Source organism: Paenibacillus pseudetheri (assembly GCF_924513355.1).
Classification (GTDB): Bacteria; Bacillota; Bacilli; order Paenibacillales; family Paenibacillaceae; genus Paenibacillus_AQ; species Paenibacillus_AQ pseudetheri.
Map to the genome: position 1 here is coordinate 1 of NZ_CAKMAB010000031.1, position 57,671 is coordinate 57,671.

A 57,671-nucleotide genomic window follows, 5' to 3' on the forward strand; every position below is an offset into this window, starting at 1 on the left:
AACTCCGAGCGATATCAATGGGCATTAAAAAAGATGACTCCCGATGAATTCAGGAGTCACCTATTAACCGCTTCTTAAAGGTCTTCTTTTTTAAACTTTCCACAAATACGGTCACAGTTCAAAACTGCTATGACACCTTTTTTTATATTTACGCGTATGCATCTTTCCAGCATTTCGAATGCCTATGTCGCCGGCTCTTCATCCTTGAGCGCCTCAAGAATTTGACTAGCCAGCTTTTCGCCAATAGAAAGTGATTTGAAATCCTCTATGGAGGCTTCTTTAATTTTCTTTAGCGATCCGAAATGCTTAAGCAGTGCCTTGCGCCGCTTTTCGCCTATACCTGGTATGGCGTCCAGTTTAGAAGTAACCATAGACTTTCCACGTTGTTCACGGTGGAAGGTGATAGCGAATCTATGCACCTCATCCTGAATTCGCTGCAACAAGTAAAATTCCTGACTATCCCGAGCCAGAGCGACAGGCTCTGGCGGATCTCCAACCAAAAGCTGAGCCGTCTTATGCTTATCATCCTTAACGAGACCGCAAACCGGGATGAATAGCCCCAGCTCGTTCTCCAGAATATCAATAGCTGAGGATATCTGTCCTTTACCACCATCGACTACGATAAGATCTGGTATCGGCAGGTTCTCTTTCAGCACCCGTTCATACCGCCGCCTGATGACCTCGCGCATCGTTCCATAATCATCCGCACCCACTACCGTACGAACCTTATATTTACGATACTCTTTTCGTGCGGGCTTGCCATCAATGAAGACAACCATCGCAGAGACCGGATTAGTCCCTTGAATATTCGAGTTATCGAACGCTTCGATCCGGCTTAAGCGTTCAAGACCTAAGCTCTCGCCTAAGCTCATTGCAGCACCAGAGGTACGTACTTCATCCCGTTCAATAAGCCGGAACTTCTCGTCGATTGCGACTGTGGCATTTTGGCAGGCCATACCGACCATCTGCTTCTTGAGGCCACGCTGTGGCACTAGCACTTTGGTGCCGAGCCACTCCTGTAGAATAGTAGCGCCACCTGCAGCATCAACGACACCTGCTGCCGATGCTTCCGCAGCGGCCATTTCACGTGCCTCAGCTTCTTCAGGCGATTCTGGGGTATCTTCCCCCTTCTGTAGATCTTCTTCGGCTGGAGCAGCAATGACAATCGCCGGTTTAGCTTCTTTATCAACCACTGCTTCCTCGTCAAGCACATCCGGCAGAAGAATCTCCTGCGGCAGGGCAGGATTATCACTGTAATACTGCGTCACATAAGACATAAAGTCACTGTAGGCTTCCCCATAGAACGGAAAGACAGAAGAGTGGCGCTGAATCATCTTCCCTTGTCTCATGTACAGAATCTGTACACACATCCACCCCTTGTCTACAGCATAACCAAATACGTCTCGATCCTTAGTATCTGTGGTGTTAATCTTTTGTTTCTCCATCAATGCATCAATATGGATAATCTGATCCCGCAGTTCCTTCGCCCGTTCAAAATATAATTCCTCAGCAGCTTCCTGCATCTTCTGCTGTAGATCCTTCTTAACCGCATCATGACCTCCGCTCAGAAAAGCAGCGATATCTTGCGTAATCTGCTCGTACTCGGATTTCTGCACTTCCTTCTCACACGGCGCCAAGCATTGGCCCATGTGATAGTAAAGACAGACCTCCTTTGGCATTACGCCACATTTACGGAGCGGATACATACGATCAAGGAGCTTTTTCGTTTGCTGTGCAGCATAACCATTAGGATAAGGGCCGAAATATTTTGCTTTATCTTTAATCACCCGGCGTGTGACTTCAAGCCGAGGGTGAGTTTCATTCGTTATTTTGATATAAGGAAATGTCTTATCGTCCTTCAGAAGTACGTTATAACGCGGCATATGCTTCTTAATCAGATTGCACTCAAGAATGAGCGCTTCCATGTTACTGGACGTAACAATATATTCGAAATCAGCAATATTAGCGACAAGTCGCTGGGTTTTACCATTATGACTGCCTGTAAAATAAGAGCGAACCCGGTTCTTAAGTACCTTGGCTTTACCCACATAAATAATGGTGCCTTCTTCATTCTTCATCAGATAGCACCCGGGCAGGTCGGGTAATAGAGCCAGTTTGTTGCGGATGTTGTCCAAAATGATCCCCTCCAGCTAAATTGGACCCATAATTAATTGGTATTCAGCACACAAAACGCCTCCGGAATGAACCGAAGGCGCTGAGCGGCAGGGCCGAGGCCCGAACAGTAGCATTTAACAATTATTGATGTTTAGCTACGATATTTTTCAGGGATTCTTTGGAGTTCAATCCCACAACTTTATCTACCGGTTGACCGTCTTTGAAGAAGATCAGAGTTGGGATACTCATAACGCCAAAACGGGAAGCCGTTTCCGGATTCTCATCCACATTCAATTTTGCAATCTTCACGCTGTCTCCCAGCTCTGCGGACAATTCGTCCAAGATTGGAGCAATCATCTTACAAGGACCACACCAAGGAGCCCAGAAGTCTACTACTACAGTACCTTGACCTTCCACTTCGTTACTGAAGGTTTGGTCAGACACGTTCACGATAGCCATGATATTGTTCCTCCTCTAAAGTTTTACGAAACATTACTCCATTCTAAAACAAAGCTTAGTTTATGGAAGCTGCTCCGAAAATATAAGTTAATAAATTGTTTCATGTAATATGATAACCAAATTACCAATTACCGACACAATTCCAGTATAACATATCTTTAAGGGATATGTTATATATCACATACAATTATATTGCTCTCAAACTAATTTTATTTACGTTACTCTTTTCTTTACAATCTCCCCAGCCTTTCGGTATACTCTAAGAAAGCGCATTAAATGTCAATGACTTATTTCATAATGGTCAACTCAATTTGCATCTTAACAATACAGGCATTGTCCCTGTAAGGAGGCAGAAGCTATGGATGTCAACGCGCAAGTACGGGACCCACGAGAACATATCAACGAAGAACCCCGCAATGATCTAGGCGATTTAATGAATGGATTTTTCGGAATGACTGCATTTATGACCGTTGTCTTTTTCGGCATGGTTATCATTAAGTTCATTTCGGAGTAAGGGAATCATCGCAATATAAACAGAGGCCGTCTCAAAAGTAGTGAATGCTACTTAGGGGGTGGCTTCTTTTTTTGAGAGTAAATAAGAAAAAACAGAGAGCAGCGATTCTCCAGTAAAAGGAGAATCGCTGCTCTTTTGAATGTTACGGTTATGAATATTTCAAGTTCATCTAATCGTCCCCCGTTGATTCTCCCCATGCAGTGGAATAACATCCACAAAAGGAGCAATACGATCCATCAAACGTTGGCCTTTATAAATCTCCTCGCCATCCTTGCTTGTAAAGCTAAGATGTTTCTCCAAGCCATCAAGCGGATAATTCGAGGTATAGAAGGTTGGCTTACGGTTCATCCGATAATTCAGAATCGCACCAAGCACATGATCACGAGCCCATGGATTCAAGTTCTCCGCACCAATATCATCAAAAATAAGTAAATCACAGTTTTTCATCGTATCCACGGTTTCCTTCATCTTCTGACCATCCATCATGATTGACTTCAAATCCTCGATAAAATCTGGCATATATACGATAACTCCAGTATAGCCGGCAACAGCAAGCTCATGAAGCAAGTAACACATCAGAAACGTTTTGCCTGTTCCGAAAGTCCCATGTACATAAATCCCGCGCGAGTTCAGACCATCTTCTTTAACGCTCGTGATATAATCAAATATTTTATTAACCGCTGAGACCCGACGTGGATCCTTACCCATAATATCTATTTCATCATAACCGCCATTAAGCACACGCTCGTCAACATAAAAGCTACGGATACGTTTGCGGATGCTATCCTGATTATCCTGTGCCACTTTAAGTCGGCATGCCGTCTTGCGTTCATATAAGTCCGCCGAACCATTCACGCTCTCGACCGTAAGTTTGCTAAAGTGACCAGGGAAATCATTCGGACATTTCTCTAGACCCGGACAGTTCGCACAGTGACGGCTTTCCTCTACATATTGATACAGGCGGCTCATATGAAGCCGCAGACGCGAATCGTCCAGCTCAGGATGTTCAGACTGTAATGCCTTCACAAGTGGATGATTGAATAATTCCTGTTCAAGATCGCGTTGACGCTGCCGTAGAGTTGGATTGTTGATCGAACGAAGCACATCGCCCATAGACTCCATAGTTCCACCTCTCTTTCATTACGGCGCTTGGGAAACGCCTTTTTTCTTGTTGGCTTTAATTTCTGCCGCTTTCTTCATCATCGCCGCGAATTCTTCTTCCGATACCGTTCCGGCACTTCCATCGTCCAGCACAATCGGGATTTCCGGTTTAGCGGATCGGCCGGTATTTTTGGCATATGAACGTGATCGAGATCCTGCCGCCGTGTTAGTTGTGGCTCCCTTGCCTTTCACTTTGGACTGATCCCTGATATATTTCACAGCCTTTTCGTAGGTGTTCACCTGTTTAACCAGCATATTGGAAGCGATAGCCTCCACAAAATTGCGGTTCATTCGCTGTTCTCCACCTGAGGCTACCATAGTCATTAAATAATGAATAAGTACATTGATTACTTCACCGCTTAGCTTATAGTTCAAATCTATTTTCTCGAACATATCCATCAAATGACTGGGTACTGCACCTGGGAAAAAGGTTTGAAGCAGCCGCGTATAAGGTTCGTTCCGCAGCATCATATTATATTGGTGAATGTCACATTTGGACAAAAATTGTGGTGGTACTTCTACATAATACTCCATCTCTACAGATTGCTCCGGTGGTGCTATAGAATCATCATTCTCTTCAGAGGCACTGGAACGAATGGAAACAACCTTAGCAGCAGCAATTTCACGCTTTTCTTGTCGTTTCATATCCTGCCTGAAATGCTGGCTCGCTTTATATTGCAGTGCATCCAGTATTACTTCGCCTTCCGGTGAGAACACGCCATCCTCATCCAGCAGACGACATAAATCCTGTGGACTGAGTTCATACTTATGAGCTACATAGTTAATAACGCCCATTTGAGTATGGTCAAAACGCAGTTTTTCTACATGAGCCCGGTTCACGGACTCCCTTGGAAAACGCAAAATAATATCACTATATCCAATCGCTTGTTCTCCAGATTCACGCATGCCAGGCTGACGTACAGTGGCTACTTCTGCAAGTGCCTGCTCCAGTTCATAATCAATGACATGTGTATTAAGTTGAAAAATATCATAAAAAGGCACGGAGATATTCTCTTTGCCAATGGATCTGCGACTCCACTCTTCTGGCTCTCGATTCCAGAATTGTTCCCGTAAGGACAGCACAGCAAATTTGCCGATTTTATCGCGTAACAGCAACGTCAAATGCTGAGTTGCAAAAAAGTCAGCTGGCGATAGCGGCGGCATAAGCTCATATTCATATAAGTAATCGTCAGTTTCCGGTACATAGATTCGACAGGTCTGTAGCAGACCTACCGCTTCTAACCGGGAAGCCTGATCTATTAAATATTTGCGGCCTTTCTCATTCGGTTCAACGCCTAGCGTCATAAATAACCTGCGCTGTTGCTCCACTCCAGAATAGCCAATGCTATCTGCTGGCACATGTTCAACCAGCAAGCGATAGAAACTGATTGCAAAAGCTCCTACCATAGGCTGATACACAGAGCTAAGCATACGTCCATCTATAACACTAAGACCAAATTCGCGGGAAACGCAGTACCGATGATGTTCGGTGAAATGATGTAAGTTACTCATGCGCATCTACGGATACCCCCTTGTTTTCACGAATTCATACAGGATTCTATTCTATCATAAAAAACGTCGCCGGAAATGTAAATAAACTACCAATTCCGACTCTTTTCGCATATAATCAGCTTTTTCTTACGAATATCTACCTCTATTAAACAAGAAGAAACGGCTTCGCTGTCCTCTGAGAGAGGAAGGTTCCGTTTCTCGCTGAATTTCAAAATTGATTCTTAGCGTAGTAAGTTTATATGTTCAAAAAAAACGACTCTCACATCAGAGCCGCAGGTCTTCCAATTAAATCTTTAAAACATCTTGTAACCGCCAAAGCGCAGTTTTTGAATGGTCCATCCACTCAATATAGCACCTGCAAGACCAGCGACACCAGTTAAGTAATCAACAAAGTGGAAACTGGAAAGATGCTCCCAGAGCGACATCGCGCTTCTATCCCAAATAGAATAGACTACGACGGGCAGAATAATAAGTACGAATAGATAAGCGGGAAACCAGGTTGTCTTCATTAACATGTTAAGAATAAATCCAATACCAAACATCATCACAAAGAATAAAACGGTTAGGATAAACACTGGAATAAACCCCATCTTACCGTCACTACCCCTTTCTATAAAGAAGCGCACATCTTATACGAACTAGTAGTAAGTTTACTAGAAAAAATGTCACGAAGCAATGAACTTTATTCAAAATTAGGTCTAATACTCTTACAACGGAATGTCATCATTTGCTCTAAGCAACTTGATTGCGATACAATGCATATAGATTAATAAATCATACATAGTCTATGATGCAGGAGCTTCGTAGCTAGTTTTACGCGACGTTATTTCAAGCGGAGCCTATGCTTCGTAAAACAAAGCGTATGCTTCCGATGCAAGTTTTACGCGATGTTATTTCAAGCGGAGCCTATGCTTCGTAAAACAAAGCGTATGCTTCCGATGCAAGTTTTACGCGAAGTTGTTTCAAGCGGAGCCTATGCTTCGTAAAACTTTTAAGGAGTGAGATCATGAACGAAGCAGCTATGACACTGGAAGGCTGGTATGCATTGCATGACTTCCGCTCACTGAACTGGACCGCATGGACGGCAGCAGATGATGAAGAACGTGCCGTTGCTCTGGAAGAATTACACGCTTTTATGCAAGAATGGAGTCCTGTCGAAGAAGCCAAACAAGGCAGCTCCGCGGTATATTCCATCATTGGCCAGAAGGCCGATTTCGTAATGATGTTCTTGCGCGAAAGCTTGGAAGATCTTAACCAGCTTGAGACGGCCTTTAACAAAATCGCTTTTGCTCAATATACAACTAAAGCCTATTCCTACGTAAGTATTGTTGAATTAAGCAATTACCTTGCGGGGGGCAGCGACGGCAGTGATCCTATGCAGAATCCACATGTTATCGCACGTCTAAAACCTGTTTTGCCGCAAGCGAAGCATATTTGCTTCTATCCAATGAACAAGAAACGCGAGCTCGCCGATAACTGGTATATGCTTGATATGGATAAACGTCGGGAGCTGATGGCTTCTCACGGATTAATCGGGCGTGGTTATGCTGGTAAGGTGAAGCAGATTATCACCGGCTCCGTAGGTTTTGATGATTGGGAATGGGGCGTAACTCTGTTCGCTGAAGATCCGCTGCAATTCAAGAAGTTGGTCTACGAAATGCGCTTTGACGAAGTCAGTGCTCGCTACGGCGAATTCGGACCTTTCTATGTCGGCAACCTGCTGACTGAGGATTCTTTCGAGGAAATGCTTAAATTGTAATAGTAATAACAAAAAGGGTGATTCTCCAGATCTTTATGGAGAATCACCCTTTTAAAATGCTATAACCCTGCTTCCTCATCCTCTTCGCTGTCATCTTCATCATCACGCAGACTTTCTAAATATTCAGCTGTAGCCCGGTCACGCGCTCGCCCTTTTTCCTTTAAGCGTTCAATGCCAGGGAGAATTAGCAGATCAATTTCTTTTTGAACAACATACGCTAGATCGTACTGATTCTGATCCTCCAGATAAGATCCAACCTCAATCAGTCCGTTATACCGGTCCAATTCTTCTCGGGTCAGCAATCCACGCACCTGCACGCTGCAGTGACGCATCTTATAAGAATCTTCCTTTTTTCAGAACCAGCGGAATCCCACCGATAATGAACAAATAGCGCATATCCACAACTTTTTTCAATTGAGCTGCAGTCCAGCCCTTGTAAGTTTTGCTGCCAACTACAGCAATCCCTTGACCTTTACCTAGAGAAGCTACTGTTCCTTTATTGCTGAATGCGAATTTCTTTGGTTGTTGATTACGGATTGCAGCCACCAAATTATGAGCACAGCACTCTCCCTGTTGCATAGCAATTTGTGCCGTTGGCGGGTAAGGACGCCCTTCCGGGTTAATCATCAAGGAGCCGTCTCCAATAATGAAGATATTGTCTTGGCCTGGTGCACGTAAGTATTCATCTACTTTTACACGTCCACGCATAGCTTCAAATCCTGCAGCTTCAATCAGACGATTTCCCCGAATTCCGCCTGTCCAGACAATTGTAGAAGCCTTAATCTCTTCGCCTGATGCCAGAATTACACCGTTTGGAAGACATTCCTTGATCGCAACGCCCATCTTGAATGTAACACCCTTCTTAGTGAGCAGGTTCATCGCATACTCAACAAGTTCAGGAGCAAATCCTGGCAGAGCTGTTGGAGCAGCTTCTATGTTATATATGTTTACCATGCTTGGATCAACGTCAAACTCTTTGCACAAACCAGGGATGCGGTCAGCTAATTCGGCCACAAACTCAATTCCGCTAAAGCCGGCACCACCGACTACGAAATTGATATGCTCCTGAGCATTGTTCTCGTTCTTATATTTGGCAAATTGATACTCAATATGTTCACGAATCAAACGAACGGAGTTGATGCTCCGGATCGTCAGTGCGTATTTATCAAGTCCTGGAATACCGAATGTTTCAGGCTCTCCGCCCAAAGCAATGACAAGATAGTCATACGAAAGAGTACCATCCTCCAAAATAATCTTTTTCTGCTGGGTACGAATTTCCTGAACAGATGACTTAACGAGATCGATCTTGAATTCATCGATTAGTTTAGAAATAGACACCCGAGTGTGTTCAATACTATCTGTACCCGCAGCAGGCATATGTAGATGGGTAGTAAAATAGTGGTACTCGTGACGGTTTACAAGCGTGACATCCGCTTCATTATAATTCAAAGCCTTCTGTAAGCGCTGTGCGGTCAAAATACCCCCATAGCCCGCGCCTAAGATTACGATTTTGGGAATACTACTCATGTTCCGGCTCCTTCCAAGAGGTAAATCTGTCTTTGTATTTTTTATTGAAACAATGTACGGTCCTTTTTGTGAATTTATACACTTATAATTAGAAGAAATTCCAATCAAACTTAAAGGATTTCTAAATTGACCATATCCATTGTAAACCTTAGTGTACTATTAATCAAACATTAAAATACTAAAAAACGTCACATTCTTATCGTGTTCTAAAGTCTTTCTTTGCAGGTATGTGTCACAGTGTTTATAATAAGAAAGAATACAAGTATGGCAAAATGAATATATCAACTCGGAGGTGTAATATCCCGTGACACAAGAGCAATCCGGCGTTCCTATGAGCGACCTTTTAATCATAGGTGGCGGTCCAGCTGGCATGTTTGCCGCATTTTACGGTGGGATGCGTCAGGCATCAGTAACACTTATTGAAAGTATGCCCCAATTGGGAGGACAACTTGCTGCACTTTATCCTGAAAAATACATTTATGATGTAGCAGGTTTTCCAAAAGTAACTGCACAAGAATTGGTTGACAACCTGACACGGCAAATGGATATGTTCCAATCGAATATCCGGCTGGAGGAGAAAGTAATTTCTGTTCAGAAACGGGACGAACGCCATTTTGTAGTTACAACCGATGTAGCAGAATATCACAGTAAAGCTATTATCATTACAGCTGGCGTAGGCGCTTTTGAACCTCGCCGTTTAGAACTGCCAGACGCAGGACGGTTTGAAAAAGCTAACCTTCATTATTTTGTAAATGATTTAAATGCCTTTAAAGATAAAAAAGTTCTGATTAGCGGTGGTGGAGATTCCGCAGTAGACTGGGCACTAATGCTGGAACCGATCGCGGAGCAAGTAACCCTGATTCACCGCCGGGATAAATTCCGTGCGCATGAGCACAGCGTAGAGAATCTGATGGCTTCCAAAGTTAACGTAATTACACCTACTGAAATTACAGAACTGCATGGTGACGAGTTTATTACTAAGGTTACTTTATCCCATATAAAGACCAAGGAAACACAAGAAATCGAAGTCGACAGTGTAATCGTCAATTTCGGATTTATTTCCTCTCTGGGACCCATTGCAGAGTGGGGTATCGATATTGAAGGAAACTCCATTGTCGTTGACTCACGTATGGAAACGAGTATTCCGGGAATCTTTGCAGCCGGTGATATCACCACATATCCAGGTAAGCTGAAGCTAATTGCTGTAGGATTCGGCGAAGCCCCAACGGCTGTGAATAACGCAAAAGTCTACATCGATCCGGAAGCCAAGCTTTCACCAGGACACAGTAGTAATATGAAACTCTAATTCTATCTACCACAATAAAAAAGGGTATTCTGACAGGCCTATCAATACCAGCCTATCAGGATACCCTTTTATGTTTGTGACTCGCGGTTTATTTATATGTAGCCTGCTACAAAGGGATACTTTGCGCTCTTTTAATGAAGAACCGCATGAACTGGAGAGTGTAAGTTTCGTTTGCGAATCTCAACGAGTAGAAGAGCGATGAAATCATGCTCTAGTTGCAGTTCTATCGCTCTATGGTAAGAGTCTAGAAGCATCTCATCGGACAATTCAACCATAACGTTCATCTACCTTTCCTGTATTTGGATCTGAATCTATCATATCAAACTATCATTTTTCGAACAAGCGTTCGCGTTATCCACAAGTACATGTGGAAATCCTGTGTATAATATGTGCGTAAGCGTTACAAAGGTGATAACTGCACAGTGGAATATGGGGATAATAGTTATACACAGGATTGAACCACTTGTATACAGCTAAAAATATATTTTTATTGTAAATAAATCACAATATAATTCACCCCAAAAGAACGCAACTAAACGCAATTTTATCTTACTACTCTATTATCGTCAATTCTAAAATTTTTGTTAATTTACTGAGGCCTTGTATTAACCTCCAGAATCCATATTTTACCTGAATAATCCACAGCGTAATCAAAACCCAGTTCGCCTATTCCCGGGAAATGCCGCTCCATCAGTTCGATACATACGAGCGTTAGCCTGCGCATTTCTGCTTTCTTCGCTGAAGCTTTAATTCGGGGCAACGATCTGCGAAGCCCTTCTCGACAAGAAAGCATCGTGCCTCCTTTGCATAAATTAGTTACGAACAGGCCGGGCCGAGCCAATCTTCCCACCATAGAGCGAAACTCCCAAACTCCACCATTTCTCACTACTTTAACCCGATAATCAATAGGACGCCCACCAATTCGGGCGAGAGAAATTCCCTGTTGGATCAAATATTTACGTCTAACCTTGACGAAATGAAGCGCTCGTCTCATAGATCTGAAGTCCTTGTAAATTCGAGTTCTGTCCATATAAGTAAATCCATAACCCCGATTATCCCGAAACACTTTAATTACACCGTAGCCTCCACCGCCAACTATTGGTTTAATAACAACATTTCCATATCTCCGGAGCATGGCTAACAGTGAGTCAGCCGAATACACCCTCGTCATTGGTATATAATGGGAAACCCTCGCGTCACTGAGCAATGCTTCTGTCTTCAACCATTTGCTAGCCAATTGTCTTCCTGACATTGTCCTTTCCCTCCTTTCACATTCCAGCCTACCCTATACATTACTCAGAAAAGGTCCCGCCCTCTTGTATGATTGTCCGTGTAGGAAGAAGCTCTTAGCAAAAAGGGCTTAGAGCTTGTATCGACAACATTATCAACATCGCTGGGTTAGATTGCAGATTTTGTAGAACCTCATCCCTGAACATTCGACATCTAAATCGCAATGGATGAGTTCACTATAACTAGAATAATCTTCAAAATCATTGTATTATTAATAGCGGTTACATTTTCAATTCCTACTATATAATAATGAATTAGAGGCTCGTTAAAAAAAGCGAGGGGAGGGCTCGGAATGGCACAGTTTTTCGAGGTTTTATATTGGGTGGCCATGCTTGGGATGTCCATCGTATTGGCTGGAACAACTATACTGATCTGCGCTATTGGCTTTAAATTCATTAAAGACAGACGCAGAGCACTGGGTGCTGGCTGTATTGCCTTTTCTCTTGGAGCCGCGGCGCTCATCGTGTTTATGATTAATTACAAGTTTATTATTCCAGCCTAATTGTACGCAGGAAGCAAAAACGCCTTCAACGTCCCTTAAGGACGGTATGCGTTTTGCGAGAAATATAAGGATAATGTATAACGTGAAACCTATACTTTCTTATATTTGAACAAACAAAAGCCCTCTCGAGGAATTCCATCAGAGGGCTTCTGTTTGTATATCACTCATATATCTATATATCTAGCGAAAGACGGATCATATCCACTACTTTGATCCCATTTTCAACAATCTCTTCACTATAATGTCTGATAAAAAAGTCTCTATCGATTCCGGTAATTCTAAATCCACATTTCTGATAAAGAGCCAGTTGTCCTACACTAGAATTTCCCGTACCCACTTCAATCGTCTTCGCACCAAGTAATCTCGCATTCTGAATCGCATGATAGACCAACTGCTTTCCTATCCCTTTACTTTGCTGATTCTCATCAACGGCTATATTCACTAGCTCCACTGTCTCAGGCCTCGTTTGTAGCAAAACATAGACACCTATAATGCAATTCTCCACTTCAGCTACAAAACATTGCCCTCTTTTTAAATACGCTTCAACAAGACTTAGGGAAGGATCTGCTAATAACAACAAATGCAAGGGAGGTTGTTCTTCTGCGTTTAATTTCCTAATTAGCATGCTCATAGCTCCTTGTGATGACTTTTGTCATTGAGAATAAAAAAAGCCTCCAAGCCCGTGTTGTAGAACTCAACATGGGGCTTGGAGGCGTAACATCGCGATTAGCAAGGCTCTTCGTTCGGTTTCCCTGCATCCGTAGCTGTACGGAAGCTTGAGCCACAGCCGCATGTTGCAGTAGCGTTCGGGTTATTAATGGTGAAGCCGCCCGTCATGCCGGATTCTTCAAAATCAATTTCGAGACCATCCAGGTAACGAAGATTCTCTTTCTCCACGACAACCTTCATTCCTTGGATGTCCATATATACGTCCTGATCGCTTTCATTATCATCAAAGCCCATAGCATATGAGAATCCGCTGCAACCGCCAGGCGTTACTCCAATACGGAGGAACATGTTCGGCACTTCTTGTTCAGCAAGCATCGCCTTTAATTGTTCTGCTGCCTTTTCGCTAATATTAATCATGATCATATCCTCCTATAAATTAGACTTCCTTCTAAAGAAAAACTTATGTTTAAGAGACCTTACGGTCAAAAGTTACTTTCTTAAAAATATATACTTAATAAACTTAGTATAACCGACTATTCCATTACCCTCAAGTCACAACTGCCTTATGCTTAACCTGCCCCACCAAAATAAACCATCCATATCCAGCTGTTGATCCCCTTATAAGAGAGGTTTATAATAAGGAAGGCAAACATAAGTAAAAATTCGGAAATTTGTCACGGAGGCTAAACCTCCGCTTTATGATCATGAATGAACAGCTACCGTCTGGGTAAGTCTGGGAATTATCTGCGGGCAATGGACCCCGTAAAACTTTCAGGAGGAATTTATTATATGTCTACTCTTTTCACCCCCCAAACAGACGCCCGAATGATGAACATTATTGAAAAAGTTCGCGGCGGCGAAAGATTGAATTTAGAAGATGGCGTTTATTTATATCAAAGTAACGACCTACTTACGATTGGCCAGCTAGCAAATGAAGTCAATCTCGCAAAGAACAACAACAGGGTATATTTTATCGAAAACATGAGTTTATATTTCACCAATGTTTGCGAATCTCACTGCGCATTCTGCAATTTCCGCAAAGATGATGGAGAAGAGGGTGCTTATACCCTTTCCGGTCAGGAAATGGTGCAATATGTCGAACAGCATATTCATCCAGGTGTGCGCGAATTCCATATCGTCGGCGGTCATAATGACAAGGTTCCTTTCCAGTATTATGTGGATTCTTTAAAAGCCTTGAATGAACGTTTCCCTGAGGTAACCTTAAAAGCATACACTGCAGCCGAAATCGATTTTTTCACCCGAATTAGCGGATTGAGTATTCGTGAGGTACTGGAGCAGCTGCGTGCTGCAGGACTTAAGACGCTTACTGGTGGTGGCGCAGAAATATTATCCGATCAATACCGTAAAAAAATGCGTGTAGATAAGGCTAATGTGGAAGAATATCTGGAAGTTCACCGAACAGCACATCAGCTTGGCATGAAGACACATACAACTATGCTCTACGGCTCGATTGAATCTCATGAAGATCGTATCCGGCACATGATGCAGATCCGCGATCTACAGGATGAAACCAATGGCTTTATGGTATTCATTCCATTATCTATGCAGCCTAAGAACAAGAATGCAGGGATTATGCGCCGCAACTCCGCTTATGAGGATCTGAAGACGATTGCGATCAGCAGATTGATGCTGGATAATTTCGATCACATCAAAGCCTACTTTATTAATATCGGTCCTCAGCTTACTCAAGTTGCACTGAACTTCGGTGCTTCTGACGTACATGGTACTATTCTTAAAGAACGCATTAGCCATGCGGCTGGTGCCTTAACACCTGAAGGCCTCACTCGCGATGAATTGATCTGGTTAGTGAAAGGTGCTGGACGAATTCCAGTAGAACGCGACACGTTCTACAATGCGATAAAGGTATACGAATAAAAGACTACCTAGATCCGTTATCCTATATTGGAAAGGAAGTTCGGTCAGCATGAGAACACTACTCGTTCTGGGCGGCGGCTATGGCGGCTTGGCCCTAATTCAAGAATTGCTCAATAATCACCTTCCTCAGGATATTGAAATTATCTTAATTGACCGAATGCCTTATCAAGGAATCAAAACGGAATATTATGCGCTTGCCGCAGGTACAGTAACTGACTATCACTTGCGGATCCAGTTTCCGGTTCATCCCCGTCTCACTATCCGTTACGGTGAGGTGAGTTTCATTGATTTGGAGAGTAGAATCGTTACAATGGAGCCTGACGAGACTGTGTCTTACGACATACTAGCCATTGCGTTAGGCTGTACCGACAATTACCATAACATCCCTGGAGCTGATCAATATACTTGCAGTATCCAGACCTTTGCAGGAACACGCGAAACTTATCAACGCTTAAACGATGTGAAGCCCTATGGAACAATAAACATTGTTGGCGGTGGACTAAGTGGAGTGGAATTGGCGGCAGAGCTTCGGGAGAGCCGACCAGATCTTAATATTTCTATTCTGGATCGTGGTGAACGTGTCTTGTCTGCCTTTCCTGCGAAGCTGTCACAGTATGTGGAGGAATGGTTTCACCACCATCAAGTACAGACACTTGGACGTGTCTCTGTATCCCATGTAGAGAAAGATGCGCTTTTTAACGGTGCAGAGGAAATTCTTTCAGATGTTACGGTATGGACCGCAGGGATTCAACCCGTAAAGGTTGTTCAGGAATTAACAGTCCCGAAGGATCGCGGAGGACGGATCATACTGGATGAGTATTATCGTATACCTGATTATCCAGAAGTGTATGTAATTGGCGACTGCGCCAGCCTGCCATTCGCTCCAAGCGCACAAGCAGCAGGAGCGCAAGGTGAGCAGGTTGCTCAGGTAATACAAGCCATGTGGCGCGGTGAGACTCCTAAGCTTCATTCTATTCGTCTGAAGGGTACCTTAGGCTCACTAGGCAAGAAAGCTGGATTTGGTCTGATGGGCCAACGCTCCGTCAAAGGACGGGTTCCCCGTATCCTTAAGAGCGGGGTGCTCTGGATGTCAAAACGCACTTTAGGATAAACCTAAGGGCTGCTCTTTTCCGTATTAATAATGGAAAAGAGCAGCCCTTTATTTTCCACAAAAAGCATTTAGTCAAGGTCTATATTGAACCAAGCCTCTAGCTCTTTGATTTTAGCATTAATTTTCTCTTCTAGCTCGTCAACAGTATCTGCCGCAACGATGTCCCCTTCAACCATGGCAAACGGAGTTAAATAACATTCCCCACAATTGTTCAGGCATCCGTATTCGATCACATCGTAATCTGGATTTTCTTCCAGCTTATGCATTAGCTTATCTGTTCCGTGTCCCATGTTACTGGCACAAAATTCAATAATTGGTCTCATGATGATCTCCCTATTCCGCCTAACCATTTTATTTTTTAACTTTTTGTACTATAATGAACTTACGAAAGGAGTGATTGAGAAATGAGTGAGAATGCACAAAGCACCGAAATGTATGATGAAGTATTAGAAGTGCTGGATAAACTTCGTCCGTTCCTGCAGCGCGATGGCGGCGACGTTGAACTGGTCGATGTAGAAGACGGCATCGTTAAGTTGAAACTTATGGGTGCCTGCGGCAGCTGCCCAAGCTCCACGATCACCTTGAAAGCCGGGATTGAACGCGCCCTTCTTGAAGAAGTAGAAGGCGTGCAAGAAGTTATGCAAGTATTCTAATCCCATTCAATATCATTCCCGATCCCCTCTTCAGGAGATCGGGATTTTCTTATTATAGAGGATTTAACCTCTTCCCACAACATACAGCATAGAACCCGCAGCCTAATGGCATGCGGGTTCTATGCTGTAATTAGCGATTAGATAAGCTTCACTACTTAAAATGCTGGAATGATCGCACCTTCGTACTTCTCTTCAATAAAAGCTTTAGCTTCTGGAGAATTCAGAGCAGCTACCAGCTTTTTGATTGCATCGGAATCTTTATTGTCAGGGCGAGCTACCAGGATGTTAGCATAAGGGGAATCTGTACCCTCGATGAACAAAGCATCTTTGGTTGGCACAAGACCAGCGTCTAGTGCAAAGTTGGTGTTGATCAAAGCAAGGTCTACCTCATCTAGTTGACGTGGGAGCATAGCCGCTTCCAACTCAATGATTTTAATATTTTTCTTGTTTTCAATGATATCTGCTTTCGTTGAAGCAATGTTTGTATCATCTTTCAATGTAATCAGACCATTTTTCGCTAGTAGGATTAGCGCACGACCACCGTTAGTAGCATCGTTCGGAATGGCAACTTTCGCACCGTCAGCCAACTCATCGATCGATTTTATTTTTTTGGAATAAGCTCCAAAAGGCTCAACGTGAACAGATGCAACGGAGATCAGGTCTGTTTTATTATTTTTATTTTGGTCATCAAGATAAGGTTGGTGTTGGAAGAAGTTAGCATCTAGCTGCTTCTCATCAAGCTGTACGTTCGGTTGAATATAGTCAGTGAATTCTTTAATTTCAAGAGTAATTCCTTGCGCTTCAAGCAATGGAGCAATAGCTTTTAGAATCTCAGCGTGTGGAACAGGTGAAGCACCGACTACCAATTTCACTGGTTCTGTAGTTGTCTCAGTTGCAGTACCTTTAACTGGTGCATTAGTGGCAGCTGAGTTAGAAGCATTATTGTTATTGCCGCAAGCAGCTAGCACCACAACCAGTGTCAGACTAAAAAAAGTAAGTAGCAATTTTTTCATTTTAAATCCCCTTCTTTTCTTTGGTATTTGTATGAATAAGACTATATGTGGATGTACCTTATTTCCGTGTGTAATATTTTACGAGTCGATCACCGACCATTTGCAGCAATTGCACCAGTATTACAATAAACGTTATGGAAATAATCATAATTTCCGTCTCATAGCGGAGATAACCGTAACGAATCGCTAGATCACCAAGTCCGCCGCCCCCAACTTGGCCAGCCATTGCAGTATAGGAGACCAGTGTGACAAGTGTGATCGTAACTCCAGCGAGCAGACCTGGACGAGCCTCTGGCAAAAGAACGCGCATAACGATCTGATTCGTTGATGCTCCCATTCCTTGCGCCGCTTCGATTACTCCGCGATCCACTTCCCTTAGCGCCGTCTCCACCAATCGAGCAAAGAATGGAGCTGCTCCAATTACAAGTGGCGGTATCGTTCCAAGGACACCGATAGAAGTTCCGACAATTTCTTTGGTAATAGGAATTAAAGCCACCATCAAAATAATAAACGGTACGGAACGTAGGATATTTACAAGTAATGATAAGACCGAGTAAATTACTCTGATTACAATACTATTCGATCTTTCGCATAAATACAATAGAATTCCGAGTGGTAAACCGAGAATAATTGTGAACAATCCGGAAAATACTATCATTTTCAGAGTTGCAACTGTAGCATCCATCATTTCTTGCCAGTTTAAATCTGCGAAATTCATTACGAAATCACCTCCACTTCAAGGCCTTGAGCGGTTAGTTCGGATATCGTCACAGCGATCGCTTCAGCCGGCCCTTCGAATCGAACGATCATTTGTCCATAAGGTACATCTTTAATCGTTGAGATGGTACCATGCAGAATGGCAAAGCTTACACCCGTCTCACGTACTACATTGGAAAGTGCAGAACCGTAGGTCTTCTCTCCGAAAAAAGTAATTTTGACGGCCTGAGAGTTGTCCCCAGCAGCAGCGTCAAGCGCCATACGAAGGGGGCCCTCATTCTGTGATTCACTGCGAATGAAATCGCGAGTGACCTCATGCTGCGGCTTCAGGAATACCTCCGTAACTTTACCTTGCTCAACGATACCACCACCATGAATGACCGCAACACGGTCACAGATGCTCTGAATCACATGCATTTCGTGTGTGATCAGCACAATGGTCAGATGGAATCGTTTATTAATATCGAGCAATAGCTTAAGAATAGAGTCTGTCGTTTGTGGGTCAAGCGCAGAGGTTGCTTCGTCACACAACAGCACATCAGGGTCGCTGGCAAGTGCCCGTGCGATGCCAACCCGTTGCTTTTGTCCTCCTGATAATTGGGAGGGATATTTATCCCGGTGTTCTTCAAGCCCCACTAAGGCAAGCAAATCTTTCACTTTAGTATCAATATCTGCTCTCGAGGTACCTATGAGTCGCAGAGGAAAAGCAATGTTATCGTACACCGTCGCAGAAGATAGCAGATTGAAATGTTGAAAAATCATCCCAATTTTGCGCCGCTGTTCCTGCAGCTGGCCTTGAGTAAGCTTGGTTAGTTCAATGCCATCTACCCAAACTTCCCCTTCTGTCGGACGCTCCAACAGATTAATGCAACGGATCAATGTACTTTTCCCCGCTCCAGAATGGCCAATGACTCCGAATATTTCACCTTTTTCGATAGATAAATTCAATCCGGAAAGTGCTGTAGCCGCATGGTTGCCTTTTCCATATACCTTTGTTATTCCTTTTAAATTAATCAACGCTCGTCGCCCCCTTTATATTTCACTTATTCCATACAAAAAAACCTCCGACGATCGATGCAGATCGCAAGAGGCTCTGTGTGTTTATTTAGACAATGCCTTCTCATCTGCCAACGACCACAAACCTTGCGTCATTGTAGGAATTAGCACCATGACATTTGTACATAACGCTAATCGCGCTGTATACAAATCGGTTGCCGGGCTTCATCGGGCCTATCCCTCCGCCACTCTCGATAAGATATAGAGTATGAAATTTTATGTTTGAATTCGTACAGACTTTAATGCAAGCATAAGTATAGTTAGTTTCTCGTTTTTTGTCAAAAGGAAATATCTTGAACGCTTAGGATTGTACGCTCTTTGGCTTGCTAATTTCCTTACGCAGCTGTTCATTGCTATAGCTGAATGCCGCGATTAATGTTTTACAGTTCATTTCAAGGGACTGCTTCAAATCCTCAAGATGGCTATCTAAATCCTCAAGCTGAATTTTGTCATGCAGACCTTGATGTCGCTGCCATAAATCATCCTGCATTTCGGAATTCATATAATGAATTTCAGCATTTCTGCGCTTGCGTAGATTCTCCAGTGGATCACGATAAGAGTTCTTGATCTGTTCCAGTTGATCCGCTAATGCAGGATGCACATTCAACAACTGAAGTTGACGCAGCACTGTAAAATAAGAAAAGTGCGTTTTTAATTTGGAAGTTTTGAGGTCATAAAAATGATTCAGCACCGTTCCAAGCTTGTCGAGAAGAGAGAACACACGAATAAATCCATCTTTATAAAAATAAACATAACGCGCATAATCGCCTTGTTCCACTGGTGACATATCGTCCATAAACCCTGCGATTACCGATTTCCGGTAAAAAGCAGCTGCGAACCAGCTTTGCTCCAATTCATCCAATGAGGAGATCAGTCCACGTGTCCAAATCTCCAGCTTGCGGTATTCATGGTCATTATCCTCATGGGCGTTCATTTCCTTGCGCAGTAAGGCTGCAAAAGTGGCCATGTTCTCCATCGCATCAGCCAATACACCGCTGTTCTTTCGAGGCGGCTCTCCAAGTATAACCCGCAGCATATCCCAGCCCTCCTAAAGTTTTGTCCAGCACCACGATATACCGATTTCCATTTTATTATTCCGCAGGTAAAGCGACTCTATCCACGGAGGGAACTTTCTACCAAGGGGGTGGAACCATTGAGTTATTGGCTTTATTTTCAAACTCGGCATTTCTCGCGCTACTCAGCTGCCAAACTCTTACACTCATATAGCATAGAACGCCAAACAAGCAAGCAATCAACAAAATATGAGCCAAGGCAGCAAATATGTACAATCTTTCATTATCTAGTGTGTAAACAACAGCAGCTCCACTAAACACCTGCATTAAGCATAGCAGAACAGCAGCAACGCCAAGAGCTCTTAGCTCTGGATAATCCTTATGTTTCCAAAAAGCTAGATGTCCGAGCACCGCAGTAAGAATAAATAAGATCAAAGCCGCAATCCGATGTGTAAAAACAATTCCTACTCCCCCGGAAAGCTCCGGAACCCATTCACCGTTACAAAGCGGCCAGCCAGAGCATCCCCCGCGTGAATCCGTATGACTAACAAAGGCTCCAATATAAACGACAATATAGGAATATAAGGCCGTAAAACAGGTTAAATTGCGGAAAGCCTTGCTGACGGGCTTCTTCTGAATCTCCATCTTATGTTCGTATTCGCCTGCCTCATGTCGCCTTTTGGTTCCGAGAGCCAACATCAGAGAGCTTGAAAAAGCGATCAAGGAAAAGCCCATATGTAATGCCATTACAGCAGCAGACTGGGATTTAATTACTGCAAGCGCTCCCATACCACCTTGTACAATTACAAACAGCAACGTCATAAATGCATATACTAACAAATCCCGCCGATTTCGAGCATATCGCCAAAAAGCAATCATCGAGGCAAGTGACAATAACCCCGCCAATCCACTAAACAAGCGATGGGTGTATTCAATCATCGAACCTACAGTATAGGCCGGAATCAATTTCCCATGACAGAGCGGCCATTCATTTCCACATTCCAATCCCGATCCAGTCTTCGTTACAACCGCTCCTCCTAATACCGCGAGGAACATGATAAGGCAAGTAAGATAACTAAGCCATTTCAACTGATTTGTCGTCAAAAATATCACCCGCAGTTTTTAGTAATGAAGAAGCATTTTAAAAAAACCACCGCTTTTGCTCAAACAGGCGAAAGCGGTGGTTTTCCGGAATTACTGTTGAAGGCTTTGATGCACTTGAACCGCTTTATCCAGGAAATTCTCAATTTCCTCGCGGGATTTACGTAATTTATTAACGAATCTAACCAATTCACGTCCATCGGAATACGCGACAAAGCTTGGAATCCCCATAATATTTTGTTCCTGACTAACGTCACCCACAGCATCAACGTCAACCTCGACCAGCGTTAGACGATCTGCATAGGCTTGCTCTACCTCAGGAATAAAAGGATCGATAAATTTACAATCCGAGCACCAGTCCGCCTTGAAGATGGTTACAGTTAATCGAGGAGATTGAATGGCTACCTGAAATTCAGCAGGAGAACTAATTTTGTCCATAGCTTGTTCAGTCCTTTCTTCCATATCTGTCAAATTTCTATTCTTTAAGTGAAGCAAAATGTCATGCAGAAGTCAAACTTATTCTCTCATACGAACACGCGCAGGCTGTAATTTCATCAGCGGATTCAACAATTTTTGCAATGCACGCGGATAACTGGAGATTTCCTGTTTAGTAAGCACACCCAGTACAATAAGCATGACCAGATAAATAACAACAACTGCGGCCCCTACAACAAGACAAGTGATCAGAAACGCCAGACGTGCAGGCATTAGATCTGTTAACAGAATTCCAGCTTGGTTCAAACCAAAACCAATACCACCGGACACAAGAACCGAAATTGCGAAGCCTCCCCACCGTTTACCCATAATTTCGAAAGATACAATGGATTTCAGCATCCGTAAGTTAAGAATAGTAATGACAACGAAACAAAGTGCTGTTGCGCCGATAATCCCATAAATCCCAAATACTTTACTTAGTAAGAAGCTTGCGACTAATTTAACAATAATACCCACTAGCACATAATACATTGAAATACGTGATTTGCCCATACCGAGCAAAATTGAGTTCGTCGTCATCATGGTGATCTGAAAGATCGTTCCAATCGTAAGCATCGCCACAATTCCACTTCCGTCCAAGCTACTGAACAGTAACCCATTCACAGAATAGGCTGCAGCCACAAGCGCCAACACAATTGGCATCCCTGTCAGGATAGAAATCCGCAAAGCAAGTGTAATTTGCTTCTTCAAGTGCACCTCATCACGACGGGCATAGGCAGCAGAAATGATTGGAATCAGCGAGGTACCTAGCGCAATGGCTAGTACTGGCGGAATTCCGGCCACACTTTGAGCACGCGTGGTTAGTATACCCAAAGCTGCTGTTGCACTCTCTCTACCCATCTGATCGATAAGCAGTGGAACAGCCAAAGAAGTATCAATCACATTCACTACGGGAATCGTAAGTGAAGAGAGCACAATCGGAATCGATAGTGTGAAAATATCCTTGTAAATTCCCCAAATCGGCAATTTTTGAGTAGTATCGTAATTTAATCCCTGCTGTTTATCCTCTCGGCGCAGCTTGATTGCAAAATAAATCATGACGCCAAATGCTGCAATACTACCAATTACGCTACCGAAGGATGCTCCTGCAGCGATAGTTGTATTGTTATATCCCTGCTGTAATAGAATATAAGCTAGTAAAATAGCGACTAGTACGCGAGCGAACTGCTCTACAATCTGTGAAATACCACCAGCCATCATATTGTTGCGCCCTTGAAAATATCCACGCATCATGGCAATTGCCGGAAAAAGTAAAAGCGCAGGTGCAATAGCCCTAACTGCCATCGCTGATTCTGGTACATCAGCAATATGTGTCGCATAGAACGGAGCGCCTATGTACAGCAAGGCCGTCATGATTACCCCTGCTGCTACTGAAAATAGCAATGCTGCATGATACACCTGTCTCGCCTCTTCAGGACGATTCAGAGCGTACCGCTCGGAGACCATTTTACTGAGCGTACTTGGAATACCTGCTGTAGCCACGGTGAGCAGCATTAAATAGATATTGTTCGATACCCCAAATGATGCTCTCCCCACATCATCAAAAATATGATCCAGCGGCACCCGCTGAACAAGCCCGAGTACCCTTGCCACCAACGCTGCAGCAGCAAGGATAAGCGTGCCTTTTACGAAAGACTCTTTCTTGGACAAACCATTTCCCCTTCTTCACTGTTAAAATTAAAACCGGACGACCCATATAAAAAAGAGGACGACCATAATAATTTGTAGCACAATTTTGACAACAGTACTACTAAACAACCCAAGTATTGATCCTACACTTACTTTGGCAGCTTTAGCTGGGGAAGAACCCACGATCAATTCTCCTATAAAGGCACCCAGAAACGGACCGATAATAAGTCCAAAGGCTGGGATTACAAAAGGACCAATGATTAGCCCGATTGTACTCCCGATAATCGATGAACGCGAGCCGCCAAATTTCTTAACGCCCCACGCTCCTACAACGTAATCAGCAATAAATAGAACTGCAACGATCAGCGTTTGAATGATCCAGAACCAAACACCAAAAGGCTCGAAAGAAAAGAACCAGCCATATACGAAAAAAGCAAGATAAATCGCAAGTGCACCCGGCAGTATAGGATACACAGCCCCGGCTAGCCCTACGGCAAATAAAGCAATAATAAGAATCCAACCCAGGATCGTCAATACTTAACCTCCTAATAGCAAATATGCTCTATGGATTCACTTCGCAATAGCTTTATTAAAAATATATTTTTGAATGACTTCTGCAATTCCATCATTATTATTAGAAGCCACCACAGCGTCAGCCTCTTCTTTAACCGTCTCCTGAGCGTTGCCCATGGCAACCCCAAGCCCTGACTGCTGAATCGCTGCAAGGTCGTTGAGGCTGTCACCAACCGCTATAACTTGGGACATGTCTAGTCCTAGCAGCTTACAGACTTCCATGATTCCGGCTGCTTTATTCACTCCTAGAGGGTTAATCTCCAGGTTATGTGGAGAGGAGTTCGTAATCTCCAATCCACCCATATCTTGAAGACGAAGCAGCAGCTTATGACGAAGATCATCATCTTCGGTGTGATAACCGAATTTAAGCCATTCTCTGCCCGTTACATCCCCATCCCAGTTATCCTGTTTGTGGACTTTTTCTGTAGAATAGGCCCAGAACCAAATGTCATCTTCTTTAGCAAGTTCATACATTTGTTGTACCAGCATAGGGTCCATCAAGGATCGCCGATAAATTTCATGTGGCGCTCGCCATACCTCACTACCGTTCACAGTAATCATAGGTGTTACTAGTCCAAGCTGCTCAGCATATGGAAATGCACTTGTAAAAGCCCGGCCCGTCGACAGACAGACGTGAACGCCTGCGTCGACCGCCTTTTGAAGCCATTTCACCGTTGTAGGTGTAATAATCTGTTCATCATTCAGTAGGGTTCCATCCATATCCAAAGCAAGCAGGCGGTATTTGGCAGTCATTGCCACCCCTCCATTCTTTTATGCTCTCAATAGAGCAGCTGTTTATTTTTTAATCATTATTCACCTTAGAGTCAAAGTTACTGAGTACCTGTAGTTGTTCCTTCATTCGCAGGATCATTCGTATTATTACCTGACTGTAGACTCTTCTTCGGAACGCCATCAAGTCCATATTCCCAATCATAAGCATCAAAAATTTTGCGTGCGACCGGCGCAGCACTCTGGGAACCAAAGCCCCCTTCTGGAATGACTACGGCTACTGCCAGCTTAGGATTATTTCGTGGGGCATAGGCAATAAATACACCATTATCGCGTATTTGGCCCTTTGCCACTTGTTGGGATGTTCCCGTCTTACGAGCAAAATCATAAGGAAAATCAGAGAAAGCACTAACTTCACTTCGCATACCCTGTTGAATTTCTTTCCAGTAGGATTTATCGAAGGCTGTTACTTCATCTATGACCTCACGACCGAACTCGTTGACTACTTTTCCGTCAGCATCTGTAATCTTGCTAACTAGCTGAGGTTTGATCCGCTGTCCTTCATTAGCAAGTGTAGCTACGTATTGGGCAAGCTGCAACACCGTATAACTACCTTGTTGGCCGAAAGAAGCATAAACAAGTGCCGCTTGTGCACTACCCGCAGCCTCTATATTGGTATAGTTAATCTGTCCTAAGAATTCATTTGGCAGACCACTTCCCGTGGATACACCAAGGCCAAACTCTTTCATATACTTATCCCAGATATCTACGCCTTTACTTTTGTATTTGTCATACAATCGTTTACCGATCATGTCCACCATGAACGCATTCGAGGATTTCTCAATCGCTCTTGCTGGATCCATAGAACCGTATACGTGTCCTCCAGAGTTTCTTACCTTGGTTTCATGACCTGCTTTACCAAAAGCCGCGAAACCTCTATCCGAATAGTAAGTTGAGGTTGTAAAGAGACCTTCATTCAAACCCACGAGTACGCTCAAAGGTTTAATCGTTGAACCTAGTAGCAGTACAGACCTAAGTCCATTACCTGACGTCCCTGAAGAAATCGGATTAATGGTACCGTTCTGATAGTTGTCCATAATACTGTTCCAGACATCTGTGGATAAGGATCCCGATGTCCAAATATTCGTATCGTAGTCCGGCATACTCGCCATACTGACGATATTCCCCGTATCGACTTCCATCGCTACAGCGTAACCAGTTAAAGCATTAGGATGCGTTTTACCCTGTACAGGATTGGAATGCAGCCACTTAATCTGATCCATAATCGCCTGCTCTGTCTTCATCTGAATGTTCTTATTAATGGTTGTCCAGACGTCATTGCCTTTGACAGGAGGGACTACACGTTCGACTTTCTCTGCCATGTTCTGTGGATTGACGGAGATTTCCTGATAGCCGTTTTGTCCCCGAAGCTCTCTCTGATACTGCAGCTCCAGGCCGTCAAATCCGACAAATTCGTCGTCCTTGTAAGTTAGTCCTGGCTCCGGATTGTTCTTCATAGCATTTAAGATATTCTTATAAATATTAAGGCTGTTTGCTGATTTAAAAGGCTTGATATAACCTATCGTCTGTACGGCAACCGTATCTTTATCGTAATGACGAATGCTTTCCTCGACAATTTCAAGGCCTGGGTATTCTCCCTTATGTTCCATGAAATAGGCCACTTCCTGAGTAGTCAGGTCAGCCTTAATTCGCCGTGCCATAAAGCCAAGTGATTTCCGGAAATATAAATCCAGTGCGTCAATCACATCTTCTTCTGTCATCTTCTCAGCTTTTGGATCACCATATTTATTGAAATCAGCTACCAGCTTGGCTGCCAATGCATCTGACTTGGCTTTAGCCTCTGGAGTTAGGGTAGTTTTACCGGTCATTTTATCTGTTTGCTTAGCGGTATACTCCTTATTGAGTGTAATATACAGCGATTGAACCGGCGTAGAGTACGCTAACTTCTCACCTTCAGCAGCATAAATTACACCTCTCATGGATGCAAGGGGTACATTTTTGGTATCTCTGCTTGTCTCCACTTCTGTTAAAGTTGGTCCTTCCACGAATTGCAACACAGCCAGGCGTATAATAATTACGCAAAATATAGCAAACGTGCTAAAGAAAAACACGTTGAGTCGCAGGCCTATGGAACTTTTACTGTTGGTCTCATCTGGAGGTGAGGCCTGCTTACGGAAAAAACTCACAGTTTATTTCTCTCCTTTTTCTCTAATTATTCTTGAACGGGGTCTGACGCAGGAGCAACATTCTTTTTCGGCACACCATCGAGCCCATATTCCCAATCATAGGCGTCAAAAATTTTACGAGCCACCGGAGCAGCGCTGTTGGAGCCAAAGCCTCCTTCTGGTATAACAACCGCTACGGCCAGCTTCGGATTTTCTCGCGGAGCAAAGGCAATAAACACCCCATTATCGCGGTTTATATTTTTTCTGTCTGTTTTTTCAGAGGTACCTGTCTTACGTGCAAAATCATAAGGAAAATCATCAAAGGCACTAACTTTACTGCTCATCCCCTGTTTGATCTCTTTCCAGTAGGATTTGTCAAACGTTACTGTATTAAGCACTTCTCTTTTAAATTCCTTAACCAACTTACCTTGTGCATCCGTGATCTTACTAACAAGTTGAGGCTTAATACGCACCCCTTCATTAGCAAGAGTAGAAGCATACTGGGCAAGCTGCAGTGTAGTATAACTGCCCTGTTGGCCAAAAGAAGCATAGATAAGTGCAGCCTGCGAGCTGCCTGCAGCCTTAAGATCAGTATAGTTAATCTGGCCTGGTGATTCACCTGGGAGACCACTTTTAGTAGATACACCCAGTCCGAACTTTTTCATATATTTGTCCCATACCTCAATGCCTTTATCTCCCGGATAATTCTTGTAGAGCTGCTTACCCACCATATCAATCATAAATACGTTAGAAGATTCCTTAATGGCCTTAGCTGGATCAAGCGGGCCGTATACGTGACCTGATGAATTTCTTACGGATGATTTATTATCCTTACCAAAATAAGTAATGCCCACATCTGAATAGGTTGTTGAGGTATTAAAAAAACCTTCATTTAAACCAATTAACACACTTAATGGTTTGATCGTAGATCCCATAAACACAAGTGAACTAAAGTCATGACCTGATCTACCAGATGAATTCGAAGTTATCGTACCGTTTAGATGATTATTCATAATTTTATTCCAGACAGGTGTTGGTAAGGAGTCTTTGGTCCATACATTTGAATCGTAATCCGGCATGCTTGCCATGGCGACAATATTTCCAGTCTGCACTTCCATTGCTACGGCGTATCCGGTTAAAGCATCTGGATGCGTCTCGCCTTGAACTGCATTGGTATGTAGCCATTTAATCTGATCCAATATGGCCTGTTCTGTCTTCATCTGAATCTTCTTATTAATGGTCATCCAAATATTATTACCCTTTACAGGAGCAACGTTCTGTTCAACCTTCTCAGCCATATTCTGAGGAGTCACCGAAATGACCTGATAACCATTTTCTCCTCGTAGCTCTCGTTGATACTGCATTTCCAAACCATCAAACCCCACATATTCTTCTGCTTTATACATAAGTCCAGGGGGAGAATCTTTTTTCATTTCACTACGGACATTCTTATACATCGCTATATCTTCAGTCGATTTAAACGGCTTTCCAAAGCCGACTGTCTGTACCGCTACCGTATCTTTATCGTAGTGACGAACACTCTCCTCCACGATCGTTAGCCCCGGATAATTGTCTTTATGCTCCATGAAATAGGCTATTTCCTCGGGAATTAATCCAGTCTTGATCCGTCGCGGCACATAACCTAAATACTTTTTGAAATCTAAATCTAATGAATCCAAGATATCTTGCTGCGTCAGCTTCGGTGCATTCGGATCTCCATATTTAGCAAAATCAGCCGCAAGCCTTGCCGCAAGCATATCGGAGTTGTTCTTCGCCTTCTCCGTAAGTGTGGTCTCACCCGTTACTTTATCTGTCGTTCTAGCTGTATAATCTTTAGTTAATGTAAGGTAAAGCGACTCCGTAGGTGTTGAATAGGCAATCTGCTCTCCTTCGGCAGCGAAAATAATCCCACGCATCGCTGTGAGCGGAACAATTTTCGTTTCCCGGCTCGTTTCTTCTTCACTCAACAGAGCTCCCTCAGTAAACTGTAAACCTGCAAGACGTACGATAATAATACAAAAAATAAAAAAAGTGCCGAAGAAAAAAATATTCAGTCTCAGACCTACAGAATTTCTTGAAGATATCCCGTCCTTAGGCGGGGGCTGCTTACCAAACAAACTCACCAGCTTTCTCTCCTTCTACAAGCATAAACGCCTTGAACATCCTTATAAGGACGGTAAGTGTTTAAGCGAGAAATATAAGACATAAAGTATAGTGCTTATACTTTCTTATATTTTAAAAAAATGTCTGACATACCTTTGCCTGAGACATTACTCTTATGGTGAAGGTGAGTTCTTAGCTGCTTATTGTGAGCATGCCCTCGCATTTAAGTTAGAACTGATGTTACTTGAGTTTATTGTACCACACCCCAGGAGTTCAGCGCCCTCACTCAGAGGGCGTTCTCCCTAATATGCGTTTCATCAAAATCCTTCGGATTGAACCAATCTCCACTACTAGCCCAAGTCGGATCGAGCGGGATCCAAGCTTGCCGATCACTTATATATACTTCATTCCAAGCATGTGCACCATACCCGCCACGTCCATCATAACCCTGACCTGTTACAACCCGTACCTGCAAGCCCTGTGAACGAGCCATTACAGCGTACAGTCGGGCATAGTCTATACACACCCCTTGCCGAGTGTCGAATGTATCCTGTGGTGTCTGTTCATGCCAGACCCTGTTTTGCAAATAATTCTCAGCTTTAGCATAATCGTAAGTCACGCGTGTACCTACCCAATCATAGAGAAGTCTCGCTTTTTTCTCTTCATCTTGCGCTTGTCCAACAATGTCTTCTGCCGCTCCTATAATATCCTGAGGAATTTCATGATCGATAACCTCATATTTTCTGCGAAGGATATCATTCATCTCTGCTGCAACGGTCTTCGTCAGAATAGGAAGCTTCTTCTGCACAGTCTCACCAACAATAGGCTCAAATACAGCAGCAGCACTCTGACTATAGATTGGAGAGGACTCCACATAACGACTAAATCCACTCTCCGGATTTAATCCAACACAGATGAAAAGAGCAAGAACAATTACCAGACTACGCATTAAACCGATAATTAATCCAACTATTGCTCCTCCCATACGGCTTACCTGCGTAATCTTTCTGTCTTTAAACTTCTTAGTACGCCGCAATTGTGGAAAAGGAAGCAACATGGATAACAATCCTAAGAGCATACGAATCAACAGATAAGAAATCAGGAGTAACAATAGAAATCGAACTAGCGGTGATTCTGATAACACAGACACCGCCGTATAATAAATTTGCTGCCACTGTGTAAGCTTCGTATCAGGCAGACTAATCCCCGATGCCCAAGTCTCTACATAGGGATTGAGGTAGGCTGCAGCTGGAATAGCTAATATCAAAGATGCTATAGTAAATAATCCTGTTCCCAGCAGCCCAAATAATCTTCCGGTAGCGCTTGAGAAACCTCTGCTCCAGCCTTGCAATAGAGAGAAGACTACAACCAGCAGGAGGGCGATGGAGATGATATTAGCATCACTCACACTAGTCATCCATCCGTTTATCATATCCGCTCTCTCCTTTCAGTCGCGTGCTTGCTCGCATGTTATATTTTTGAATCCAAGCCTATTATTGATGTTTTCGGGCTTCCTCGATAAATGTTTTTGTCGTATCTGTAATACTCCACTTTCCAAGACTAACACCACGGAAAGTAACCTCTACTTTATCTTCACCCGCTGCGCCCTTCACTTCAATATTCGGCGTTGTAATCGTAAAGGTCCCGTCTCCATTTGAAGTGTACTTCGCATCCTGCGCTTCTTTAAGCATAACCTCTTGCGCTTCCTTCTTTAGCGTGCTTACCGTTCCATCTGCCACCTTATTCACAGCGTTACCAATTTGGTCCATTGTAACACCACTATAGATGAACAAACCTACAACAATCACAATGACAATCGCCCATTTCAGAACGGTTTTGACCAAATTAACAACCGCAAACAGCAGGACAAGCGCAATTACAATAACTAGCCAATTTTCCCTTATAAACTGTGACCATACCTCTGGATCCATCAATCTCACAACACCCCTATCGCCTAGTTTCGTCCCAAGGATTCTCTCTTCCCATAGACATAACGCCAATATTAATTATTATACATGAATACCCATCATAATTCATGGTTCCACCCTCCGTAAAAGGTATACCTACTAGCGGATTTAAAAAAGCGGTATAAGCCCTCTCTGTCCCACGTAAAGTACAAGTAGTGCTTAAGAATTGGTTCTTCATTATTACGCCGTCCTGCATTCACTTGTGCTGTAGGTGGCTCTCGGAGGTGTTTCCCTGTGAAAACTGCGCTATGGCTATACTTATTTCTCTTTTTGGCGTTCTTCGATTTACATGCTCAGTATCCCGTCCTTACGCCCTTTGCCATCTCTCTTGGTGCAGGACCCACCTTTATTGGCTGGATGATGGGCATGTACTCGTTGACCCACCTTCCCGGCAATCTGCTTGCAGGCGTACTCGTCGATCGTAATGGCTCCCGCCGCTACATCGTCTTCAGCCTTGTCGCAGCGGGAGCTATCCTACTGCTGCAAGCTCATGTACAGCTTCCATGGCATCTGCTAATGCTAAGAGCAGCAAGTGGATTCGTGCTCGCTTTTCTCTCTCCAGCCTGTATGACGTTACTGGCTTCTTTGTCATCGGATGCCACAGAGCAGGGGAAATATATGTCCGGACATGGTATCGTTCATACGTTAGCTTCAGTTGTATCGCCTGCTGCAGGAGCTTTTATCGTAGCAAAAGCCGGCTACTCTGGCACCTTCACCACACTTGGATGGCTCCTTATCGCAACAGGAATCATGGCTTTTTTTAGTGTACCTGCACATTCGAGACATATATTAAAGCCGCTAAGCTCAGCGCAATCAACATTAAAAGTTCCAGATAAACCTTCTATTCCAGCGAAAGATGATGATCTGGTATCCAAACGGTATTACCTTTTACCTTTTTTCGTTTCCTGTTCACAAGGTGTTCTCTTTTTCGAGCTCCCACTATCTCAAACAGGGAGTAACAGTATCCTTTCCACAGGTATATTACTGTCACTCCTCAGTTTAGGTGCTTTGGTAACGCTCAGCATGCTCTTCCTGAACCGTCTTTCTCCGGGGGGAAGAATAGCAGCGGCATTACTGGGAATGGCCATCAGCTTCTTTGCACTTGCCTCATTTCACAGAATTCCGACTGCTGCGATTCTTTTTGTGCTCGGTGCAGCCAAAGGAGTGTTATTTCCTGCAATGGCATCACTCTTCATTAGTCTCGGTGGCCCTGGGCGAATGGGTCGGACTTTCTCCATGCAGTCGATAGCCATGTCACTTGGTGCATTCGCTGGGCCCGTGGCTGCTGGACAGCTAAGGTCCTTCGTTTCTCCTTACTTCATAGCCTTTATACTACTAATGGTAGCCTTGCTTCTTCTTCCACCTAAAAACACAGGAAAACTATCGAACCTCACTTCCAAATGGAACGGGCGAGCCGCATGATTCTTTGCTTTTACGACATTTCCCGGGGAATGAAGACTTTCCTGCAGAAACAGTTGTTAAAAATGGCGGTCCTTCGGTAAACTATAATGAGCCTGAAGCTTGGATCCATCCCGGAGGTGATTGTCAGCTAATGTCCATAACGATTATTGTCGAAGGTAAGAACGATCGCAGCAGATTACGACGCGTGCTGGTACCGGAAGTAGAAATCCTATGTACCTTTGGTACATTAAATACACTAAAATTAGAGTCCCTCCGGCAACAAGTAGGAGATGGAGAAGTATTCCTTTATTTAGATAACGACAGCTCTGGAAAAAAAATACGCGGTGTGCTCCGGGATGCCTTCCCTGATGCTGATCACATTTATACTCGTCGCGGATATGCTGGTGTGGAAGGGACTCCTGATGAATATAACATCACTCAGCTCGAAAAAGCTGGATTGGAAGATTTCATCGTCTACCCTGAACCACTTCCATATTAGCTGAAACAAGTATAAACGCCTTTTTCGCTATCCCCTCAATAAAAAGGGATTCGAAAAAGGCGTTTTTAATGTTTAATGTCTATTCCCGAGCCAATTCCTTCAGCTGATCGGCAAGAAATTCAGGAGTTACATTCTCCGTATCTCCTGCGTCATACAATGCACGAAGTCGATTATCTCGGTCAACTAGCGCTATACGGTTGGCATGCACGAAATTTTCTTTCGAATTCCCTGCGATTAATACTTTAAAAGAATCCGTCGCTAACTTACGAACTTCTTCCTGATCCCCCCGCAAGAAATACCATCCATCATAATTCGCCTGAAAACGGTCTGCAAAAGTCTTAATAGCTTCCCTAGTATCATTCTTCGGATCAAAAGAGATAGAAACAAACTCCGTATCTTTACCAAAGCTGCCATCCTCGACCATAATTTTCTGTGTCTGAGATAATAAAAACGTAGTTATAGGACATACATCCGGACACTGCGTAAAAAAGAAGTATACCAGCCGTGCTTTACCTTGTGTATCAGCCAGAGTAACCTGGTCTCCATTCACATTTTCAAGAGAAAAGTCCTGTACTTCTCCGATTACTGGCAATTTTTCTTTTCCCAAATTCAAAGAGTTAAATGCCAGATAACCAGCCATAATCAAAGCAAGTATTAGCAGAAGCCAAGTCCATTTATAACGCTTAAAGGTTTGCACGGACACGTATACCCTCCCTCTTCTTAACCGTGAATCGTATTCAATACAAGTACGATCAAACTAACTGTCAGGTAGTTAATGGAGAAGAGGAAATTTTTCTTCGCCCAGACCTCATCATCCTTAGCCTTAAAGCCCATCAAGGTCAATACTAACCAAGCCAAGGACAACGCTGATGAAATGATTAGAAAAAATATGCCTGCGTAATCGTACGCGTACATTAACACTGGAATAGGCAGCAAAAGGGCTACATAAGGAATCATCTGAAATTTCGTACGTCGCGTCCCTTTAACTACAGGTAACAACGGAAATCCTGCCGCTCTATATTCTTCTTTACGTCTTATCCCCAAAGCCCAGAAGTGAGGGGGTTGCCATAGAAACAACATGGCAAAGATCAGCCAAGCGCCTAGATCAACCGTTCCTGAAACCGCAACATAACCAATTACCGGGGGCATTGCTCCAGAAATCGCACCTACGGAGGTGCTCCATGTTGATGTCCGCTTCAACCAAAGGGTGTATACTACTACATAAACGAACATGCCAACAATTCCAAACAGACCGGCAAGCATACCAGAAAAAGCAAACAGCACGAACAAACCTGCAATACCAAGCCCAATGGCGTATAATAATACAGTGTTTGGTTTCAGTCGTCCTGTAGGAAGTCCCCGTTCACGGGTTCTTTCCATCTTCATGTCCAGATCACGGTCGAAATAGTTATTAAAAACGCAGGCCGAAGCCATAACCAGCATTGTACCGAGCAGAGTCAGAACTAATCTGCCGTAATGAACATCCCAACCCGAGGCCAACCAATATCCCGCAAAGGCCGCAATAAGGTTAGATCGGATAATACCGGGTTTTGTTACAGCAATGAAATCACGCCAGCTAGCACCTTCCGGTGGAGATTTTGCAGACATGGCTGCAGAATCGGAAGAAGCTTGAAATGTTATATGATTGTCCACACCTAATGATCCTCCTTCTAAACGAAAATCTAACGTTCTTACCGAAGTATTTAAAACTTCGCTGTTAACTTTATCATAACAAACCCATGAAGACTTTGACAGTCATGGGGCAGTAAGTTCATGAATTCGACAATTACGTGACAATATTTATTTAATATTTCTTTCAATCCCCTTAATAACCTGAGCGGTATTTGGGTAATTATTAATAGAGAACTTCCGAACAACAAAGGAGAACTGACCAATGGATACTGCTACACATTTAGTTATGGGCCTAGGCTTAGCCGGGCTTTCCTTCGTTGATCCCATCGTTGCTTCTGATCCGAAACTGGCTGGGGCTGTTATGCTGGCAACAGTGCTCGCCTCTCAGGCTCCTGATGCTGATACTGCGCTACGACTGAAGGACAATGCGTTGTATATTCGTAATCACCGAGGAATTACACATTCCCTACCCTTTCTAATTCTGTGGCCCGCCCTGATTTCCTTCGTATTAGGGCCCTTATTTGGTTTTACTGATTTACAAGCCCTAAGCCACATCGCACTCTGGAGCTTCATTGGCGTAGGTGTTCACGTATTTTCTGATCTATTTAATACCTATGGCACTCAGGCTGCACGTCCATTCACGGAGAAATGGATTGCATGGAACATCATCCACATTTTTGACCCGTTTATATTTGGTAGCCATATCGCAGCCATCCTTCTCTGGATCACCGGTATCGTTCCACCGCAACCTTTATTTATTACGCTGTATGCCTGTACTATTCTTTATTATATTTGGAGAACCGTCGTTCACGCACGCCTTACGCGTAATATCAAACTCAAGGATTTACATCATAATGCCGGCGAACGTTATATTGTAATCCCTACAATTTCACTAAAGCGCTGGAATGTAGTAAAAGTAAAAAAAGATGGTAGCTATAATGTTGGGCAGTTAGTCAATAATCGACTGGAGTGGTTTAAACATGCTGTATGCTCGAATCATCCCGCTGTGGAGAGATCCAAGTCGCACCCTGATATTCAGTCCTTTCTATACTTCACCTCTTATGCAGTAGCCGAAGTGGAGGAACTTCCTTCAGGATATATGGTACGTTGGGGGGACGTGCGTTATTTACATCGCAAACAATATCCATTTGTGGCTGTATTAGTGATGGACAATCAATATCGGCCTTTAAATACTTATGTGGGTTGGCTTAGCAGCGAGAAGCTCGACAAACGTTTTTCTATTGACCCTGGTTCTTTACGATGAAACTGTAGACTTACGCAGAGATCTATTCTATAATCACAAAAAATCCCGGAGTATTATTATCATACTCCGGGATTCATTTTAGCAGACATAGAAAGGAAGGCTCTCCTAATGGGTAAAGGACTTTCACTTTGGTTCGCTTGTTCTTCTATTCTTATTCTTACTGCCGCTTCAATCGCGATCAGTTATAGCTTTTGGTTGGCACTTCTGCTCGGATTTCTCTGTGTCATGAATATTGGCTGGGGATTTATCCTCAAGGCCAAGATCAGACGCAAGCAGGAAAGCCTAAGCGTTGATTAGATTAACGGGCTGGCAGAAATCCCATTCGCTCTTTAACTCCATTCAGCGTCTCTGTTGCAACAATGCGCGCACGATCAGCACCTTCTGCAAGAATATCTGTGATCGCACCCGAGCTACGAATTTCATTATATCTTTGTTGTAAAGGCTCAAGCGTAGATACAACCACTTCAGCAAGATCCTTCTTAAAGCCGCCATACATTTGCCCTTCATAACGATCGGCAATTTGCGCCAGTGTCATTCCAGAACATTCGGAATAAATACTCATCAAATTACTGATCTCTGGCTTATTAGCTGGATCAAAAATCACTTCACGTCCTGAATCAGTCGTTGCACGGCTGATTTTTTTACGGATTACGTCCGGTGAATCTAACAGAGCAATGTAGCTGCCTGCGTTAGGACTGCTTTTGCTCATTTTTTTGGTGCCATCATCCAGAGACATAATACGTGCACCCACCTCTGGAATGTACGGCTCCGGTATCGTAAAGAATTCGCCAAAACGATTATTGAAGCGGCCAGCTAAATCACGAGTCAGCTCCAAATGTTGTTTCTGATCTTCTCCAACTGGCACAAGATCCGCATTATAAACAAGAATATCTGCTGCCATCAAGGAAGGATAGACGAATAAACCAGCGCCAACAGAATCTTTACCTGATGATTTATCTTTAAACTGGGTCATACGCTCCAGCTCGCCCATTGCTGTAAGTGTCGTCATGATCCAGCCCAGTTCTGCGTGTTGTGGCACATGGGACTGCATATAGACATTAGAACGTATTGGATCAATTCCCGCTGCAATAAAGAGGGCCGCTACGGACTCTGACTGCTCACGCAGTGCCGCAGGATCTTGTGCTACAGTGATCGCATGCATATCGACAACCATGAAGAAACATTGATGATCATCTTGCAGCTTCACAAAATTTTTCAGAGCTCCAATATAGTTCCCCAGTGTAAGTGAACCGCTCGGCTGAATGCCTGACATTACTTTTTTCATAATATAGACCTCCGTTTGATGTCATTTCTAAGTTTCCGAGAACGCAAAAAAAGCCTCATCCGCAAGGGACGTGAGACCGTGGTGCCACCCTTATTCGCTGCTTAATCTTGTCTGAACAAGAAAAAAAACAGCCTTAGTCTTCCGTTAACGGGAAAGATCCGGCCGGTCTACTAGGGCATCTAGCTCCCGTTCAAGCTCGGCGCTCAGGGGTCCATTCATCAGGTTTGTCCTACCGGTTCGCATCAACCACCGGCTTTCTGAAGGAGCAATGCCTGCCTACTTGTCCCCGTCATCACATTATCATCATGAATTAATGCCTTCATCATAGAACCATAAAGAGAAGTTGTCAAATCACTTAACCACTACCGTATAAATCTGTTATGATAAGGTTATCCATGTTCAATTCGATTACAGTTACGATAAAGGAGCATATCTCATGAAACAGGTGACCAAAGGGCAGTGGGGCGGTTATGATACTTATATTTTGCACAGCCGTGAACTGGAAGTCACGCTTTTGCCGCGACTAGGAAATAACGTGATTTCATTGTTTGATGTAAAGAAACAACGGGAAATTCTACGGCAGCCTGATGAAAGCGATCAAGCTTTCTTTATGCAAAAACCTTACCATTTTGGCATGCCGCTATTATTTCCACCCGGAAGAATTCGTAAGGGCCAATTTCAGTTCGAGGGTACAAGTTATCAATTCGACCAGAATACCGCTAATGACAATCATATTCATGGTCTACACCGAACTCAGGCCTGGTGTGTCAGCGATATTGAAGAAGATGAGGATGGTTGCGCGGTCACTACTGAATTCCGAACGGAAGATGATCCACACTGGATGGAGCAATTCCCTATCCCACTTAAATTCGAAATGACGTTTAGGCTTCAGGAAGCCCGGCTTACCCAAACTTTAAAGGTTACAAATCTTGGAGATCATCGAATTCCTTTTGGGATCGGTTATCATACCTGGTTTATGATTGATGGAGAACCTGAGCGCTGGAATCTTAAGCTCCCGGTAAATAGTATTTATGAACTGAACGATGAATTGCTCCCTAGCGGCAATCTAATTCCACTTGGTGATCTGGAAGCCTTGAACACCGGAATGAACATACAGGGAACTAATTTTGATACTGCTCTACGTATAGGAGAAAAACAGCCTGTAGAAGCTTTATTATTACGCGATGATGGTTATGGCCTTCGTTATACTGCCGACGAGAATCTATTCCGTCACTGGGTGCTATATACCAAAGGGCCAGCAGATCAATTTCTGTGCATTGAGCCTTATACGTGGCTCGCCAATGCACCGAATGTATCCGAGGATGCTTCCTTCACAGGTCTTTTAACGATAGAACCCGGTCAGAGTCAGAATCTATCCACCGTGCTGGAAATGATCTATCCTGAGATTTAAAGCAGATATACATTATATCGGTCTTGCCTTGCGATTTCGTAAGGCAAGACCGATTTTTTGTGTGAAATTCCTAATAATAAAGAATTCCTATCCTCACTATTATTTCACTAATAATTACCATCCTTGAAACCTTTCGAAGAGATGCATGAATTAACCTCTTAGCGCTCATACTATCTTCACAACGGGCGAAGGAGGTGACACACATGGGTCAAGCAGGTCAAGGTCGTAGCAGTCGTTCCAATAACCTGGTCGTTCCTCAAGCAACAGCGGCATTGCAACAGTTGAAATATGAAGCAGCACAGGAGCTTGGAGTAACGATCCCAGCTGACGGTTATTACGGGAACTACACTTCTCGCGAAACTGGTTCTCTGGGCGGTTACATCACTAAACGTCTAGTACAACTGGCAGAACAACAACTGTCTGGTCGTCAGTAACAACGTTATCTTAAGTGTTTTATCCGGCTAGGGTATATCAAGCATAAACGCCTTCGGCGTCCTCACTAGGACGCTACGCATTTAAGCGAGAAATATAAGACATAAAGTATTGTGCGAAACTTATACTTTCTTATATTTTAAAAAAGCCTAAAGCCGAGTAGCTTTTGAGCCCTCTTACACTTCTTTCTGAAGTCGTGGGAGGGTTTTTGATTTTCACAATTATTGAAATTTTATGTAAACAACGCTTAACCAAAAAACTTTTCGGAACTTTCAGCATAGGCATTACGAGGCGAACGAATCATTAGATTCGCCATATTATAATTGGACTCCAATGTAGCATCTACAATCACCATTCCCTGTCTAATGGCGAATTCATAAGATATCTCACCATGCGTCCAACGCCGCTTGTATTTCAGACTTTCCAGCGCCATTAGTCGAAAAGAAGACTGCTGTCCATCTGTCATCCCTTCTTTCACATCAGTGAATCCCCCGCTTCGCCCAGAAAGAGGATTATGTCGTATCCCGAATTTTCCGATCATGTTATTTCGTATTTGCACAAAAACCGTACCAGAAGTTAATCCCGATAATTCTTCCTGTAGCTCCTTAAACACCATATCCATCTGTCTCGCTAATGATAGTTGTTCCGTCTTAAGCATTACTTTTCCTCCTAAAAGTTTTGTGAGCATAGCTTCGTTCGAATTCACTTCGCAAAACCGGCTTCGTAAGCGCTTCCTTAGTTTTGCGAGCATAGCCAAGTGGTTTTCTAGCGCGCCTTATATAAGGCTTAAGACTCATTATAGGTTACTAACAAATGGCAAACAACATTATTCGGCAAAATTGGGTTATTATCCCTATAGATGCGCGAAATCCATAGATTATTCGCATATTTCTTTTTATAAATCGTGATTTTTCGACATTTCGCCATTAAAAAAAGCCCCTATATCAGGGGCTTTTGCGTATTCATGCTGAAAAATTATTGTTTTTTCCACCGTTAAATTTGTCTTAGTTTAGACTTTTTCAAACTAATTGCTCCGTCATCTCCAAGAACTCATTAATATCAGCTACAATCAGATCTGTAGCGCCTTGCCAGAAGTCCGGCTTCGTAAGATCCACACCCAGATGCTTAAGTACCAAATCCTCTAAAGTCATCACACCAGTATCTTGCAACAAGCTATCGTATTTGTCTGCAAAGGACGCTCCTTCTTGCAGAGCCAGTCGATACAAGCCTGTGCTGAACATGTAGCCAACGGTGTAAGGGAAGTTATAGAACGGCACATCTGTGATATAAAAGTGCAGTTTAGAAGCCCAGAAATGAGGATGGTATTCCGAAAGCACCCCACAGAAGGCTTCCTTCTGTGCTTCCACCATCAATTCAGACAGCTCCTCAGCATTTACAAGGCCTTCCTTACGTTTCTCATAGAAACGAGTCTCAAACAGGAACCGAGCGTGAATGTTCATAAAGAAGGCCACGCTGTTTTGAATTTTCGTTTCAAGCAGCGCCAGCTTCTCTTCAGCATTGCTAGCCGCTTTAACCTGAGCGTCAGACACAATGACCTCTGCGAAGGTTGAAGCAGTCTCTGCAACGTTCATAGCGTAGTTCTGATTAAATACAGGTTGATCATCCAGCAAATAAGAATGATAAGCATGTCCCAGCTCATGCGCCAAGGTTGAAACATTGGAAGTTGTACCGCTATAAGTCATGAAAATCCGCGATTCCTTACTCTCAGGGAAGGATGTACAGAAACCTCCAGGACGTTTTCCCGGACGATCCTCAACCTCGATCCAGTTATTATCAAAAGCACGCTCTGCAAACTCTGCCATCTTCGGACTAAATTTGCGGAACTGGGTAACGATATCTTTAGCGGCCTGATCATATGGGATTTTACCTGAAGATTTGCCCACTGGCGCTTCGACATCTACCCAGGAGAGAGCATCCAGTCCGAGCAGCTTAGCTTTACGCTGAAGATAGGTCACGAGTGCAGGCTTGCTATTTGTAATCACGTCCCACATCGCATTCAAAGTATCTTGTGACATCCGATTGATGTTCAGCGGATCTTTCAGAATATCTTCCCAACCTCTTCCTTTATAGAGCTTCAGACGGAAGCCTGCTAAGTGATTCAGGGTATCCGCACAGTTATCTGCTGCTTCGGTCCACGCTTCTTCCCATTTACGGAACATGGATTGACGTACTTTCGGATCTGGATCATCCAGCTTGTTAAAAGCTTGACCTGCGGAGAGCAGCTTTGTTCCTTCTTCATCCTCAAAGGGAATCTTAATCGAGCTTACAATCGTATCATAGTGCCCGCTCCATCCATGATATCCGTCAACGGCTAGTTCTAGCGCTAAGCTTTCCAATTCTGGACTCATCTTCTCACGGGCCAAGTCACGACTCTCGCTCAGCACGAACGTTAATGGAGCAATCTCGGGACGTGCCATCCACTCTGTCCATACCTTGTCCGTAGTCTGACGAAGCACATTACTGAATTGTGAGCTAATGCCTTCGAATCCAGCACGCATACTTGTCACTCGAGCCGCCAGTCTTACAGCACCCTTGTCCATTTGATTCTGAGCCCCCAGACAGTCAGCGAAGGAAGAGACCTCAACAAGTCTTCCTGAACAGCTCTGAAGCAGTTCTATAGCCTCGTCCAGCGTCTTTGTAGACTCAACATCCGTTGGAGCTACAGCATTCTTCACCAGACCCTGTAAGGCTGCAATATTTTGCTCAAGATTCTTTAAAAAGCTTTCTAACTCAGAAGACGACGATCCTCCAGGAAATATGGAATCAAGTTCCCAAGTCAGTGATAATGGTTGTTTCATCTCTTCTCACCATTCCTTTGCTCTCATTTGGTTTTCTTTGTAATTGACTTAACACCATGGTAAAGTGAATAACGATACCGGAACATTCATAGCCGATAAACTTTAGGAGGGCATCCATATGAAGCCACTACAAATTTCACCGGAAACAGCCATAACGTTATCCAAGCAACTAGGCGTTCCACTGGAACACTTGATGCATATGCCCCAACATATTTTGCTACAAAAAATAGCTGAGCTATCCAAAAAGCAGAATTCACCGCAAGCTGAGGATGGAAATGAAGAGTCTCCTTCTGGGAAGGATTCACAATGATTCCTTTTAGTCATACCTGGCCTTATGACATTATTTTAGGCGATATGTATGTGCAGTACTGCCCTTTCTGCAACTCGGAGAATGTTCTTCTCCCTATGAAGCCAAAAGAATTGCAAATCGTTCGTGACGGCAAGAAAAAACTACTTGTCTTCCCATGTTGCAGCGCCAGTCCCACAGTTGTAGATAACGACGGAGATTACCTCCTATTCGATCGGTCAGTCCGATAAATAGAGGTCATCTAAATCCCAATCTTACCATTTTTATAAAGCGCAGACGAGAGCATTACTCTCTTCTGCGCTTTTTGTTGTTCGTAAAGCTTTAAGAACCTGAAGGCAATCCATCGGCATCAATATCTACAGCTTCGCCGCGCATTTGCTCTCTTAGCACAACCCACTGCTCCCTGGCAGCTCGAATCATCGCAGCATCCATAATCTTCTGATCATTAATCAGGCGGGAGAACCACATTACAGCCATAGAGAACTCTCCGATGCGCCGGTTAAGTTCGCCGATAAGATACATGAGCCGGGCATCATTGCCAGCTATTCCATCTTTTTCGTACACTTTCACATATTCATCCAATGAATAGCGCAAAAAGCGTTGTTCCTGCTCTGTATTCCCTTGATACCGATACAACCAAGCAATGTGATGAAGCAAACTTGCAATAATTCGATCCTTATCGTTAATACTTTGAGCGCATAGAAGCGCCAGTTTATAGGTCTCAAGTGCAGTTTCCCAGCTTCGTTTTTCCCCAAAGTCACGGCTCTTCCATCGTTTTCCTACCTGTTCATTAAATGCCTTTTGCTGAAGCTCCGTCAGCTTGTCCGCTGAATTTTCTGTAGAGGCAAACCCACAACTCGGGCAGACACGTACAACATAATAATCCGGATTCTCGTTTTTGTAATATGCGCAAAAATCAGCATCGCGGCGAATAGCCTTTTTTAGGCTAGGGCGTACGCGAGAGGTTGAAAATTCATGTTCACAATTGCAACATTTGACCTTTATAGAATATAGGGGTATTAAGTCTGGCAAGTACTCTCATTCCTTTCAGGATCAACCTGTCCCTTATTATTCCTGGGGCATGTTAACAAAATGATGTGCGGGACCCGCAAGGCGACTAAGCACGAAGGAACGTAGCGGCTCTTCTACGCCAGTCTCCACGAGCGCCTCTTTCATACACTGCAACCATTCTTCAGCTCGTTCTGGAGTAATGGGAATATGCATATGCCTTGCTCTCATCATGGGGTGTCCATGCAGTTCTGAATACAGTGGGCCACCGCCAAAAAACTGTGTCAGGAATTGATACTGCTTCTCCAGAACAGGAGAAATGTCTTCAGGAAATAACGGACCCAGCTGCGGGTGAAGCTGCACTTTGGCATAGAACACTTCCACCAATCGATGTAGCGCCTCAGCTCCTCCTAGGTTCTCATATATACTCTCATTTGGATTCATTGAGGTTACCAGCTCTCTTCCATATTAATGAAACGTTTCTTACGTTATTATACCAAAAAAAAGCACGGCTCGGATATCCGTCGAAAGTGCCCCTAAACGGCAGAAAAAAGACGCTAAACTATAGTTTAGCGCCTGGAGGTTATTGTCAGTAGGTCCGAAATTCCTCATCACCTGAAGGGACGAGAGAGACCCGGATCACATATACAAAAGCACAAACGAGAACTCCGGCTACAACGCTCATCGCCATCACTCCATCCCATTTATTCTTGTAACAGAGGGTGCATTTCTTATTTACATAATATCATATTTCAAGCGAAAAAGCACCGATTCATGTAACCGCTTCCTTTATTTTTTTTGTGCTGTTTGTCCTTCTTTTCGCATACATCTAACCATAGATCAGGAGGCGTTAATTATGACTTTTAAAAAGATTGGCGGCCCACTGCTGGGATTAGCATTGGCGGGCTGTATGCTGCTGATGCTGCTTCATCCGGAGGCATCCCTTGGCGCAGCCTTACGAGGCCTGGCCATCTGGTGGGATGTGTTATTCCCCTCCCTATTTCCATTCTTCGTCATATCCGAAATCATGCTAGGCCTAGGAATAGTTCATCTCTTCGGTGCACTGCTTGATCCATTAATGCGTCCTCTTTTTGGTATACCAGGTAGCGGAGGGTTTGTCGCTGCGATGGGATATGTATCAGGATATCCTGTTGGCGCTAAATTAACCGCTAAGCTGCGGGAACAGAATCTGATTAGCAGAGTAGAAGGTGAACGATTAGTAGCTTTCACAACCTCCTCCGATCCAATCTTTCTGTTAGGTGCAGTGTCCGTAGGTTTTTTTCGAGACGCATCGTTGGGGCTCATCCTTGCCCTTGCCCACTATGGGAGCGGTTTGATTGTTGGCTTGCTAATGTCGTTCCATGGACGCAAAGAACAGAGATCCCCATCCCAAGACCCATCCATAACTAGTTCTACTGCCCCTTCTGTTCCAACCAAAAAAGGTTTTCGAAGAATCCATGGAGCACTTCTTGCCATGGAGGAGGCTCGGCGCAAAGATGGACGGAGCTTTGGGGAGCTACTAAAGGGAGCAATCCAGTCCTCGCTAAAGCTTATTATTGTCGTAGGTGGTTTGGTTGTATTCTTCAATGTGCTAATGGAACTGCTAGCCCGTGCCGGTATCCTATCCTCACTCTTTAGCATGACCGGACATCTAGTGTCCCTTGTAGGTGGTCCTCCAGAGCTTGCCCAGGCCCTCATTAGCGGATTCTTTGAGGTGACTATCGGTGCCCGTTCAGCAGGTGAAGCCGCAGCTTCCATCCCGCTTCAGTTCAAGGTAGCGGCAGCTGCCTTCATTCTCTCTTGGGGCGGATTATCTGTACATGCCCAGGTGGCAAGTATTCTGAACGGTACCGGGCTGCGGTATCTGCCATTTTTGACTGCACGTCTAATTCACGCCATACTCGCGTCAGGATTGGTCTTGCTGCTCTGGAACCCTGTGATGGACACAGGACTGTCTACCGCATGGGTATCATTACCAGCCTCTGTTGCCTTTACCCCTTCTGCCTCAGGGATCACGGCAAGCCTCGCCCTGCTGAGCGTATTATTAACTGCTGCACTTCTAGCCTCACTGCTTATCCCTGTATTCATGGCAATGATTCGATGGGTACGGCGAAGTTGATTAACATATTGTGTTCCGGGTCAAGATTGATTATGATCGGTGTATGACTGAATTATACAAAAGGAGCCTGTACATCTTGAGATATTATGTTCTGGACCGCGGTGATGAACTATCAATCAAACTTGCCGAGCAGTTTCACAAGCTGGCGGCGGAGCGGGACCTGCAACTGGATGCCGAGTCTCCCGAAATCGTCATCTCTATTGGCGGAGACGGCACAATGCTGCACGCTTTTCATACCTTTATCGATCAAATCCCCAATCTAGCCTTCGTAGGTGTGCACACAGGACACTTAGGCTTCTATGCGGACTGGCAAGCGGAAGAGCTGCCCACCTTAATCGACTACATGTGCGGAACCGAGGATTCAGAGCCTCAGAAACCTCGTATCGTGAAATATCCGTTACTTGAGCTGGAAATTCACAAGAAATCCGGTTCTTCGTCCCACATTGCCCTAAATGAATTTACCCTTAAAGGAGTAGATGGAACTATAATGATTCAAGTTGACATCAATGATGTTACCTTCGAAATGTTCCGGGGTGATGGACTTTGTATTTCAACTCCTTCTGGTAGCACGGCCTATAACAAGAGCCTTGGGGGAGCCATGGTTCACCCATCTATAGAAGCGCTGCAGATTGCTGAAATCGCCTCAATTAACAACCGTGTATTTCGAACAATGGGGTCGCCATTACTACTGCCGAAGCATCACCATTGCGATATTCTTTCATGTAAGGATCAGCGCTTACTACTCACGATAGATCATAACAATATCCCAGTAGATGATCTGATTTCAGTACGCTGCCAAGTATCGGAGAAGAAGGTCAGTTTCGCCAGGTACCGTCCTTTTCCGTTCTGGAACCGTGTTCGTGAAGCTTTTTTAGTTTAAGATTAACCTTCGATCCAACGATTTTCAGTGGCTGGAGATATCCATTTCTCCAGCTTTTTTGTGTGACAAAACTAACACCAACTGATAGACTGAGAGAGAAGCCAAATGGTATAATGAGGCTATTTTACAAAGAGTTACATAAAAGGAGAGAGTACTGTTGAAAAAATTTTTATCCCTCTTTAGCATAAGTCTACTGGCCCTCATACTTGCGGTCCCGGCTTTTGCAGCATCGAAACCAATTGATGTTTATATTAACGGAAGTAAGGTTTCCTTCACCGCTGGATCCCCATACTTAGCGAACAATTCTGTACTTGTACCTTTCCGGGTTGTCTTTGAGAAGCTTGGACTTCAAGTTCTCTGGGATGCCAAAACTGGAACGGTAACAGGTAAAAGTTCAAATCTTGCGATTACCCTCAAAATAGGCAGTAACCGCGCTACTGTTAACGGAACCGTTAAAAAACTAACCACAGCACCAGTTTCCTCAGCTGGCACTACATACATCCCTTTGCGTTTTATCGCCGAGGCAACCGGGGGCACAGCTGTCTGGAATTCTACCAGTAGAAGTGTACAAATTACTACTCCTGTCTCCAAAGGTAAGGACGAAGCAGCCATTTCAGCATTAATCCGTTTGTCTAATCAGTATTTCAATGAAGAAAAAGCAACTAGCTTCTACTCCCTTATGGATTCGGAGTACTCTTACACGGAATCAGTGGCCGAACTCAATGAATCTTTTAAAGCTTTTGACATAAAGAATACTATTGATAGCTTGGAAATCCTCGACATTAAAGCTGATGAAGCCACTGTGTATACGCTTGAAAGTTCTCGCAGAATAGGTGGGGCTTATACTCCAGATACAGAGAATGAATACGTATATACCCTGGTCCGCAAGAACGGAAGCTGGAAGATCTCATCCGTGGAATCCCAAAGCTCGACCGTTCTCCTTACTCGTGAACATGGTCTAAAACCAGCAGCCAACATCCCTCAAAACGATGCGGATGCCATCAAAGATACTATTAACAAGTATTATCAAGCAATGAACGAACAGAATCCTACAGCAGTTCTTTCCACGATGACTTCATACGGAGAAGAATATGATTCCTCTCTCAAGGCAGATTTGGATGATTTCTTTGCTTCGTATGATATTACCTATACTCCAGGCATTTCAAATATTTATTATTACAGTGCCAAACAAGCTGCTATATATGTAGAAAGCAAAGACAAGGAAGCTAGTGAAGAGGAGACCTATGAGCAGGGCCTTATCTATATTCTATCCAAGTCGGATACTGGTGTATGGACAATCGATGACACATATAACGTCTACAATAAACTTGTGAAATCCTAATAAAAAGGGTGTTTGATTCCATGAAATCCAAAAAAGTAATAAGTGCACTGTTAACTAGCTGTCTAGCTTTATCTATTACATTTGCTCCACTGGCTTCCGCTGCAGATGCCGCTAAAGCTTCCACAGACAACAGTGATCTTATTAATGAAGTAATGAAGCTATTGGAGAACTATAACCTTTCAGATGTAGATAAAGATATTTTGATTCGCGGAGCAATTGACGGCATGGTGAACACACTGGATGATCCATACAGCCAATACTTCAATTCCGAGGAAGCGGCGCAATTTGAACATGCGGTTGATCTCGAATACGTTGGCATTGGTGTTAAACTTCAATATACGCCAACAGAGCTCTACATCGAAGAAATCTCTCCAGGTTCTTCTGCTGAAAAGGCAGGCTTGAAACGCGGCGATACGATTCTCAAAATCAACGGAATACCTGTTGACGAAACGGATGATTCGGAACTGAATGGAGCCGCAGGCACTAAGGTCACCCTGTTGATCCTCAGAAATGGTGTCACAAAATCTTATGTTGTCACCCGAAATGAATTGAACTCAACTTCCGTTTTTGGAACCCTCATGGGTCCGAAAATTGCCTATATTTCGCTAAGTGGTTTCACACAGAATTCTGATGAAGAATTTGCCGCTATGCTGAAGAAGATGCGTGCAGCGGGAATGAAATCCATGGTGCTTGATTTACGTGATAACTTGGGTGGCTACATGGAGTCGGCATACAACATTGCCTCTAGTTTTATGGATAAAGGCATCATGATGTATACCTCTGATCAAAGTGGCGCGTTAACTCCTGTAACGATTACTAGTGGCAGCAAAATCGGTGTGCCCGTCGTAATTCTAACCAACGAATACACTGCAAGTGCGTCAGAAGCTCTTACGGGCGCTCTAAGTGACAACAAGCTGGCTACTGTTGTAGGCACTCGTTCTTACGGCAAAGCGCGTATTCAAAGCCTACTTACGGTGTCTAATGGCGACATGCTGAAATTGACCACGCAGAAATATTTAACACCTAAAAAAGAAGATTTTAATCACATCGGTCTCGCACCGGATATTGAGGTAAAAGGCAAAACTGCACAGCTGATTACCGCCCTGCAGATTGCTGGAATGAAGACTTTAGAAGTCACCGGAGATCATCATATCTTAAATATCAATGGCGTTCCTTTTGCTGGTAATGTTGGTCTTGTGAAGCAGGGTGATAAAACTTATGCTTCATCGCTTGTGCTGGCTGCGCTTGTCGAGGGCGAGATTACCTGGGATGCCAAGAACAAGAAGGTCATCGTAAAGAGCGGAACAGGTTCGTCCACCGGCTTTACGCTTTCCTCCAAAGAGGCGCTAACCCAGAGTGGTGAGACCTACATTGAATTAAATGCCTTTAAGAAGAAGTTTCCGGCACTAGTGTGGAGTTACAATGCTACACAGAAGCAGTTGAAATTATCTATAAAATAATCCATAAGAAAAGGCAGCAATTCCCCCAGAAATGGGGGTTTGCTGCCTTTTTGTACGATATCCATTTCTGACAAGCAAAACAGCCTTAGGCGTCCCAAATGGACGGTAAGCATTTTTGCGAGAAATATAAGGATAATGTATAGCGTGAAACTTATACATTCTTATATTTAGAAAAAAGCTGTCTCATTCGTAGAAGGACTCTACTTATGGTCAGCTTTCATCTTATGATTGTGGATTTTCTATGTTTTGTGTGTTTTGTGTATTTTGTGTGTTTTGGTTATTTTGAGGCTTCTGTGTGTTTTGGGGCTTTTGGGATTGACCTTGTGGTGGTCTGCTTTGAAATTCTTTTTTGGATTTCTTCCCTTGCGAGTCCTTACCCCGGTGATTTCGGCTTTGATGTTCTCTCAAAGGTTTATCCTTAGCAGAAGTCATCTCTTTAAATGCAGCAGATGAATTCGAACTTTGCTTAGATGATGCTTCTTTAGAGGAGAACTCCTTATCTATAGCCGCTCCATCATTCTCTTCAGCTTCTAGCTCCGAATCTTCTTCCTCACTCGGCTCTGGTATTTCTTTGATCAGAATATCCTTGAACAAACCTTCTTGTGGTACCTCTTTTAACTTATGCAACACAAAATATGCGCAACCAAAATTGCAATATTCATTAATATAATCGACCATACCAGAAATCGCTGTATCCCGATTCACCTTTGGGTGGTTGTCCCGATAAAAACCTTTCAAACGCAGCTGACTGTAACCCCAGTCACCAATAATGTAGTCGTATCTCTCCAGCACTTCACTATATCTTCCGCGAAACGCCTCCGGATTCCAACCATCCTTATGATCTAACATTAGTTCGTAGCCTTTTCCGCCTATAACGATCAAACCTTTTGTCGCCTGCCTTTCTTTGGGGGTCTTTACGTTGATTATGCCGTCATTTCCGAGAAATATTGGGCTTTCGGTCGCTGTTGTTGATTAATTTCTTTTATTTGAACCGCATCAGCGCGGTTGAAATAAATCAACAGTGTATGCTTACGATGCTAGCTTTCCTTCGGAAAGCTTTCAGGCGAACGCTAACGCTCCTACAGCTCCAACATTTCTCTCCATGACTCAAATCAACGGTTTTTATGTGTGTAGCCTAAGCGCGGAGGGCTTCAGATCGCTCCGCTCCTTCTGCCCCCTGCTACCTTGAAAAATAAAAAATTAACTAGAAGAAACCGCACGATCCTCACGAGCTTGAGCGGCAGATTTCACCTGCTCATGCGCACGATAAGAGCTGCGAACAAGCGGGGCTGATTCCACATGGCTAAAGCCACGCTTCAATCCCTCTTCCTTAAGCAGCGCAAATTCCTCTGGTGGATAATATTTCTCCACATTCAAATGCTTTGGAGAAGGCTGCAAGTATTGTCCTAAAGTCAATATATCACAATTTACGGCTCGTAAATCATCCATTGCTTGTAAAATCTCATCCCACTCTTCACCGACTCCAAGCATAATGCTTGATTTGGTAGGAATATCCGGTTTCATTTCCTTGGCTCTGCGCAGCAGTTCCATCGAACGGCGATACTTCGCTTTAGCCCGTACACGATCAGACATCCGTTCCACCGTCTCGATATTATGGTTAAGAATGTCCGGATTACTGTTCATAACAATCTCTAGACTATTCCGTTCTCCCAGGAAATCTGGAATCAATACTTCAACACTACATAACGGAAGGCGTTTACGGATTGCCGCTACCGTCTCAGCAAAAATCTGAGCCCCACCATCCGCAAGATCATCACGGGCCACACTGGTCACCACGCAATGGCGAAGATTCATTCCCTCTGCAGCTTCTGCTACACGTTCAGGCTCCTGCAGGTCCAGCTCTGTCGGCAACCCTGTATTCACAGCACAGAAACGGCATGCGCGTGTACATATATCACCAAGAATCATAAAGGTAGCCGTTCGATTTGCCCAGCATTCATAAATATTCGGACACCTAGCTTCTTCACACACGGTATGTAAAGTTTTAGAACGCATCATGCTCTTGATTTCCTGATAGTTATCGCCGGTAGTAAGCTTGATTCTAATCCAATCCGGCTTAGGCTGCTTTGCTGTTTCATTCGTCAAAATAATAAACCCCGCTTCCTCCTGAATGTGTTGCTGTAGATGAAAGATGCTGCCTCATATTATACCATGTGCGCTTTACAATTGCCTGTTTTTGTGAAATATGCAGGGCAGCAAGACTTCGATTCCGGCGAAGAATTTACTGGTACCTTTAGACAAGAACGGATAAAAAGTAGCCTTTTGCTTCAATCTATAATAAAAGCTTCATCCGAAGTGCCTATATTCAATTCTAAGCCCGGACAAAAGGAGGCTCTTATCTTGCTGGCCCTATTTAAGAATAATAATAACCGGAGAACTATGTTATGCCTGTCCGCGGCTGCTATTCTTTGGGGTGGTTTAGGCCTTCCCGTTCCAGCAGCTGCAGTACAGGCTATAGTCCAACCGGTGGAAAGCAGCGGCAATCCTGTTAATGCTAGCAAGGAATCTATATGGTCTGCCCGTAGGGGAATTTATGATCAACTGAGTGCAGCCACTGGAATCCCTTGGTTTAGATTCGCAGCCATTGATCAATATGAACGCACCATCGCCAAAAAAGGGGCTTCAGACAAACCCGTCACCAACCGTCTTACAGGAATCATGATTCCAGCACCCGTATGGTCCGGTCCGCTCAACCCGGATCAGGAGGATACTTCTCCTGAATCCATCACTTTCTTTAACGGCTTCGGCCGTGATGGCTCAGGAGATGGAATCGCCGATCCAGGGAATGATGCTGATGTTCTATATAGTATGGCTAGACACTTGCAGAAATATGGTGATTCAGCTAATGATTTCAACATTGGCATTTGGGAGTATTATCACAATGGCCGTGCCTCTCAGCGCATAGCTCAGTTCGCCAAGCTATATGAACATTTTGGGCGGCTTGACCTATCAGGTAATGCTTTTCCACTTCCCTTAAGTAATTCTTATTCTTATCGTAGCACTTGGGGAACCGGCAGAAGCTGGGGTGGGGCACGTATCCACGAAGGGACTGACCTCTTTGCACCGCAAGGTATGCCGGTACGCAGCACCTGCTTTGGCTTAGTGGAAACTAAAGGCTGGAACCGCTACGGTGGCTGGAGAATTGGAATTCGAGATATCGAGAACCGTTACCATTATTACGCCCATTTATCCGGGTATAACAAATCCATTTCTCGTGGAGATATCGTCTCACCAGGTGAAATCATTGGCTGGGTTGGCAGCTCAGGTTACGGAAACCCAGGAACACAAGGGAAATTCCCGCCACATCTACATTTTGGCATCTACCGTGACCGAGGGATTACTGAATGGGCTTTTGACCCTTTTCCGTTGCTAAAACAATGGGAGAATCAGGAGTATAGAGACTTAAAGAATAAAAATAAAAAAAGTGCTACAAACAAGGAAAAACGCCTTCAGCATCCCTAAAGGACGTAAGCGTTTATGCGAGAAATATAAGGATAATGTATAGCGTAAAACTTATACTTCCTTATAGTTTAAAAAGGAAACGGCTTCGCCCTCCTTTGGAGATGATACCCGTTTCTTGATGAATAAGGCCCCTCCTTTGGAGAGAGGCCTTATTCTATTTTAGTACAACATTAAACAGCCAAAAGGTTCAATGCTCACTATAAGCTTGTTAGTACTTTTAAAAGTAGCTCCTGACAGTAAATCGGTTAGCAAATCCTTATCCGAACGATAGGCATCAAGCTCAAGCTCGTACACGTTCGGAGAATTATTGATAATTAAACCTATCTTTTCTTGACCCATACCCCGCGTATAACCGAAAGCATTACGGACTTCATCCGTGAACCAAGGACGAAACTTACCTTTTCGTAGAATATCACAGCTTTTTCTTAGGAAAATCAGTTCTTGATACCACTTCAGCAGCGCTGTGTTTTGAGCTTGCTCTTGCCATACCATAGCTTTTCTACAGTGAGGGTCCGTAGCTCCTTCCATCCCAACCTCATCCCCATAATAGATCATTGGAATACCGATATAGGTCATCTGAAAAAAAACTGCCAACCTCATGCGCTGTATTGCCGTACTCTCGCGGTCCCAGCCACGTCCCCCCTCCTTACATGCTGTAAGAAAACGCAACGTATCATGACTTCCAATCAATTGAAACATAGCCGAATTTGCCTGGTCATTATACAATGCCTCCTGATGGAGTACTTGCTCCATAAAGCGATCTGGCCCTGTTGACTGCTCTGCAAAGAATTCCAGCACGGCATCCCGAAGTACATAATTCATGCCACCATCGAATTGATCCCCTCTAAGCCAAGGCCCAGAAGCATGCATTATCTCTCCGATGAGTAGAATTCCAGGAAAATCAGACTTGAGCTCTTGCCGAAACCGGGACCAAAAAGCGGGGTTGACCTCATTCGCTACATCAAGACGCCAGCCGTCGATCGCTGTCTCACGAATCCAATACTTAGCAACCTCTATCATATATTTAGCCGTGTCAGGATGATCCATATTCAGCTTAGGCATATGCGCTTCAGCTTTAGCGAATGTCTCATAATTCGGGGCAGGCGTCTGTGTAACGGGAAAAGAACGAATAAAGAACCAATCTTTATATGGAGACTGCTCGCCTTTTTCCATCACATCTTTAAAAGCAAAAAATTGATCTCCCGAATGATTAAACACGGCATCCAAAATGACCTTAATTCCATGACGATGCGCCTCACTGACTAGCGTCTTCAATCCATCCACATCACCAAATGCAGGGTCGATCTTATAATAATCGGAGGTGTTATATTTATGCTCGGAAGGAGACTCAAATACAGGCGTCATGTAAATAGTGTTCACACCAAGCTGCTGTAGATAAGGTATTTTGTCCGTAATGCCTTTTAGAGTTCCACCATTGTAGCTGCTAGGATAAATTTGATAGGTCACCGCATCCTGGCTCCATAAAGGTAACTTCAAGGCCTCAGAATGGTGGAGGTATGCATATTGAAAAGAACCTGCACGTTCCCGATTCTCTGACGCGCCCCTCTCTCCATACCAGACATACTGCCCCGCAGCATTCGCTATATGGAATAGATATCTGCTTCTTCTAGTGCTGGTCTGAATAATTGCTTCATGAATCTCATAAATACCGGCCGACCCAATCCGCTCCATCTGCAAAGGGACTTCTTGCCCCGGAGAATCATAACGATCCGAGTGGATTACGGTACAGGATAATTGCTGTCCTGCTTGTGTAAATAATCTGAGCTTCAGGGTCCCTGTACCTACAGGATAGGCAAATGGATCTTCACTTGTATGATATACAAACCATGATTGAGGCATAACTTATGGACTCCTTCTATACTTTTATCGATCTATCTATCTGTTCATACATCATTAGAGAGACTGCTAAATTTGTGTTATTATGGTTACAAATACCGTTTTCAAGTTATGAGGGACGACGATGAAAGTAACGATTTCTGATATTGCTAAAGCAGCCAATGTGGCAAAATCTACTGTATCTAAAGTACTAAATGATTCCCCAAAAATATCACAGGAAACGAAACAAAAGGTTCGAGAGATTATGAAGCAAATGAACTACACGCCAAGCAGTATCGCTACTGGGTTAGCTAGACAAAGCAGCTGCAATATTGGCCTACTGGTCGATATGTCTAAAGAAAGTGAGTTTCTGAACCAATTCTTCTACAACATTATTGGTGGAATCGAGAGCGTAATTGCACCTTTAAAATACGAGCTGACTATTTCCAATGTGCAACATAACAGTCCAGAAGGCCATTTTTTAAATAGGCTTGTCTTTAGCAAACGTGTCGACGGTATTATTGCCAACAACTCCGTGCTGACTGAAGAGCTATCTGAAGCACTGAATCAACTGGAGTTTCCTTACATCTCCATTGGAGAGATTATGACCCCCGGGAGTTGGGTTGATTTCGATAATGAAACAGGCGGCAACATGCTGACCGAGCATCTCATCGAACAAGGTTATTCAAAGACAGCCTTCATAGGCGGGCAACAGCAAGAAAAAATTTATACCCATCGCCTAGGTGGATACTTAAATGCATTACAGCAGGCTGACCTTACCGTTCCTCAGCCATGGATCATTAACTGCAAGGCTGAGGAACATGATAGCTATCATGCTGCACTTGAGCTTTTGCAGCGTGAAGAACGGCCAGACTCAGTAGTATGCATGAATAGTTATGTAGCTTTTGGGGTGCTTCAAGCCGCAAAAGCACTCGGAATTGATGTTCCATCTGAACTCGGCATCGCCGCTTTCGATGATTATCCGCTGTCCCGTTATACAACACCTCCTTTAACTTCGCTTAATATCGATACGTTCAAGCTGGGTGTATCCTCAGGGCAGCTGCTGATGGAGCGCATTCGTGGCAATGATGCGCCCCACAAGCATTTGCTACTAGAGCCAGAACTAATTCCTCGTGAATCCACGATGAGAACTAGATTCTCTGGAGCAACTTCGTAATTGGACGACTTTTCTATTGTATCTTCTGCAATGAAAATGCTTCGTACTACTTACCAAGGAGCGGCCCCACACGGGGGCCGCTCCTTGTCATGTAAAAGGTATCATCATCCACTCGAATAACAACTTATAGATCTTTCCAACGCTGCACGGTCAGGTTCACTGTTTGTGCGCCGCCTGCTGGAGTAAGCGTTCGATTGGAAATGTCCGATCCGTTCGAGTTTACCTCCACATTAGTCCAAGCGCCCCGCGTAACTTTATATTGCACCGCTGTTCCTGCTGGTAAACTCAGTGTGATGGAATACACTCCATCACTACCTTTAGTCAGTTGATAGGCTGGATCCGCTGCATTCCAGGTGTTGAAGGTACCGGTAAGATACACAGGTCCGCTCGCCGGAGTAGACGCTGGAGCATTTACACGGAACGTCACACTGTCTGCTTGAGGTTCCCCTGCGCTGATACTTCCGTTTACCAGGCTCCAGGTTCCAGCATCAAAATGGTAATTACTGCTGCCGTTGTTATCCCATGTACCACTGCCATTATTAAAGGCTGCGGTCAGTCCGGCTGCAGTGCCCAGCTGAATTGTGATCGACTTATATCCTGGGAAAGAAGAAGCTTGAAGCTGTTCACCAGGAGCCGTCGTCCAGACTGTCGCCCCATCCAGCTTGTAATGAATGTAAGAGCTGCTATAAGCCGTATTCTTATAATAGATCGTTGCAGTATTGCCAGTCGGTGTAGTCGTTGGTGTTGGAGTTACTGTCGGCGTTGGTGTTGGTGTTGGTGTTGGTGTTACCGTTGGCGTTGGTGTTGGGGTTACTGTCGGCGTAGTTGTCGGTGTTACTGTTGGTGTTGACGTTGGTGTCGGTGTCGGTGTCGGTGTCGGTGTTACCGTTGGCGTTGGTGTCGGTGTCACTGGTCCACCCGATGTAATACTTCCTGTTGGCGTATAAGTCCAGGTTCCAGTACCGAATAGATAGTTGCTCCCCCCGTTACTGTCCCATGTGCCACTGCCGTTGTTAAAGCATGCTTCAAGCTGGCTGGCGGAGCCGATATTAATCGTTATTTTGTTGTATCCGGCTATATCAGATACAGGTATAGCCACACCCGGTGCTGTCGTCCATGTACCTCCTACTGGGCGATAATGAATATAAGGCGAGGTATAACCCTGCTTATAGTAAATCGTGACACTGTTCCCTGCCGGTGTTGTAATAGACGCAATCGCACTAAGAAGAGATAGATTACCTGCGGCATCAAATGCTTTTACCGTGTAGTTATAGGTAGTGCTAGCGGATAAACCATTGTCCGTATAGGAAGTGGTTGCCGTTGTGCCTACCTTGACACCATTACGATAAACTTCATATCCAGTTACGCCTACGTTGTCGGTAGAAGCCGTCCAGCTAATCAAAGCGCTAGATGCATTCTGAACCGTTGCCGTTACATTGGTCGGAGTAGTTGGAGGAACTGTTTCTGATGGTTGTTGTTGTTTCGCATAGATTTTGGCTGAATTCGCACCTACAGTTACAGTAATTTGCTTTCCAGTTACTCCGCCTGATTGTACAGTCACTGTATCTGCAGTATTCAGCTGATTATACAAAACTGTTCCTGCGGTCAAACTACTCTCAGCGCGCAGTGGGATGGTTACCGTTTGCGAACCGTTAGATTGATTACTGAATACAGAGATAGCTTCTTGACCTTGATTAGTTCCACTGTCAATACGACGTGAGAAGGCATATAAGTTCTGTGCAGCCCACATTTCACGTTGAGTACCTGTACGTAGCGCTGGGTTATTTTTACGAATCTCATTAAGTTTGGCTACGTGCTTGAAGGTGCTGGCATTTTCATTAAAATAGTTCTCAATCACGTTTCCGCTTGCATCCCGCTTCATCATTGACCAACGGTTCCAAGTATCAGCAATACCGCCTGTCATGATCTGACTGTTGCCATTGCCTTTGTTCTGCTCTGTCCCTTGGAAGACAACCGGTGTTCCACGAACTGTAAAAATAAAGGTCAAAGCATTCTGCAGCTTATCAACGCTTCCCCCGGCTTCCGTTAGAAAACGGTTGCGGTCATGATTGTCGATAAAGGTAACCATGTGATTGGCATTCCCGTTGTAGTAGGAATCCTGTGCCAAGGTGCTTTTGATATTGGACTCAAAGGACTGTCCATAAGCAAAGCTGTTAAGTACGGAGAAGAACATTGGGAAATCGAGCATGCCCCATTCCTTATTGTTTCCGACCCAACGTGAGACAAATTCAGCATTACC

General features: G+C 44.0%; 57 protein-coding genes, 1 riboswitch and 1 other annotated feature (1 of these 59 running past the window's edge). Of the genes, 21 read left to right on the forward strand and 36 right to left on the reverse strand.

What is annotated here, in order from left to right; translation table 11 throughout:
• Nucleotides 1–182: 182 nt before the first annotated feature.
• A complete protein-coding gene (gene uvrC, locus L1028_RS22065) occupies nucleotides 183–2,135 on the reverse strand; it encodes an excinuclease ABC subunit UvrC (RefSeq protein WP_279306903.1) in 1,953 nt (650 codons plus the stop codon).
• A gap of 121 nt (nucleotides 2,136–2,256) precedes the next feature.
• Nucleotides 2,257–2,574: a thioredoxin gene (gene trxA, locus L1028_RS22070; protein WP_042130884.1), complete on the reverse strand. Its 318-nt coding sequence runs from the start codon at nucleotides 2,572–2,574 to the stop codon at nucleotides 2,257–2,259.
• A gap of 358 nt (nucleotides 2,575–2,932) precedes the next feature.
• Here trxA and L1028_RS22075 point away from each other — a divergent pair, with 358 nt between their 5' ends.
• Nucleotides 2,933–3,088, forward strand: coding sequence for a YqzM family protein (locus L1028_RS22075; protein ID WP_094871648.1), 156 nt, complete (start codon nucleotides 2,933–2,935; stop codon nucleotides 3,086–3,088).
• A gap of 165 nt (nucleotides 3,089–3,253) precedes the next feature.
• Here the strand turns inward: L1028_RS22075 and dnaI are convergent, their stop codons facing one another.
• The 3 genes from dnaI to L1028_RS22090 all read right to left on the reverse strand — a co-directional run bounded on the left by dnaI (nucleotide 3,254) and on the right by L1028_RS22090 (nucleotide 6,351).
• Nucleotides 3,254–4,210: a primosomal protein DnaI gene (dnaI, locus tag L1028_RS22080; protein WP_234539736.1), complete on the reverse strand. Its 957-nt coding sequence runs from the start codon at nucleotides 4,208–4,210 to the stop codon at nucleotides 3,254–3,256.
• A gap of 18 nt (nucleotides 4,211–4,228) precedes the next feature.
• Nucleotides 4,229–5,767: a replication initiation and membrane attachment family protein gene (locus L1028_RS22085; protein ID WP_060625553.1), complete on the reverse strand. Its 1,539-nt coding sequence runs from the start codon at nucleotides 5,765–5,767 to the stop codon at nucleotides 4,229–4,231.
• A gap of 287 nt (nucleotides 5,768–6,054) precedes the next feature.
• Nucleotides 6,055–6,351 (reverse strand): YuiB family protein, encoded by a 297-nt coding sequence (locus L1028_RS22090; RefSeq protein WP_042130887.1) that lies wholly within the window; start codon nucleotides 6,349–6,351, stop codon nucleotides 6,055–6,057.
• A gap of 416 nt (nucleotides 6,352–6,767) precedes the next feature.
• On the opposite strand from L1028_RS22090, the gene hemQ reads away from it, so the two are divergent.
• On the forward strand, nucleotides 6,768–7,520 hold the full coding sequence (hemQ, locus tag L1028_RS22095) for a hydrogen peroxide-dependent heme synthase (protein ID WP_234539739.1): 753 nt from the start codon (nucleotides 6,768–6,770) through the stop codon (nucleotides 7,518–7,520).
• A gap of 59 nt (nucleotides 7,521–7,579) precedes the next feature.
• Here the strand turns inward: hemQ and L1028_RS22100 are convergent, their stop codons facing one another.
• The gene (locus L1028_RS22100) at nucleotides 7,580–7,852 is read right to left on the reverse strand and encodes a hypothetical protein (protein WP_234539741.1); all 273 of its coding nucleotides are present in this window, start codon (nucleotides 7,850–7,852) and stop codon (nucleotides 7,580–7,582) included.
• A gap of 1 nt (nucleotide 7,853) precedes the next feature.
• Nucleotides 7,854–9,047, reverse strand: coding sequence for an NAD(P)/FAD-dependent oxidoreductase (locus tag L1028_RS22105; RefSeq protein ID WP_042130890.1), 1,194 nt, complete (start codon nucleotides 9,045–9,047; stop codon nucleotides 7,854–7,856).
• Between the two features lie 331 nt (nucleotides 9,048–9,378).
• Here L1028_RS22105 and L1028_RS22110 point away from each other — a divergent pair, with 331 nt between their 5' ends.
• Nucleotides 9,379–10,353: an NAD(P)/FAD-dependent oxidoreductase gene (locus tag L1028_RS22110; RefSeq protein ID WP_234539856.1), complete on the forward strand. Its 975-nt coding sequence runs from the start codon at nucleotides 9,379–9,381 to the stop codon at nucleotides 10,351–10,353.
• 131 nt (nucleotides 10,354–10,484) lie between these two features.
• On the opposite strand, the gene sda is transcribed toward L1028_RS22110, so the two are convergent.
• Both sda and L1028_RS22120 read right to left on the reverse strand, forming a co-directional pair.
• Nucleotides 10,485–10,628, reverse strand: a complete 144-nt coding sequence (sda, locus tag L1028_RS22115) for a sporulation histidine kinase inhibitor Sda (RefSeq protein WP_036685584.1) — start codon at nucleotides 10,626–10,628, stop codon at nucleotides 10,485–10,487.
• A 314-nt stretch (nucleotides 10,629–10,942) separates the two neighbouring features.
• Nucleotides 10,943–11,605, reverse strand: a complete 663-nt coding sequence (locus L1028_RS22120) for a YheC/YheD family protein (RefSeq protein WP_234539742.1) — start codon at nucleotides 11,603–11,605, stop codon at nucleotides 10,943–10,945.
• Nucleotides 11,606–11,935: 330 nt separating this feature from the next.
• Here L1028_RS22120 and L1028_RS22125 point away from each other — a divergent pair, with 330 nt between their 5' ends.
• Nucleotides 11,936–12,145, forward strand: coding sequence for a hypothetical protein (locus L1028_RS22125; protein WP_042130893.1), 210 nt, complete (start codon nucleotides 11,936–11,938; stop codon nucleotides 12,143–12,145).
• A 172-nt stretch (nucleotides 12,146–12,317) separates the two neighbouring features.
• Here L1028_RS22125 and L1028_RS22130 read toward each other — a convergent pair whose 3' ends face one another.
• Nucleotides 12,318–12,770 carry a GNAT family N-acetyltransferase gene (locus L1028_RS22130; protein ID WP_234539744.1) on the reverse strand — a complete coding sequence of 151 codons (453 nt, stop codon included), beginning with the start codon at nucleotides 12,768–12,770 and terminating at the stop codon, nucleotides 12,318–12,320.
• Nucleotides 12,771–12,871: 101 nt separating this feature from the next.
• Nucleotides 12,872–13,231: a HesB/IscA family protein gene (locus L1028_RS22135; RefSeq protein ID WP_234539746.1), complete on the reverse strand. Its 360-nt coding sequence runs from the start codon at nucleotides 13,229–13,231 to the stop codon at nucleotides 12,872–12,874.
• Nucleotides 13,232–13,603: 372 nt separating this feature from the next.
• On the opposite strand from L1028_RS22135, the gene mqnE reads away from it, so the two are divergent.
• Nucleotides 13,604–14,710, forward strand: a complete 1,107-nt coding sequence (gene mqnE, locus L1028_RS22140; RefSeq protein WP_076285245.1) for an aminofutalosine synthase MqnE — start codon at nucleotides 13,604–13,606, stop codon at nucleotides 14,708–14,710.
• Between the two features lie 49 nt (nucleotides 14,711–14,759).
• The gene (locus L1028_RS22145; RefSeq protein WP_234539749.1) at nucleotides 14,760–15,821 is read left to right on the forward strand and encodes an NAD(P)/FAD-dependent oxidoreductase; all 1,062 of its coding nucleotides are present in this window, start codon (nucleotides 14,760–14,762) and stop codon (nucleotides 15,819–15,821) included.
• Nucleotides 15,822–15,889: 68 nt separating this feature from the next.
• Here the strand turns inward: L1028_RS22145 and L1028_RS22150 are convergent, their stop codons facing one another.
• Entirely contained in the window at nucleotides 15,890–16,144 is a 255-nt protein-coding gene (locus L1028_RS22150; protein ID WP_234539752.1) for a YuzB family protein, read from the reverse strand.
• Nucleotides 16,145–16,225: 81 nt separating this feature from the next.
• Between L1028_RS22150 and L1028_RS22155 the strand changes: the two genes are divergently transcribed.
• Nucleotides 16,226–16,474 carry a NifU family protein gene (locus tag L1028_RS22155; protein WP_042130899.1) on the forward strand — a complete coding sequence of 83 codons (249 nt, stop codon included), beginning with the start codon at nucleotides 16,226–16,228 and terminating at the stop codon, nucleotides 16,472–16,474.
• 155 nt (nucleotides 16,475–16,629) lie between these two features.
• Here the strand turns inward: L1028_RS22155 and L1028_RS22160 are convergent, their stop codons facing one another.
• From L1028_RS22160 to L1028_RS22220, 13 genes are all read right to left on the reverse strand, one after another.
• On the reverse strand, nucleotides 16,630–17,487 hold the full coding sequence (locus L1028_RS22160) for a MetQ/NlpA family ABC transporter substrate-binding protein (RefSeq protein WP_234539754.1): 858 nt from the start codon (nucleotides 17,485–17,487) through the stop codon (nucleotides 16,630–16,632).
• A 58-nt stretch (nucleotides 17,488–17,545) separates the two neighbouring features.
• Nucleotides 17,546–18,205: a methionine ABC transporter permease gene (locus L1028_RS22165; protein WP_234539756.1), complete on the reverse strand. Its 660-nt coding sequence runs from the start codon at nucleotides 18,203–18,205 to the stop codon at nucleotides 17,546–17,548.
• Nucleotides 18,205–19,221 carry a methionine ABC transporter ATP-binding protein gene (locus tag L1028_RS22170; protein ID WP_234539759.1) on the reverse strand — a complete coding sequence of 339 codons (1,017 nt, stop codon included), beginning with the start codon at nucleotides 19,219–19,221 and terminating at the stop codon, nucleotides 18,205–18,207. Before L1028_RS22170 ends, L1028_RS22165 begins: the two co-directional genes overlap by 1 nt.
• A gap of 100 nt (nucleotides 19,222–19,321) precedes the next feature.
• A riboswitch (SAM riboswitch) is annotated at nucleotides 19,322–19,461 on the reverse strand.
• Nucleotides 19,462–19,561: 100 nt separating this feature from the next.
• Nucleotides 19,562–20,296 carry a Cthe_2314 family HEPN domain-containing protein gene (locus tag L1028_RS22175; protein ID WP_234539761.1) on the reverse strand — a complete coding sequence of 245 codons (735 nt, stop codon included), beginning with the start codon at nucleotides 20,294–20,296 and terminating at the stop codon, nucleotides 19,562–19,564.
• Nucleotides 20,297–20,393: 97 nt separating this feature from the next.
• On the reverse strand, nucleotides 20,394–21,377 hold the full coding sequence (locus L1028_RS22180) for a COX15/CtaA family protein (protein WP_234539764.1): 984 nt from the start codon (nucleotides 21,375–21,377) through the stop codon (nucleotides 20,394–20,396).
• Nucleotides 21,378–21,467: 90 nt separating this feature from the next.
• Nucleotides 21,468–21,812, reverse strand: coding sequence for a thioredoxin family protein (locus L1028_RS22185; protein WP_234539767.1), 345 nt, complete (start codon nucleotides 21,810–21,812; stop codon nucleotides 21,468–21,470).
• 78 nt (nucleotides 21,813–21,890) lie between these two features.
• Nucleotides 21,891–23,519, reverse strand: coding sequence for a putative polysaccharide biosynthesis protein (locus L1028_RS22190; protein ID WP_234539768.1), 1,629 nt, complete (start codon nucleotides 23,517–23,519; stop codon nucleotides 21,891–21,893).
• Between the two features lie 27 nt (nucleotides 23,520–23,546).
• Nucleotides 23,547–24,032 carry a DUF456 domain-containing protein gene (locus L1028_RS22195; RefSeq protein ID WP_234539773.1) on the reverse strand — a complete coding sequence of 162 codons (486 nt, stop codon included), beginning with the start codon at nucleotides 24,030–24,032 and terminating at the stop codon, nucleotides 23,547–23,549.
• A 36-nt stretch (nucleotides 24,033–24,068) separates the two neighbouring features.
• Nucleotides 24,069–24,824, reverse strand: a complete 756-nt coding sequence (locus L1028_RS22200; protein WP_234539777.1) for a Cof-type HAD-IIB family hydrolase — start codon at nucleotides 24,822–24,824, stop codon at nucleotides 24,069–24,071.
• Nucleotides 24,825–24,901: 77 nt separating this feature from the next.
• Entirely contained in the window at nucleotides 24,902–27,007 is a 2,106-nt protein-coding gene (locus L1028_RS22205; protein ID WP_234539781.1) for a peptidoglycan D,D-transpeptidase FtsI family protein, read from the reverse strand.
• Nucleotides 27,008–27,033: 26 nt separating this feature from the next.
• Nucleotides 27,034–29,109 carry a peptidoglycan D,D-transpeptidase FtsI family protein gene (locus tag L1028_RS22210; protein WP_234539782.1) on the reverse strand — a complete coding sequence of 692 codons (2,076 nt, stop codon included), beginning with the start codon at nucleotides 29,107–29,109 and terminating at the stop codon, nucleotides 27,034–27,036.
• Nucleotides 29,110–29,375: 266 nt separating this feature from the next.
• Nucleotides 29,376–30,521 carry a transglutaminase domain-containing protein gene (locus L1028_RS22215; protein ID WP_234539783.1) on the reverse strand — a complete coding sequence of 382 codons (1,146 nt, stop codon included), beginning with the start codon at nucleotides 30,519–30,521 and terminating at the stop codon, nucleotides 29,376–29,378.
• A 61-nt stretch (nucleotides 30,522–30,582) separates the two neighbouring features.
• Nucleotides 30,583–31,020 carry a hypothetical protein gene (locus L1028_RS22220; protein ID WP_234539857.1) on the reverse strand — a complete coding sequence of 146 codons (438 nt, stop codon included), beginning with the start codon at nucleotides 31,018–31,020 and terminating at the stop codon, nucleotides 30,583–30,585.
• A gap of 270 nt (nucleotides 31,021–31,290) precedes the next feature.
• Between L1028_RS22220 and L1028_RS22225 the strand changes: the two genes are divergently transcribed.
• A complete protein-coding gene (locus tag L1028_RS22225; protein WP_234539784.1) occupies nucleotides 31,291–32,478 on the forward strand; it encodes an MFS transporter in 1,188 nt (395 codons plus the stop codon).
• A 130-nt stretch (nucleotides 32,479–32,608) separates the two neighbouring features.
• A complete protein-coding gene (locus L1028_RS22230; protein WP_234539859.1) occupies nucleotides 32,609–32,956 on the forward strand; it encodes a DNA primase in 348 nt (115 codons plus the stop codon).
• 79 nt (nucleotides 32,957–33,035) lie between these two features.
• Here the strand turns inward: L1028_RS22230 and L1028_RS22235 are convergent, their stop codons facing one another.
• On the reverse strand, nucleotides 33,036–33,659 hold the full coding sequence (locus tag L1028_RS22235; protein ID WP_341482574.1) for an SCO family protein: 624 nt from the start codon (nucleotides 33,657–33,659) through the stop codon (nucleotides 33,036–33,038).
• A 17-nt stretch (nucleotides 33,660–33,676) separates the two neighbouring features.
• Entirely contained in the window at nucleotides 33,677–34,609 is a 933-nt protein-coding gene (cyoE, locus tag L1028_RS22240) for a heme o synthase (RefSeq protein WP_234539787.1), read from the reverse strand.
• Between the two features lie 241 nt (nucleotides 34,610–34,850).
• Between cyoE and L1028_RS22245 the strand changes: the two genes are divergently transcribed.
• Both L1028_RS22245 and L1028_RS22250 read left to right on the forward strand, forming a co-directional pair.
• Nucleotides 34,851–35,852, forward strand: a complete 1,002-nt coding sequence (locus L1028_RS22245) for a metal-dependent hydrolase (RefSeq protein ID WP_234539789.1) — start codon at nucleotides 34,851–34,853, stop codon at nucleotides 35,850–35,852.
• 108 nt (nucleotides 35,853–35,960) lie between these two features.
• The gene (locus tag L1028_RS22250) at nucleotides 35,961–36,149 is read left to right on the forward strand and encodes a hypothetical protein (protein ID WP_234539791.1); all 189 of its coding nucleotides are present in this window, start codon (nucleotides 35,961–35,963) and stop codon (nucleotides 36,147–36,149) included.
• A gap of 1 nt (nucleotide 36,150) precedes the next feature.
• Here the strand turns inward: L1028_RS22250 and trpS are convergent, their stop codons facing one another.
• Complete coding sequence (gene trpS, locus L1028_RS22255) at nucleotides 36,151–37,137, reverse strand: tryptophan--tRNA ligase (protein WP_234539793.1); 987 nt, start codon at nucleotides 37,135–37,137, stop codon at nucleotides 36,151–36,153.
• 61 nt (nucleotides 37,138–37,198) lie between these two features.
• Nucleotides 37,199–37,439 (reverse strand) — a binding site (T-box leader).
• 134 nt (nucleotides 37,440–37,573) lie between these two features.
• Here trpS and L1028_RS22260 point away from each other — a divergent pair.
• A complete protein-coding gene (locus L1028_RS22260) occupies nucleotides 37,574–38,548 on the forward strand; it encodes an aldose 1-epimerase (protein WP_234539795.1) in 975 nt (324 codons plus the stop codon).
• Nucleotides 38,549–38,751: 203 nt separating this feature from the next.
• Nucleotides 38,752–38,982 carry an alpha/beta-type small acid-soluble spore protein gene (locus tag L1028_RS22265; protein ID WP_042130917.1) on the forward strand — a complete coding sequence of 77 codons (231 nt, stop codon included), beginning with the start codon at nucleotides 38,752–38,754 and terminating at the stop codon, nucleotides 38,980–38,982.
• 245 nt (nucleotides 38,983–39,227) lie between these two features.
• Here L1028_RS22265 and L1028_RS22270 read toward each other — a convergent pair whose 3' ends face one another.
• Nucleotides 39,228–39,638, reverse strand: a complete 411-nt coding sequence (locus tag L1028_RS22270; protein ID WP_234539797.1) for an O-methyltransferase — start codon at nucleotides 39,636–39,638, stop codon at nucleotides 39,228–39,230.
• A 361-nt stretch (nucleotides 39,639–39,999) separates the two neighbouring features.
• Complete coding sequence (locus tag L1028_RS22275; protein ID WP_234539799.1) at nucleotides 40,000–41,799, reverse strand: M3 family oligoendopeptidase; 1,800 nt, start codon at nucleotides 41,797–41,799, stop codon at nucleotides 40,000–40,002.
• Nucleotides 41,800–41,917: 118 nt separating this feature from the next.
• Here L1028_RS22275 and L1028_RS22280 point away from each other — a divergent pair, with 118 nt between their 5' ends.
• Nucleotides 41,918–42,109, forward strand: coding sequence for a YycC family protein (locus L1028_RS22280; protein ID WP_042130920.1), 192 nt, complete (start codon nucleotides 41,918–41,920; stop codon nucleotides 42,107–42,109).
• On the forward strand, nucleotides 42,106–42,336 hold the full coding sequence (locus tag L1028_RS22285) for a hypothetical protein (RefSeq protein WP_234539801.1): 231 nt from the start codon (nucleotides 42,106–42,108) through the stop codon (nucleotides 42,334–42,336). The genes L1028_RS22280 and L1028_RS22285 overlap by 4 nt, the downstream gene beginning before the upstream one ends.
• 91 nt (nucleotides 42,337–42,427) lie before the next feature.
• Here the strand turns inward: L1028_RS22285 and L1028_RS22290 are convergent, their stop codons facing one another.
• A complete protein-coding gene (locus L1028_RS22290) occupies nucleotides 42,428–43,138 on the reverse strand; it encodes a DUF2225 domain-containing protein (RefSeq protein ID WP_234539804.1) in 711 nt (236 codons plus the stop codon).
• Between the two features lie 36 nt (nucleotides 43,139–43,174).
• Entirely contained in the window at nucleotides 43,175–43,558 is a 384-nt protein-coding gene (locus L1028_RS22295) for a globin domain-containing protein (RefSeq protein WP_042130923.1), read from the reverse strand.
• Nucleotides 43,559–43,970: 412 nt separating this feature from the next.
• Here L1028_RS22295 and ylbJ point away from each other — a divergent pair, with 412 nt between their 5' ends.
• From ylbJ to L1028_RS22315, 4 genes are all read left to right on the forward strand, one after another.
• Complete coding sequence (gene ylbJ, locus L1028_RS22300; protein ID WP_234539806.1) at nucleotides 43,971–45,233, forward strand: sporulation integral membrane protein YlbJ; 1,263 nt, start codon at nucleotides 43,971–43,973, stop codon at nucleotides 45,231–45,233.
• A gap of 76 nt (nucleotides 45,234–45,309) precedes the next feature.
• Nucleotides 45,310–46,113: an NAD kinase gene (locus tag L1028_RS22305; RefSeq protein WP_234539808.1), complete on the forward strand. Its 804-nt coding sequence runs from the start codon at nucleotides 45,310–45,312 to the stop codon at nucleotides 46,111–46,113.
• Nucleotides 46,114–46,270: 157 nt separating this feature from the next.
• The gene (locus L1028_RS22310) at nucleotides 46,271–47,455 is read left to right on the forward strand and encodes a copper amine oxidase N-terminal domain-containing protein (protein WP_234539810.1); all 1,185 of its coding nucleotides are present in this window, start codon (nucleotides 46,271–46,273) and stop codon (nucleotides 47,453–47,455) included.
• 20 nt (nucleotides 47,456–47,475) lie between these two features.
• Nucleotides 47,476–48,915: a S41 family peptidase gene (locus L1028_RS22315; RefSeq protein WP_234539812.1), complete on the forward strand. Its 1,440-nt coding sequence runs from the start codon at nucleotides 47,476–47,478 to the stop codon at nucleotides 48,913–48,915.
• Nucleotides 48,916–49,137: 222 nt separating this feature from the next.
• Here the strand turns inward: L1028_RS22315 and L1028_RS22320 are convergent, their stop codons facing one another.
• Both L1028_RS22320 and lipA read right to left on the reverse strand, forming a co-directional pair.
• Nucleotides 49,138–49,764, reverse strand: coding sequence for a YutD family protein (locus tag L1028_RS22320; protein WP_234539813.1), 627 nt, complete (start codon nucleotides 49,762–49,764; stop codon nucleotides 49,138–49,140).
• Between the two features lie 351 nt (nucleotides 49,765–50,115).
• Nucleotides 50,116–51,021, reverse strand: a complete 906-nt coding sequence (lipA, locus tag L1028_RS22325) for a lipoyl synthase (RefSeq protein WP_234539815.1) — start codon at nucleotides 51,019–51,021, stop codon at nucleotides 50,116–50,118.
• A 255-nt stretch (nucleotides 51,022–51,276) separates the two neighbouring features.
• On the opposite strand from lipA, the gene L1028_RS22330 reads away from it, so the two are divergent.
• A complete protein-coding gene (locus L1028_RS22330) occupies nucleotides 51,277–52,398 on the forward strand; it encodes a M23 family metallopeptidase (protein ID WP_234539817.1) in 1,122 nt (373 codons plus the stop codon).
• 159 nt (nucleotides 52,399–52,557) lie between these two features.
• Here L1028_RS22330 and L1028_RS22335 read toward each other — a convergent pair whose 3' ends face one another.
• Nucleotides 52,558–54,258: an alpha amylase N-terminal ig-like domain-containing protein gene (locus L1028_RS22335; protein ID WP_234539819.1), complete on the reverse strand. Its 1,701-nt coding sequence runs from the start codon at nucleotides 54,256–54,258 to the stop codon at nucleotides 52,558–52,560.
• A gap of 121 nt (nucleotides 54,259–54,379) precedes the next feature.
• Here L1028_RS22335 and L1028_RS22340 point away from each other — a divergent pair, with 121 nt between their 5' ends.
• Nucleotides 54,380–55,411 (forward strand): LacI family DNA-binding transcriptional regulator, encoded by a 1,032-nt coding sequence (locus L1028_RS22340; protein WP_234539822.1) that lies wholly within the window; start codon nucleotides 54,380–54,382, stop codon nucleotides 55,409–55,411.
• A 124-nt stretch (nucleotides 55,412–55,535) separates the two neighbouring features.
• Here L1028_RS22340 and L1028_RS22345 read toward each other — a convergent pair whose 3' ends face one another.
• Nucleotides 55,536–57,671 carry the 3' portion of an alpha-amylase family glycosyl hydrolase gene (locus tag L1028_RS22345; RefSeq protein ID WP_234539824.1) on the reverse strand. The gene runs 870 nt beyond the window's last position, so the window shows 2,136 of its 3,006 coding nt (coding positions 871–3,006); its start codon lies beyond the right edge, outside the window — the gene reads right to left on this strand; it ends in the stop codon at nucleotides 55,536–55,538.

What these genes read in the sequence shown, in the direction of transcription:
- ylbJ (WP_234539806.1), top strand. Translation starts at nt 43,971, where the DNA reads ATGACTTTTAAAAAGATTGGCGGCCCACTGCTGGGATTAGCATTGGCG.
- L1028_RS22185 (WP_234539767.1), bottom strand. Translation starts at nt 21,812, where the DNA reads ATGGACAAAATTAGTTCTCCTGCTGAATTTCAGGTAGCCATTCAATCT.
- L1028_RS22160 (WP_234539754.1), bottom strand. Translation starts at nt 17,487, where the DNA reads ATGAAAAAATTGCTACTTACTTTTTTTAGTCTGACACTGGTTGTGGTG.
- L1028_RS22125 (WP_042130893.1), top strand. Translation starts at nt 11,936, where the DNA reads ATGGCACAGTTTTTCGAGGTTTTATATTGGGTGGCCATGCTTGGGATG.
- mqnE (WP_076285245.1), top strand. Translation starts at nt 13,604, where the DNA reads ATGTCTACTCTTTTCACCCCCCAAACAGACGCCCGAATGATGAACATT.
- L1028_RS22245 (WP_234539789.1), top strand. Translation starts at nt 34,851, where the DNA reads ATGGATACTGCTACACATTTAGTTATGGGCCTAGGCTTAGCCGGGCTT.
- L1028_RS22215 (WP_234539783.1), bottom strand. Translation starts at nt 30,521, where the DNA reads ATGATAAACGGATGGATGACTAGTGTGAGTGATGCTAATATCATCTCC.
- dnaI (WP_234539736.1), bottom strand. Translation starts at nt 4,210, where the DNA reads ATGGAGTCTATGGGCGATGTGCTTCGTTCGATCAACAATCCAACTCTA.
- L1028_RS22120 (WP_234539742.1), bottom strand. Translation starts at nt 11,605, where the DNA reads ATGTCAGGAAGACAATTGGCTAGCAAATGGTTGAAGACAGAAGCATTG.
- L1028_RS22275 (WP_234539799.1), bottom strand. Translation starts at nt 41,799, where the DNA reads ATGAAACAACCATTATCACTGACTTGGGAACTTGATTCCATATTTCCT.
- L1028_RS22105 (WP_042130890.1), bottom strand. Translation starts at nt 9,047, where the DNA reads ATGAGTAGTATTCCCAAAATCGTAATCTTAGGCGCGGGCTATGGGGGT.
- L1028_RS22280 (WP_042130920.1), top strand. Translation starts at nt 41,918, where the DNA reads ATGAAGCCACTACAAATTTCACCGGAAACAGCCATAACGTTATCCAAG.
- L1028_RS22175 (WP_234539761.1), bottom strand. Translation starts at nt 20,296, where the DNA reads ATGCTGCGGGTTATACTTGGAGAGCCGCCTCGAAAGAACAGCGGTGTA.
- L1028_RS22230 (WP_234539859.1), top strand. Translation starts at nt 32,609, where the DNA reads ATGTCCATAACGATTATTGTCGAAGGTAAGAACGATCGCAGCAGATTA.
- trpS (WP_234539793.1), bottom strand. Translation starts at nt 37,137, where the DNA reads ATGAAAAAAGTAATGTCAGGCATTCAGCCGAGCGGTTCACTTACACTG.
- L1028_RS22265 (WP_042130917.1), top strand. Translation starts at nt 38,752, where the DNA reads ATGGGTCAAGCAGGTCAAGGTCGTAGCAGTCGTTCCAATAACCTGGTC.
- L1028_RS22085 (WP_060625553.1), bottom strand. Translation starts at nt 5,767, where the DNA reads ATGCGCATGAGTAACTTACATCATTTCACCGAACATCATCGGTACTGC.
- L1028_RS22250 (WP_234539791.1), top strand. Translation starts at nt 35,961, where the DNA reads ATGGGTAAAGGACTTTCACTTTGGTTCGCTTGTTCTTCTATTCTTATT.
- L1028_RS22110 (WP_234539856.1), top strand. Translation starts at nt 9,379, where the DNA reads ATGAGCGACCTTTTAATCATAGGTGGCGGTCCAGCTGGCATGTTTGCC.
- L1028_RS22145 (WP_234539749.1), top strand. Translation starts at nt 14,760, where the DNA reads ATGAGAACACTACTCGTTCTGGGCGGCGGCTATGGCGGCTTGGCCCTA.
- L1028_RS22155 (WP_042130899.1), top strand. Translation starts at nt 16,226, where the DNA reads ATGAGTGAGAATGCACAAAGCACCGAAATGTATGATGAAGTATTAGAA.
- L1028_RS22315 (WP_234539812.1), top strand. Translation starts at nt 47,476, where the DNA reads ATGAAATCCAAAAAAGTAATAAGTGCACTGTTAACTAGCTGTCTAGCT.
- L1028_RS22075 (WP_094871648.1), top strand. Translation starts at nt 2,933, where the DNA reads ATGGATGTCAACGCGCAAGTACGGGACCCACGAGAACATATCAACGAA.
- L1028_RS22165 (WP_234539756.1), bottom strand. Translation starts at nt 18,205, where the DNA reads ATGAATTTCGCAGATTTAAACTGGCAAGAAATGATGGATGCTACAGTT.
- L1028_RS22130 (WP_234539744.1), bottom strand. Translation starts at nt 12,770, where the DNA reads ATGCTAATTAGGAAATTAAACGCAGAAGAACAACCTCCCTTGCATTTG.
- L1028_RS22270 (WP_234539797.1), bottom strand. Translation starts at nt 39,638, where the DNA reads ATGCTTAAGACGGAACAACTATCATTAGCGAGACAGATGGATATGGTG.
- L1028_RS22340 (WP_234539822.1), top strand. Translation starts at nt 54,380, where the DNA reads ATGAAAGTAACGATTTCTGATATTGCTAAAGCAGCCAATGTGGCAAAA.
- hemQ (WP_234539739.1), top strand. Translation starts at nt 6,768, where the DNA reads ATGAACGAAGCAGCTATGACACTGGAAGGCTGGTATGCATTGCATGAC.
- L1028_RS22285 (WP_234539801.1), top strand. Translation starts at nt 42,106, where the DNA reads ATGATTCCTTTTAGTCATACCTGGCCTTATGACATTATTTTAGGCGAT.
- L1028_RS22295 (WP_042130923.1), bottom strand. Translation starts at nt 43,558, where the DNA reads ATGAATCCAAATGAGAGTATATATGAGAACCTAGGAGGAGCTGAGGCG.
- sda (WP_036685584.1), bottom strand. Translation starts at nt 10,628, where the DNA reads ATGGTTGAATTGTCCGATGAGATGCTTCTAGACTCTTACCATAGAGCG.
- L1028_RS22260 (WP_234539795.1), top strand. Translation starts at nt 37,574, where the DNA reads ATGAAACAGGTGACCAAAGGGCAGTGGGGCGGTTATGATACTTATATT.
- L1028_RS22090 (WP_042130887.1), bottom strand. Translation starts at nt 6,351, where the DNA reads ATGGGGTTTATTCCAGTGTTTATCCTAACCGTTTTATTCTTTGTGATG.
- L1028_RS22100 (WP_234539741.1), bottom strand. Translation starts at nt 7,852, where the DNA reads ATGCGTCACTGCAGCGTGCAGGTGCGTGGATTGCTGACCCGAGAAGAA.
- L1028_RS22200 (WP_234539777.1), bottom strand. Translation starts at nt 24,824, where the DNA reads ATGACTGCCAAATACCGCCTGCTTGCTTTGGATATGGATGGAACCCTA.
- L1028_RS22220 (WP_234539857.1), bottom strand. Translation starts at nt 31,020, where the DNA reads ATGGATCCAGAGGTATGGTCACAGTTTATAAGGGAAAATTGGCTAGTT.
- L1028_RS22335 (WP_234539819.1), bottom strand. Translation starts at nt 54,258, where the DNA reads ATGCCTCAATCATGGTTTGTATATCATACAAGTGAAGATCCATTTGCC.
- L1028_RS22135 (WP_234539746.1), bottom strand. Translation starts at nt 13,231, where the DNA reads ATGATTAATATTAGCGAAAAGGCAGCAGAACAATTAAAGGCGATGCTT.
- L1028_RS22320 (WP_234539813.1), bottom strand. Translation starts at nt 49,764, where the DNA reads ATGTTAGATCATAAGGATGGTTGGAATCCGGAGGCGTTTCGCGGAAGA.
- trxA (WP_042130884.1), bottom strand. Translation starts at nt 2,574, where the DNA reads ATGGCTATCGTGAACGTGTCTGACCAAACCTTCAGTAACGAAGTGGAA.
- L1028_RS22150 (WP_234539752.1), bottom strand. Translation starts at nt 16,144, where the DNA reads ATGAGACCAATTATTGAATTTTGTGCCAGTAACATGGGACACGGAACA.